This is a genomic window from Agromyces mediolanus (assembly GCF_014648575.1).
Taxonomy (GTDB): domain Bacteria; phylum Actinomycetota; class Actinomycetes; order Actinomycetales; family Microbacteriaceae; genus Agromyces; species Agromyces mediolanus.
Map to the genome: position 1 here is coordinate 596,799 of NZ_BMRJ01000002.1, position 57,253 is coordinate 654,051.

Consider the following 57,253-nt stretch of genomic DNA (forward strand, 5'->3'; position numbering starts at 1 on the left):
GTGCACCCGCTCGCCCTCGACGAAGGTCTGCAGCACGCTCGTCGCCCCGATCTCTTCGGCCGGCCCGGCGAAGGGATCCCGGTCGAGCAGGGCGAAGTCGGCCAGCTTGCCGACCGCGATCGTGCCGGTCTCGTCCAGGTGGTTCACGTACGCCGAGCCCGCCGTGTACGCGGTGAGCGAGGTCGCGAGGTCGATCGCCTGCTCGGGCAGGAACGGCGGGTAGTCGCCCTCCTCCTCGCCGGGCGCCGAGACGCGGTTCACTGCGACATGGATGGCCGCGAGCGGGTTCGGCGTCGACACCGACCAGTCGCTGCCCGCCGCGAGCACCGCCCCCGAGCGCAGCAGATCCCCGAAGGGGTACTGCCAGGCGTCGCGCGGGGAGCCGAGGAACGGCAGCGTCAGCTCCACCATCTGCGGCTCGAGCGCCGCCCACAGCGACTGCATGTTCGCCGCCACGCCGAGCTCGCGGAAGCGCGGCACGTCGTCCGGGTGCACCACCTGCAGGTGGGCGATGTGGTGCCGGTGGTCGTTCCGGCCGTTGCGGGCGATCGCGTGCTCGACGGCGTCGAGGCACTCGCGCACCGCCCGGTCGCCGATCGCGTGGAAGTGCAGCTGGAAGCCGAGCTCGTCGAGCAGAGGCGCCGCCTGGTTCAGGAGCTCCGGCGGCACGAAGGAGATGCCCGAGTTGTCGGTCGGGTGCCCGTGGCCGTCGCAGTACGGCTCGAGCATCGAGGCCGTGAAGTTCTCGGCGACGCCGTCCTGCATGATCTTCACGCTCGTCGCGGCGAAGCGGCCGCCGCGGTACTCCTCGCGCTTCGCCAGGAGCCCGTCGATCTGCTCGAGCCCCTTCGCGCGGTCCCACCAGAGCGCGCCGACGACGCGCCCGGTGAGCCGGCCGGATGCCGCGGCGGAGAGGTACGCGCGGCCGGGATCGTCGCCGACGCCGTAGTCGCCGACGATCGCGTCCTGCCAGGCGGTCACGCCGAAGGAGTGCAGGTACCGCTGCCCCTCGAGCACCGCCGCTTCGAGCTCCTCGGGCGTCGTGGCGGGCAGGTGCCGGCGCACGAGGTCCATGGCGCCCTCGTGCAGCGTGCCGCTCGGTGCGCCGTCGGCGTCGCGCTCGATGCGGCCGTCGGCGGGATCGGGCGTGTGCCGGTCGATTCCGGCCAGTCGCAGCGCGGCGCTGTTCACCCAGGCGCCGTGCCCGTCGCGGTTCGGCAGGAACGCCGGCCGGTCGGGCAGCACCCGGTCGAGCGCCGCAGCCGTGGGCGTGCCGCCGGGGAACGCGGACATGCCCCACCCGCCGCCGAGGATCCACGGGGCATCCGGGTGCGCCGCCGCGTACGCCGCGATGGTGTCGAGGTAGGCGCCCTCCGTCTCGCCGTCGCGGAGGTCGCAGCGCAGCATGTCGAGCCCGCCCCAGACGGGGTGCACGTGCGCGTCCTGGAAGCCGGGCACGAGCAGTCGGCCGCGCAGATCGACGTGCTCGGTGCCCGGGCCGATGAGCTCCCGCACGTCGTCGTCGGCCCCCACGGCGACGATGCGGCCGCCCGAGACGGCGACGGCCGAGGCGCGCGAGCGCACCGCGTCGGCGGTGAAGACGGGGCCGCCGGTGAAGACGAGGTCGGCGTGAGGCATCCGTGAGTCCTTTCAGTGGGGCGCGACGGGCGCGCGCGAGGCGAGCAGCGCGAGCGGTGCGGAGGCGTGCGAGCAGCAGGGGAGCGGACGAGCGCGGCGGCTCAGCCGCCGCCCATGGTGCGCGCGATGTCGGCGGCGGAGTCGCCCGCGCGCCGCAGCACGTACGCGACGAGGCCGAGGGCGATGAGGGTCAGCACGAGCATGATCGTCGACACCGCGGCGATCTCCGGTCGTAGGCCGCTGCGCAGCGCGCTCAGCACGTACACGGGCCACGGCGTCGTGCCCGACACCTGCACGAACGCGGCGATGACCGTGTTGTCGAGGCTCAGCGTGAACGACAGCAGGAAGCCGGCGAGCACGGCGGGCATCGCGAGCGGCAGCGTCACCCGGCGGAACGTGGCGGGCGGCTTCGCGTAGAGGTCGGCGGACGCCTCCTCGAGCTGGCCCTCCTGGCCGACGAGCCGGGCCCGCACGAGGTACGACACCACCGCGACCGAGAACAGCGAGTGGCCGATCACGAGCCGCACGATGCCGTCGTTGAACAGGCCGATGCCGAGGTCCTGGCCGAGGACCACGAGCCACGGCAGCAGCGCCACCGCGTCGACGATCTCGGGCGTCACCGAGACGAGCAGCAGCAGGCCGAGGAACCACCACACCCACTTGCCGGGGTGGCGCGCCATCGCGATGCCGGCGAGGGTGCCGAGCAGCGTCGCGACGACGGCGGCGATGAACCCCGTCTGCACCGAGATCCAGACCGCGTCGCGGATCGCGGGCTTCTCGAAGAGCGCGAGGAACGAATCGAAGCCGAAGGACTGCCACGACACGAGCAGGCGCCCCACGTTGAACGACGACACGATGATCACGAGGATCGGCGCGAAGAGGAACACGAAGACGAGCACGCCCCAGACGCTCAGGACGACATCCGACCACGACCGCTGCTTCATGCGGCCACCTCCTCGACGGGCTTCGACACGGCGGATGGCTCGGGCTCGCCGAGCACGAGCCGGTTCCGGGTGCGGAACGGCAGCGTGACGAGCCAGACGAGGCCCGCCCCGACCGCGACGGTCGCCATGATCACGATGATGAGCAGCACCGCCATCGCCGAGCCCAGCGCCCAGTTCTGGGCGGTCTGGAACTGGCTCGCGACGAGCTGGCCGACCATGTTCCCCTTCGCGCCGCCGAGCACGGTCGCCGTGATGTAGTCGCCCATCAGCGGGATGAACACGAGCAGCACGCCGGCGACGACGCCCGGGCGGGCGAGCGGCAGCGTGACCCGGAAGAAGGTCGTCCACTTGCCGGCGCCGAGGTCCTTCGAGGCTTCGCGCAGCGGGCCGCTGACCCGGTCGAAGGCGACGAAGAGCGGCAGGATCATGAGCGGCAGGTAGTTGTAGACCACGCCGAGCAGCACGGCCCCGCGGGTGTACAGCAGCTCGAGGGGGCCGTCGATGAGGCCGACCGCCTGCAGCGTGCTGGACAACCAGCCCTCGGGGGCGAGGATCACCTGCCAGCCGATGGTGCGCACGAGGAAGTTCGTCCAGAACGGCACCATCACGAGCGCGACGAGCAGGCCCCGGCGCGACGGCGGCGCCTTGACGGCCATCCAGTACGCCACCGGCAGGCCGACGAGCAGGCAGATCACCGTGCCCGCGATGCCGACCCAGAGCGTGTTCTGGAACGTCGCGAAGAAGGTCGGCGACATCGCCTCGGCGTAGCGGTCGAAGCTCAGCACGTCGTTGGCGTGGGTGCCGAAGATGCCCGGTTTGTAGCCGAAGCTGAACCAGATCACCATCCCCACCGGGGCGACGAAGAAGACCAGCAGCCACACCCACGCCGGGAAGGCGAGGGCGACGCCGGCGCTCTTACGCACCGGCCGCCGCCTTCATCGTGTTCCAGATCTCCACGACGCGCTCCTGCGCCTCGTTCACCTCGCCCTCGTGCATCGTCTCGATCTGCTCCGGCGTGAAGAACACGAGGTCGAGCATGGGCAGCTCCGCGTCGGCCGCCGCCTGCTCGATGCCGGTCGCGCCCGTGTGGTAGCCGATGTAGTCGAGCTCGGCGAGCGAGTTCTCGGGGGTGAGCACGTAGTTGATGAAGGCGTGCGCGGCCTCGGGGTTCGGCGCGCCGGTCGGGATGGCCCAGTTGTCCATCCACAGCTCCGTCGCGGGGGACCCGAGCACCCACTGCCAGCGGTTGGGGTCCGGGCTCTCCAGGATGCCGAGGCGGGCGTCGCCGTTCCAGGACTGCATGAGCACCTGGGTACCCTGCGGGATCGCCGAGCCGCCGGGGTAGGAGTCGAAGGCCGCGACGTGCGGGGCGAGGGTGTTCACGAGGAAGTCCTCGGCCGCGTCGAGATCGGCCGGGTCGGTCGTGGTCCAGTCGATGCCGTTCGCCCAGAAGTAGATGCCGGTGAGCTCGGCGGGGTCGTCGAGCACGCTCGTCTTGCCGCTCGCCTCGTTCTGCGCGGCGTCGATGAAGTCGTTCCAGTCCTTCAGCTCGCGCGTGATGACCGTCTTGTCGTAGACGAAGCCGGTGGTGCCCCACGCCTTGCAGATGGAGTACTCGTTGTCGGGGTCCCAGGCCCGGCCGAGGAACGCCGGGTCCATGTGCTCGATGTTCGGGATGAGCTCCATGTTGAACTTCTGCAGCAGCCCGTTCTCGATCATCTGCGGGATGAACGTGCCGGTCGGCACGACGATGTCGAAGCCGCTCGTGCCCTTCGCCGCGACGAGCTTCGAGATGAGCTCCTCGTTCGAGTTGAACGAGCTGAGCGTGATCTTCGGGCCCAGCTCCTTCGTGAACGCCTCGAGCACGTCGGGCGCGTCGTAGTCGCCCCAGGTGTAGATCGAGAGCTTCGACTCGAGCGGGCCGCCGGTCGCGACCGGGGCGTTCTGGGCGCCGCCGCCCGGGCTGCACGCGGCGAGCACGCCGGTCGCGCCGGCGGCGACCGCGGCGCTCAGGAAGCCGCGGCGGCTGAGCTCGCGGCGGATGACCTTCGCGGCGTCGGTGCTCGCGAGGATCCGCACGGTGGGGGTCGATTCGGTCATGGGGTCCTCCTGGGTGGTTCTGCGGGACAGCGGGGCGGAGCGGATGCCGAGACGGTCACGCGGTCGGCGGGGCCACGTAGCCCCCGGCCTGCGCGGCCTCGTCGGCCGGGAAGAGCAGCACGCTCTCGGCCGACCAGGAGCAGCGCACGGTCTGACCGAGTTCGAGCGTCGGCGCCTCGGGGGTGGGGCGCCGGGAGATGAGGCTCTGCTCCTCGCCGAGCCGCACGAGGTACTGCATGGTCTCGCCGAGGTGGGAGACGCCGAGCAGGGTGCCGCGCACCGAGTTCGGTGCGGCGGGCGCCGCGGCGTCGTCGGCCTCGATGCGCACGAACTCGGGACGCACCGCGGCCTGGCCGTTGGCCAGGCCGGCGAGCGCCGCGCCCGTGCCCTGCACGACGGCGTGCGGCGACTCGACGGCCGCGCCGCCCTCCACGACGGGGCCGCGGAAGAAGTTCTGCTGCCCGACGAACGCGGCGACGTACGCCGACACCGGACGGGCGTAGATCGTGTCGGCATCGGCGAGCTGCTCGATGCGGCCGTCGCGCATGATGGCGATGCGGTCGCTCATGGAGAGCGCCTCGCCCTGGTCGTGGGTGACGAAGACGAAGGTGATGCCGAGCCGTGACTGCAAGAGCTTCAGTTCGAGCTGCATCTCCTCGCGGAGCTGCCGGTCGAGGGCGCCGAGCGGCTCGTCGAGGAGCAGCACCGCGGGGCGGTTCACGAGCGCGCGGGCGAGCGCGATGCGCTGCTGCTGGCCGCCCGAGAGCTGCGTCGGCTTGCGATCGGCGAAGCGGCGCATCTGCACGAGCTCGAGCGCCTCGGCCACGCGCTCGCGGAGCTCGGACTTCGGGGTGCGCCGCTGCTGCAGGCCGTAGGCGACGTTCTCGGCGACGGACATGTGCGGGAACAGGGCGTAGGCCTGGAACACCGTGTTGACGTCGCGCCGGTACGGCGGCAGCCCCAGCACCGAACGCCCGGAGACCCGGATGTCGCCCTCGTCCGGCTGCTCGAAGCCGGCGATCATGCGCAGCGTCGTCGTCTTGCCGCAGCCCGAGGGGCCGAGCAGGGAGAGGAACTCGCCGGGCTCGATCGTGAGCGAGACGCCGTCGACGGCGGTCTGATCGCCGTAGCGCTTCGTGACCCGGTCGATCTCGACGGAGCCCGCCCGAACACTGGATTGGGAGGCCGTTCTCGCCTCGGTCGCCGTCGTCACCTCGTGGTACCTCCCGGGTCTGCAGCGCGCCACTTCGCACGCCGCCGTTCACTCGCGTGCCGCCATTCAACCGCCGGGGCCGGGTGGGGGCAATGGTCGCGTGCAGAACCGGACGATCCATCGCCCCCCGCGAGCGAAGGGCGACAGTTCGTCCGACCTCTCGTCACCGCGCCGAAACCCGAGCGCGGTTCGGAGGGGCTATAGCGCCGTGCGACCCCGCTGCGAGGGGTGCTTTTCCGCGGCGCAGAACTTCCCGGAAAGTTCACCCCCCGGATCGTGGCCCGCGCCCCGCACGGCGGACGCAGCATGGATGGCACCACAGCGAACCGCACCCGCGGCGAACTCGAACGGAGCACGACGATGAGCACCCCCTTCCGCCCCGGCGACCAGACCCAGACCGCTGCCGAGCTGCAGCTCGAGTGGGACGCGAACCCCCGTTGGGAGGGCGTCCGGCGCGACTACACCGCCGAGGACGTCATCGCCCTGCGCGGTCCGGTGCGCGAGGAGCGCACCCTCGCCAAGCGCGGCGCCGAGCGGCTCTGGGAGGACCTCCAGCGCAACACCGGCACCGCGTTCGCGCCCATGGCCGAGCCCGAGTGGTCGGCCGCGCTCGGCGCCCTCACCGGCAACCAGGCCGTGCAGCAGGTGCGCGCCGGGCTGAAGGCCATCTACCTCTCCGGCTGGCAGGTCGCCGCCGACGCGAACCTCTCCGGCCAGACCTACCCCGACCAGTCGCTGTACCCGGCGAACTCGGTCCCCGCGGTGGTGCGCCGGATCAACAACGCGCTCCTCCGCGCCGGCCAGATCGAGGCGGGGGAGGGCTCGGCCGAGCAGCAGAATGACTGGATGGCCCCGATCGTCGCCGACGCCGAGGCCGGCTTCGGCGGGCCCCTGAACGCCTACGAGCTCATGCACCAGATGATCGAGGCGGGCGCCGCCGGCGTCCACTGGGAGGACCAGCTCGCGAGCGAGAAGAAGTGCGGCCACATGGGCGGCAAGGTGCTGATCCCGACGAGCCAGCACATCCGCACCATCAACGCCGCCCGGCTCGCGGCCGACGTCGCCGGGGTGCCGTCCATCATCATCGCCCGCACCGACGCGCTCGCCGCGACCCTGCTCACGAGCGACCACGACGAGCGCGACCGCCCCTTCGTCACCGGCGAGCGCACCGCCGAGGGCTTCTACGAGGTGCAGAACGGCATCGAGCCCGTCATCGCCCGCGGCCTCGCCTACGCCGAGTACGCCGACCTGCTCTGGGTGGAGTCGGCCGAGCCCGACCTCGAGCTCGCCCGCCGCTTCGCCGAGGCCGTGCACGCGAAGTTCCCCGGCAAGCGCCTGAGCTACAACTGCTCGCCCTCGTTCAACTGGAAGCGCCACCTCGACGACGAGCAGATCGCGAAGTTCCAGCGCGAGCTCGCGGCCATGGGCTACGCGTTCCAGTTCATCACCCTCGCCGGCTTCCACTCCCTGAACCACGGCATGTTCACGCTCGCCAAGGACTACAACGAGCGGCACATGTCGGCCTACGTCGAGCTCCAGGAGGCGGAATTCGCCTCGGAGGCCGCCGGCTACACCGCCACGCGCCACCAGCGCGAGGTCGGCACCGGCTACTTCGACCGCATCGCCACCGCGCTGAACCCGCAGAGCGCCACGCTCGCCCTCGTCGGATCGACCGAGGAAGACCAGTTCTGACGCCTTGAGCGCGCCGAGGCATCCCCTCGGCGCGCCGGGCCTCACCTCCACGGAACCAAGGAGACGACCTCATGACCATCGCACCCGCCCTCGACCGCACCGAGCCCCGCCAGAGCGCCGGCGGCTTCGCCACCGTCTCGCCGTGGATCGAGGTGACCGCCCCGCTCGGCGAGCGCTACGAGGAGATCCTCACCCCGGCCGCGCTCGACTTCCTCGCGGCGCTGCACGACCGCTTCGCGCACACCAGGCACGACTTGCTCGCCGCCCGGCTGCAGACCCGCGTCGACGCCGCGAACGGCCGCGACCCCCGCTTCCTCCACGAGACCGCCGAGATCCGCGCCGACCGCAGCTGGCGGGTCGCGGGCGCCGGCCCCGGGCTCGAGGACCGCCGCGTCGAGATCACCGGCCCGACCGACCGCAAGATGACGATCAACGCGCTGAACTCCGGCGCGAAGGTCTGGCTCGCCGACCACGAGGACGCCACGAGCCCGACCTGGCGCAACATCGTCGAGGGCCAGTTGAACCTCGCCGACGCCCTGCGCGGCCGCCTCGGCTTCACGAGCCCGGAGGGCAAGGAGTACCGCGTCGAGCGCGAGCTCGCCGAGACGCCGACGATCGTGTTCCGCCCGCGCGGCTGGCACCTCACCGAGAAGCACCTGCGCTTCCACGACCGCACCGGCCGTGCGATGCACGCCTCGGGCTCGCTCGTCGACTTCGGCCTGTACGTGTTCCACAACGCGCGCCGGCTCATCGAGCTCGGCCGCGGGCCGTACTTCTACCTTCCGAAGCTCGAGTCGCACCTCGAGGCCCGGCTCTGGAACGACGTCTTCGTCTTCGCGCAGAACGCGCTCGGCATCCCGCAGGGCACGATCCGGGCGACGGTGCTGATCGAGACGATCCAGGCCGCGTTCCAGATGGAGGAGATCCTCTACGAGCTGCGCGAGCACTGCGCCGGCCTGAACGCCGGCCGCTGGGACTACATCTTCTCGATCGTGAAGACGTTCCGCAGCCGCGGCCGCCGCTGGGTGCTGCCCGACCGGGCGCAGATCACCATGACCGTGCCGTTCATGCGCGCGTACACCGAGCTGCTCGTGCAGACGGCGCACGGCCGCGGGGCGCACGCCATCGGCGGCATGAGCGCATTCATCCCCGATCGCCGCGACCCGGAGATCACGGAGCGCGCGCTCGCCGCGGTCGCCGCCGACAAGCGCCGCGAGGCGGGCGACGGCTTCGACGGCACCTGGGTCGCGCACCCGGATCTCATCCCGACGGCGCGCGCCGAGTTCGACCGGGTGCTCGGCGAGCGGCCGAACCAGCTCGAGCGGCTCCGCGAGGACGTCGAGGTCACGGCGGCGCAGCTGCTCGACATCCCGTCCGTCGGCGGCGCGGTCACCGAGGCGGGCGTGATCGACAACATCCAGATCGCCATCCGCTACGTGGAGTCCTGGCTCCGCGGCGTCGGCGCGGCCGCCATCGAGCACCTGATGGAGGATGCCGCGACGGCCGAGATCTCGCGCTCGCAGATCTGGCAGTGGCTGCACGACAACACGGTGACGGCCGAGGGCACCCGCATCGACCAGACCTACATCGTGCAGGCGATGGGCGAGGCCGTGCGCGGCCTGCCGCGCTTCGAGGGCGACCGCTTCGACGACGCCATCCAGGTGTTCCGCACGGTGGCGCTCGAGCCGGAGTTCCCGACGTTCCTCACCCTCGGCGCGTACGCCCGCTTCCTCTGAACGAGGTCGGACGACGGATGCCCCGGCGGGCCACGAGCCCGCCGGGGCATCCTGCGCGTCCGGCGGCGCTGGCAGAATCGAGGGGTGACCGTGCTGACGATCCGCGCCGCCGCGCCCGCCGACCTCGACGAGCTGGCCGAGCTGGCCGCCGAGACCTTCCCGCTCGCCTGCCCGCCCGGGGCGACCGAGCGGGACATCGCGGCGTACCTCGCGGCCGAACTCACACGGGAGCGCTTCGCAGCGCACCTGGCCGATCCGGCCAGGGCCGTGCTCCTCGCCGCGGACGAGGACGCCCGGCTGATCGGCTGGTCGATGCTCGTGGGCGGCGAGCCCGGTGACGCGGATGCCGCGGCCGCCGTCGCCGCCCGGCCCACGATCGAGCTCAGCAAGTTCTACACCCGCGCCGGCGTGCACGGACGCGGGGTCGCGGCCGAGCTCATGACCGCGAGCCTCGAGGTCGCCGCGGCCGGCGGGGCCGCGAGCGTCTGGCTCGGCGTGAACGCCGAGAACGCGCGCGCGATCCGCTTCTACGAGAAGCAGGGCTTCGCGCGGGTGGGCACGAAGCGCTTCCGCCTCGGTGGCCGCCTCGAGCACGACCTCGTGCTCGAGCGCGCCTTCGACACGCCCGCCGGCGCCTAGGCGGCGGCCGGCTCGGGCAGCTCGGCCGCGGCGTCGGCTCGGCTCGCGGCGCGCCGGGCGATCCAGCGGATGCCGAGGCCCGAGGCGAGGAACACCCCGGCCAGCACGGCCCAGCCGGCGAGCCCGTGCGAGATCGCCGTCGCGTTCACGACGAAGGGCGCCGCGAGCGCGCCGACCGAGTAGCCCATGCCGAACACGCCCTGGAAGGCGCCAGCGCGCACCGGGTCGGCGAGCTCGAAGCTGAGCCCCCAGCCGCCGGCCTGCGAGAGCACCTCGGCGAAGGCGTGCGCGACGGCCGCGATGACGAGCACGGCGATCGCGAAGCCGACCGGCAGCCCCGCGGCCGCGGCGTAGACGAGGCACGCCGCGGCCATCAGCCACGCCGCGATCCCCGAGACGCGCCCGGCGACCCGGAGGTCGTGCGTGCCGCGCGAGGCGGGCACCTGGAAGACGATCACGATCACGGTGTTCAGGATGAGCAGCACCGAGATGAGCACCTCGGGCACGGCCGTCTCGCGGGTGATCCAGAGCGGCACGCCGAGCTCGGCGACGCCGAACTGCATGCCGAAGATCGCGCTGAGGGCGGTGAGCAGGAGGTACCTGGGGTTCCGCCAGGGGGAGTGGCTGCGCCAGTCGCGGCGCGCGGTGCGCGCGGCCGCGGCGGTGGCCGAGGCATCCACCGAGCCGGTCGCGGTGACGACCTCGGCGATCGGTGCGCGCGCCGGGGCGTCGACCCGGGCGGGCAGCTTCACGAGCTGCACGAGGCCGAGCAGGTAGAGCAGGCCCGCGCCGACGATGAGCGCCCGGTACGCCTCGGCGGTGCCGATCGCGAGGGCGAGCGCGCCGAGGCCGGAGCCGACCGCGATCGACGCGTTCGTCACGGTGCGCAGCACCGCTCGCGCGCCGACCCGCGCCTCGCCCTCGAAGGCGCGGGCGATGATCGCCGAGCGGGTGGAGTTCGCGCCCTGCTCGAAGAGCCCGCAGACGATCGCGATGACGAGGGCCGTGAGGAAGTCCCCGGCGAAGACGTAGGCGATGAGGGCGACGCCCTCGATGCCGGTCGCCCAGAGCAGCAGCCGCCGCGCGCTCACCCGGTCGGCGAGCCAGCCGCCCGCGAAGGAGGCGACGACGCCCGCCGCGCTCGCCGAGGCGAGCACGATCGCGACCTCGCCGGGGGTGAGCCCGACGATGAGGGTGAAGTAGAGCACCGTGACCGTGAGGAAGATGCCGCGCCCGACGCGCGAGATGAGGGTCGAGCCGACGAGGATGCGCAGCACGGGGTCGCTCACCGCGGCGGCGAGCCGTTCGCGGAACGGGGGACGGGCGGGGGCGTCGGCGGGCGGGGTGCTGGTCACGGATTCAGTTCTGCCAGAGCCGGATGCCTCGCAAAAACGATGTAGCGTTGTGCTTCATGCTCAGCTACGTCCTCAGCGAGTCCGACGTCGCCGCCGTGCGCTTCGGCATCTCGCCGATGTGCGAGCTCGGCCTCTCGCTGCGGGCGGTCATGATGCCCGCCGGGTTCCCGTTGCAGCTCCCGTGGCTCCGGCGCACCGAGGACGCTCGCGCCGAACTCGACCTCGAGGTGCTCCATGCGCTCATCGACGAACGGCTCTGGACCCCGGACTTCCTGAACCCGCGACCGGCCTCCCCGCTCACCCGCATCGACGAGGAGTTCGCCGCGCTCGAAGCCCTGCCGGTCGAGGTGTTCCTCGCCGACCTCGTCGCCGTGCACGGCCGGGTGCCCGATGCGCTCGGCGGACCGCCGCGGGCCGCGTTCCGGCGAGTCGTCCGCGCGCTCCGCGAGCTCTGGACCGCGACGTTCGAGCCTTACTGGCCGCGCATGCGCACCGTGCTCGAGGCGGACGTCGTCTACCGTGGCCGGCAGATCGCGCAGAACGGACTGTCGACGATGCTGAACGGCATCTCCTCCACGGTCGACTACGCCGACGGCGTCGTCGCGGTGCGGCTGCGCGACCCGGCCGACCGCGTGCAGCCGATCGACGGGCACGGCCTCACCCTCGTGCCGACGATGTTCACCCGGCGCGCGTCCGCGCCCGTCGGCGACGGCCCGCCGATGCTGATGTACCCGGCACGCGGGCAGGGCGCGCTCTGGGAGACCGAGCCGGTCGCGAACCCCGCGGCGCTCGCCGGCATCCTCGGCGAGACCCGCGCGAAGCTCCTCGCGGCGCTCGGTGACCCCGCCTCCTCGACCGAGCTCGGCGTGCGCTTCGGCGTGACGACGAGCGCCGTGAATCAGCACCTGTGCGCCCTCCGCGACGCCGGCCTCCTCGTCGGCACCCGCTCCGGCCGGAGCGTGCTCTACCTGCGCAGCGAGCTCGGCTCGGCGCTGCTCGCGGGCCGCGGCGCGTAGCGCCGAGCCCGCCGCGAGGCCCCCGTGCGCCGCTATGCTCTGGCCATGCGCATCGCCTTCGCGGTCCTGCGGCTCGTCGCCGCCGCGGCCATCGTGGCCGCCGTGGTCGGCCAGTTCGTGAAGAGCCTGTCCCTCGTGCCCGAGCCGGGCGTCTTCCTGGTGAACTTCTTCAGCTTCTTCACCATCCAGTCGAACCTCATCGGCGCGGTCGTGCTCGTCGTCGGGGCCGTGCTCGCGTTCCGCGGGCGCGACGACTCCCCGGGGTTCGCGCTCGTCCGCGCCTGCGCGACGACGTACCTGACGACGACGCTCGTCGTGTTCAACCTGCTGCTGCGCGACCTCGCGCTCGATCAGGCGGCGACGGTGCCGTGGTCGAACGAGATCCTGCACGTCTGGGCGCCGCTCTACGTGCTCGTCGACTGGGTGCTGGCGCCGGGGCGCCGTCCGATCGGCTGGAACCGGCTCTGGCTCGTCGCCGTCTACCCGCTCGTCTGGGCGGCGTACACGATGGTGCGCGGGCCGATCGCGGACTGGTACCCGTACCCGTTCCTCAACCCCGATGTGGCCCCCGGGGTCGGCTACGGCGGCGTGCTCGTCTACGTCCTCGCGATCGCCGCGTTCATCCTGCTGATGGGGGCCGGCGTCCTCGCGCTCAGCCGCACGAGCTGGCCGTACCCGGCCGACCCGGCGCTCAGCGGCGCGGCGGGTTCGCCTCGAGCCAGCGCGCCACGCCCTCGCGAATCCGCGCGCTGAGCGCGGGGATGCCGTCCTCCCTGGGCGGCGCGACGACGAGCTCGGCCCGAAGGCCCGCGGCCCAGCGCTCGCCGAGCTCGAGCGGGTGCACGGGGTCGCGCTCGGCGGCGACGACGAGGGAGCGGATGCCCGCTTCGGGCACGCCCGCGAGCTCCGCGTCGCCCGAGAAGGCGCGGTCGCGCGGCACCTCGACGAGCCGAACGGCCCGCTCGGCCGCCCGCGGCGAGCCGAACTGGCTGAGCAGCGCCCGCGCCCCCGCCAGCGAGCGGTGCTGCACCGAACGGTAGTGCCAGCTCTCGCGGAAGTCCTCGACCGCGGCCGGGCCCCGGTCGTGCAGCAGCTGCCCGATCACGGGGAATGGCCGGAGGTGCTCCGGGTAGGGGGTGTCGTCGAAGGAGGGCCGCACGAAGACCGCCCGGTCGACGGGCAGCAGGCCGCGCAGCGCGATGCGCAGGGCGAGGGCCGCGCCCATCGAGATGCCGAGCAGCGTCACCGGACGCTCGGCGAGGCCCGGGTCGAGGGCGAGCGCGTCGGCGACGGCCTCCTCGGCGAGCCGGTCGAGGGCGAAGTCGCCGGGCTCGCCGATGCGGGTCGAGTAGCCGTGCGCGCGGGCGTCGGTCGCGAGCAGGCGCAGCTCGGGGCCTTCGACGCCGAGCAGCGGCGGGGCGAGCAGCTCCAGCGGCTGGCGGCGGTCGGCGCCGAGTCCGTGCAGGAGCAGCGCGGTCACGCCAGGGCGCCCGGCCGGTAGAAGGAGCGGTCCCGCTCGCGGGGCTGCTGCACGGGCGGGCGCGGCCCGATCGCCTCGAGCAGCTCGCCGGCGAGGGTGACGAGGCGCTGGATCTCGTCGTCGTCGCGGTCGACCCAGCGGCAGCGGGGCTCGGGCTCGACGGGCACGAAGTCGTCGTGCTGCTCCCAGACGACGAGGGTGCGCTCGGCGCCGAGCACGTACTGCTGCCACCAGACCTGGCGCAGGTACGAGCGGGGGATGGAGCGCCACGGCTTCGACGTGGTCTTGATCTCGCAGAGCGTGAGCCGGCCGGCCGCGTCGGCCACGAGGCCGTCGGGGGTGGCGAGGTGGCGGCGCTCGGTCTCGGCATGGAACAGCAGGCTGGACGGCAGGATGCCGTGGGTCTGCCTGACCCAGGCCGCGATCACGGGCTCGCGCTCGCGGCCGTGGTCGGTGAAGCGGCTGCCGCCGAAGCTGCGCCGGGCCCCGTGCAGCTTCTCGTGGGCGGCGGCGCGGACCGATTCGCGGGTGGCGAGCTTCGCGGCATCCGTCGCGGTGATGCCCTGGCTGCGCGCCCGCAGCCAGGCGACGCGGTCGCCGGAGTCGGCGACGATGCGCCGCTCGTGCGGGTGCGGCTCGTGCCGGAGCGCTTCGGACACCCGTGGGGCGACCTCGTCGAGGTCGAAGAGGGCGAAGGGCTCGGTCACCCTCCGAGGGTACCTCCGCCGGGCGACGGCGGCCGGATGCCGGCGCGGGATGCCGCGGGGGAGTGCCGCTGCCGTGGCATCCGCGTCGCGCTCCCTCGGCTGGGGATTGACGGCCGCGAGCTCGGGACGTACGCTGTGGAATCGATTCCGGAATCGATTCCATCCCCCAATCCCCGAGTCCGCACGTTCAATGAGGAGTGACATGGACACGACCGCCCCCTCGCCCACGAAGGCCCCAGCGGCCTCCTGGCGCGCCGTCACCGCCAGCACCATCGGATCGGTGCTCGAGTACTACGACTTCTTCGTCTTCGGCACGCTCTCCGCCCTCGTCTTCGGGCAGGTCTTCTTCCCCACGGGCGACGCCGGCGTCGCCACCCTGCTCTCCCTCGCCACCTTCACCGTCGGCTTCATCGCCCGGCCGCTCGGCGGCATCATTCTCGGCCACTTCGGCGACCGCATCGGCCGCAAGCGCGTGCTGCTGTTCACCTTCATGCTCACCGGCACCGTCACCGTGCTCATCGGCGTGCTGCCGACGTACGCCCAGATCGGCGTCGCCGCGCCCATCCTGCTCGTGGTGCTGCGCGTGCTGCAGGGCATCGGCATCGGCGGCGAGTGGGGCGGCGCGGCCCTCCTCGCGGTCGAGCACGCCCCGACCGCGCGCCGCGGCTTCTTCGGCAGCCTCGTGCAGGCCGGCGCCCCGATCGGCGTCATCCTCTCGAGCGGCGTCGTCGCCCTGCTCACCGCCACCATCGGCCTCGAGGCGCTCGTCGCCTGGGGCTGGCGCATCCCCTTCCTCGCGAGCGCGCTGCTGCTCGTCGTCGGTGTCTTCCTCCGCCTGAAGGTCGACGAAAGCCCCGAGTTCGTCGCCGTGCAGGAGAAGAAGGCGGAGGCGAAGCTGCCGGTCTGGGAGGCCATCCGGCGCTACCCGAAGGAGATCGCCGCGGCGGTCTTCATCCACACGAGCGACACCACCCTCGGCCTCATCCAGGGCGTCTTCGTGCTCGGCTACGCCTCCGGCGCCCTCGGCATGGACCCCACCGTCGTGCTGCTCGCGAACGTCTTCTCCTCGCTCACGAACCTCGTCACCACGCCGATCGCCGGGCACCTCGGCGACCGCTACGGCCAGCGCCGGCTGCTCATGGTCGGGCTCGGGCTGCTGGTGCTCTGGGCGTTCCCGATGTTCTGGCTCATCGGCACCGAGACCGTCGTCGGCCTCTTCGCGGCGACGGGCGTCAGCGGCATCCTCGTCGGCCTGCTGTTCAGCCAGCAGGCGACGCTCTTCGCCGACCTCTTCGAGCCGCGCGTGCGCTACTCGGGCATGTCGCTCGGCTTCCAGCTCGGCACCGTGCTCGGCGGCGGCTTCGGCCCGCTCATCGCGCAGGCGCTCACGAACGCCGCGGGCGGGCAGACCTGGTCGGTCTCGAGCTATCTCGTGCTCGTCGCGGTCGTCGCCCTCGTGTTCACCGCGATCGTGAAGCCGCGCTTCGGCTCGCACGCCGTGCTGCCACTGCCGGAGCCGGCGGCCCGCAGCCACGCCGGCTGAGCCCCGGCACCACTCTCCCGCGACCAGGCATCGGCCGGGGCATCCGCCCGGCCCGGAAAGGCACCACCATGTCGACCACGCATCCCGACTTCCCCGGCCGGATCGGCACCACCGTCGCCGAGTCCACCCCGTGGTGGCCCGAGCGGCGCGAGGGGCCGAAGCGCCCGAACGTCGTCGTCGTCATCCTCGACGACACGGGCTGGGGCGACCTCGGCTGCTACGGCTCCGAGGTGCGGACGCCGACGATCGACGCCCTGGCCGATGCCGGCCTCCGCTACACCGGGTTCCACGTCACCCCGCTCTGCTCGCCGACCCGCGCCGCCCTGCTGAGCGGGCGCAACCACCACGGCATCGGCATGCGCTTCCTCGCCGACACCGACACGGGCTTCCCGAACTCGCGCGGCTCCATCCGCCGCGACGTGACGCTGCTGCCCGAGGTGCTCCGCGGCGAGGGCTACGGCACCTACCTCGTCGGCAAGTGGCACCTCGCGCCGCTGCACGAGATCACGCCCGCTGGCCCCTACGGCAACTGGCCGCTCGCCCGCGGCTTCGACCGCTACTACGGCTTCCTCGACGGCTGCACCGACCAGTACGAGCCCGAGCTCTTCGAGGACAACCACCCAGCTCCCGTGCCCGAGCGCGAGGGCTACCACCTCAGCGAGGACCTCGCCGACCGCGCCATCGGCTACGTGCGCGACCACCTCGCGTTCCGACCCGGCGACCCGTTCTACCTGCACCTCGCCTTCGGGGCGACGCACGCGCCCTTCCAGGCCCCGCGGGAGTTCATCGAGCGGTACCTCGACACCTTCACCGTCGGCTGGGACGAGACGCGGCGCGCCCGCCTCGCCCGGCAGATCGAGGCCGGCCTCGTGCCCGAGGGCACGCCGCTCGCCGAGCGCAACGACGGCGTGCGCCCCTGGGCCGAGCTCGACGAGGACGAGCGCCGGGTCTACGCCGCGCTGCAGGCGGCCTTCGCCGGCTTCCTCGAGCACGCCGACGCGCAGCTCGGCCGCGTCGTGGACGCGCTCCGCGAGTTCGGTGAGCTCGACGACACGATCGTGCTCGTCACGAGCGACAACGGCGCGAGCCGCGAGGGCGGGCCCGGCGGCGACGTCGACACGAACGCGCCGTACAGCGGCATCCGCCGCCCGGCCGCCGAGCTCGTCGGGGAGCTCGACCGCGTCGGCAGTCTGACCGGCGGCTCGCACTACCCGGAGGGCTGGGCGATGGCGGGCAACACGCCCTTCCGCCGCTACAAGCAGTTCGTCGACCTCGGCGGGGTGCGTTCGCCGCTCGTCGTCTCCTGGCCGAACGGGCCGGGCACGCCCGGCGGGGTGCGCCGGCAGTTCGTGCACGCGATCGATGTCGCGCCGACGCTCTACGAGCTGCTCGGCATCCCGGCGCCCGGCGAGCTCGACGGCCGCAGCGTCGCCGCGACCCTCGCCGACGCCGACAGCCCGGCCGGACGCAGCACCCAGTACTGGGAGACGCTCGGCCACCGGGCGATCTGGCACGAGGGATGGCGCGCCGTCACCGCGCACGTCCCGGGCACCGACTACGCCGAGGACGAGTGGCGGCTCTACGACACGGCCGCCGACTTCGCCGAGGCCACCGACGTCGCGTCGCGCGAGCCGGAACGGCTCGCCGAGCTGCAGGAGCTGTGGTGGCGGGAGGCGCGGCGGCACGACGTCTTCCCGCTCGACGACCGGCCGCTGCACGAGGTCATCGAGGCGCGCGGGCCGATCGGCCTCTACGCCGAGCGCCGGATCGTGCTGCGCCCCGGCCAGAGCCACGTGCCGTTCCCGAGCGCCGTGACCGGCTCGAACCGCTCGATCGACGTGCGGGCGCGGTTCCGCGCCGACGCCTCGACGGCGAGCGGCGTGCTGCTGTCGAGCGGCAACGCGCAGGGCGGCTACGTGCTTGCGCTGCAGGACGGCGTGCTCGCCTTCGCCCACGCCGCGCTCGGCGAGACCGTCGAGCTTCGCGCGTCGCGGCCCCTTGCGCCGGGGGAGCGGGAGGCCGGGTTCCGGCTGCGTTCGCTGCCCGACCTCAGCGGCGAGCTCGTGCTGGAAGCCGCCGGCGAGGAGCTCGGCTCCATCCGCATCCCGCGCACCGGGGCGCACCTGTCGTTCTGGGGCCTCGACGTCGGGTGCGCGCCGGTCAGCGCGTTCAGCCCGCTGCAGGCCGTGCCGATCGACCCCGCGCTGCTCGAACTCGTCGCGATCGACGTGCACCCCGCAGCCGACGACGCCGCCGAGTACGCCGAGCTGATCCTGGCGAGCGAATGAGCGCGCGGCCGATCCCCGTCGTGCTCGACGTCGACACGGGCGTCGACGACGCCCTCGCCCTGCTGCTCGCGGTGCGCCATCCCGCCCTCGAGCTCCTCGCGATCAGCTGCGCGGGCGGCAACGTGCCGCTCGCGCAGGTCGTGGAGAACACCCGGCGGGTGCTCGACCTCGCCGGTGCGCCGCCGGTGCCGATCGCCGCGGGCATGCACCGGCCGCTCGTCGAGACGCCGCAGGACGCGAGCTACGTGCACGGCGTCTCGGGCCTCGGCGCCCTCGAACTGCCGCCGAGCGAGCGCGAGGTCGAGCCGGTGCACGCGGTCGAGCTGCTGCGGCGCACCCTGCTCGACGCGCCCGAGCCGGTCACCGTGATCGCGCTCGCACCGCTCACGAACCTCGCGGTGCTGCTGCGGATGCACCCCGAGGTGCTGCCCCGCATCGCGCGGATCGTCATGATGGGCGGCGCGGTGGGCGCGGGCAACGCGACCGCCGCGGCGGAGTTCAACGTCTGGCACGACCCCGAGGCCGCCGAGATCGTGCTCACGAGCGGCGTGCCCGTCGTGATGTACGGCCTCGAGCCCTTCTACCGCGCGACGGTGCCCGCCGAGCGGATCGCGGAGCTCGGCCGTTCGGCCGATCCGGTCGCCCGCGCCGCGGGCGCGCTGCTCGCGCACCTCGCCGGAGTCACCGAGGACGAGGGCCGGGTCGACGGGGCCGGGGCCGCGGCGATCGGCGACGCCGGCACGGTCGCGGCGGTGATCGATCCGACGCTGCTGCGGCTCCGGCGCGCGCCCGTGCGCGTCGCGCTCGCCGAGGGGCCGACGCGCGGCTGCACCGTCGTCGACCTCCGCACCGGGCTCGGCGCGGGCGGCGAGACGACGAAGGAGGCCGAGAGCCACGTCGAGGTCGTACTCGATCTCGATGGCGCGCGCTGCGCGGAGCTGTTCCTCGCCGCCGTCGACGCCGGGGCGGCGGTCCCGGCTCGATAGGATCGCGGATGTGACGGCACCGGAACGCGGCCAGGCGACCATCCTGGATGTCGCCCGGCTCGCCGGCGTCTCCCGCACCACGGTCTCCCGTGTGCTGAACGAGCCGGAGCGGGTCACGGCGGACACGCTCGCGAAGGTGCGCGCCGCCGCGGACCGGCTGAACTTCGTGCCGAGCGCCGCCGCCCGGAGCCTCCGCAACGGGCGCACCGGCACCATCGCGCTCCTCGTGGGCGACGTGTCGCAGCCCTTCCACGGCGGCCTCGCGAAGACGATCTCGCACGAGGCCGACGACCTCGGCTACAGCGTCATGCTCTACGACCTCGCGCACAGCGAGACCCGCCTGCGACGGGTGCTCGAGAAGCTGCCCAAGCAGGGGGTGGACGCAGTCGTGCTCGCGACCGCCGACGCGCTCGTCGAGCCCGAGACGCTGCAGGCGCTCGACGTGCTGCACGAGCACGGCATCCCCGTGCTCACCACCGTCGACCGCGACGACGCGCGGCACGCGCTGAGCCTCGGCTTCGACTACCGCGAGCCCGCCAGGGCGGCGACGAGCGCGATGGCCGGGTCCGGGCACGGCCCGGTCGCCCTCCTCGTCGGCACCGGCATCGGCCCGCTGGGCCGGCAGCTCGTGGCCGGCTACCTCGACGCGCTGTCGCCCGGCGCGCCCGAGCTCGTCGTCGAGACGCCCTACGACTTCGACGGCGCGCAGGCGGCCGCCGCGGCGCTCCTGGACCGCGCGAGCGTGGGCGGCATCCTGGCCGCGACGGTGCCGATGGCGATCGGCGCGATCCGCGCGGCCGAGGCGCGCGGGCTCCGGGTGCCGGACGACCTCGTCGTGCTGAGCGGCGAGGAGGTGCCGCTCGCCGCCCAGGTGCGGCCGGCGATCACGACCCTGTCCGCGGCCGCGGAGCGCAACGGGCACGCGATCATGCGGCTGCTCGCCGACGCCCTCGCCGGGCGGGACGCCCCGCGCCCGCCGCTCGAGGCCGAGCTCGTCGTGCGCGAGTCCTTCGTGCCGGCGCGGTAGCCGCGCGGCTCAGCGGGCGGCGAGCTGGTCGACGCCCTCCGGCGAGAGCACGTGCTGGATGGCGAGCATGCTCGCGCCGAGCACGGCCGCGTTCTCGGCGGCGGCGGACTGCACGATCTGCAGGTGCTCGGTGGCGAGCGGCATCGAGCGGGTGTAGACCGCTTCGCGCACGCCCGCGATGAGGTGCTCGCCGGCGCGGGCCATCGAGCCGCCGATCGCGATGACGGAGGGGTTGATGAGGCTCACCGAGGCGGTGAGCACCTCGCCGATGTCGCGGCCCGCCTGCCGCACCGCCTGGATGGCGTCGAGGTCGCCGCGCTGCACGAGCGCGACCACGTCGCGGCCCCCCGCCGCGTCGAGCCCGCGCTCGCGGAGGGCGCGGGCGATGGCGGGGCCGGAGGCGAGCGCCTCGAGGCAGTCCTGGTTGCCGCAGCTGCAGGGCACGCCGGCGCCGCGCGAGACCCGGACGTGGCCGATGTCGCCGGCGATGCCCTGCGCGCCGCGCTGCAGCAGCCCGCCCGAGATGATGCCCGCCCCGATGCCCGTCGCGACCTTCACGAACATGAGGTGGTCGGTGTTCGGCCAGGCGGCCTGGCGCTCGCCGAGGGCCATGATGTTCACGTCGTTGTCGACGAGCACGGGCACCTCGAGGTGCTGCTGCACCCAGCCGGGCACGTCGAAGCGGTTCCAGCCGGGCATGATCGGCGGGTTGACCGGGCGGCCGGTGGAGTGCTCGACGGGGCCGGGGATGCCGATGCCGATCGCGACGAGCTCGGTGCGGTCGCGGCCGAGCTCGCGGAGCATGGCGACGCCCGTCTCGACGAGCCAGCCGAGCACGGCCTCGGGCCCCTCGGCGATGTCGATCGGTTCGCTGCGCTCGAGGAGCACGGCCCCGGTGAGGTCGGTGATGGCGAGCGTCGCGTGCGAGGCGCCGAGGTCGGCGGCGAGCACCACGCGGGCACTGGGGTTCAGGGCGAACTGCGAGGGCGGGCGGCCGCCCGTGGAGGCGGCGTCGGCGACGGGGGCGACGAGGCCGAGGCGCATGAGCTCGTCGACGCGCGCGGCGACGGTCGAACGGGCGAGCCCCGTGGCCTGGGCGAGGGCGGCGCGGGTGCGCGGCGCACCGTCGCGCAGCAGCTGGAAGAGCTCGCTCGCCCCGGAGGTGCCGGGCGCTGAGACCCGACTCGTGTCGACCATGTATCGAGTAAAGCACACCGCCTTGTCGCTCTGGCTCATCACAAATTCGGAACGAACAAATCAACTTTTGATTTTCGACTAGCAAAAGTCGGAGAACCGTGTCACGATGTGCAGCATGACAACGGACGTCAGCGCTCCAGCCCGTGCGGTCCACGCCGGCATCATCGGCGGCGGCTTCATGGCGGCAGTGCACTCGCGGGCGGCGCGCGCCGCGAGCGGCGCGCTCGCCGGCTCCGCCTCCTCATCCGCGGGACGCGCGGCCGAGGCCGCCGAACGGCTCGGCATCGCCGCCGCCTACGACTCGGCCGAGGAGCTGCTCGCCGACCCGGCGATCGACGTGATCCACGTCTGCACCCCGAACACGACCCACGCGGACTACGCCAGGGCCGCCCTCCTCGCGGGCAAGCACGTCATCTGCGAGAAGCCGCTCGCCACGAACGCCGCGGACGCCGCCGAGCTCGCCGGGCTCGCCGCCGAGCGCGGGCTCGTCGCCGCGGTCCCCTTCATCTACCGCTTCCACCCCATGGCCCGCGAGGCCAGGGCGCGGATCGCGGCGGGCGACGCCGGCCCCCTCGTGAGCGTCCACGGCGCCTACCTGCAGGACTGGCTCGCCGACCCGCAGGCCGACGACTGGCGGGTCGACCCCGCGCTCGGCGGACCGTCGCGCGCGTTCGCCGACATCGGCTCGCACCTCGTCGACCTGCTCGAGTTCGTCGCCGGCGAGCGCATCCTGCGCCTGAACGCCCGCACCCGCACCGTGTACCCGAACCGCGCCGGCCGCGACGCGATCGCCACCGAGGACCTCGTCGCCGTCGTCGTCGAGCTCGCCGGCGGGGCGATCGGCACCCTGCTCATCTCGCAGGTTGCCCCGGGCCGCAAGAACGCGCTCGTCGTCGAGCTCTCCGGCGCCCGCGAGACGGTGCGCTTCGAACAGGAGCGCCCCGAGCGGCTCTGGCTCGGCCGGGTCGACGGCTCGCGGCTCGTCGACCGCGACCCCGCCAGGCTCTCGCGCGAGGCGGCGCGCTTGTCGCTCGTGCCGGCGGGGCATCCGATGGGCTATCAGGACGCGTTCAACGCCTTCGTGGCCGACGCCTACGCGGCGATCGGCGGCGCCCGGCCCGAGGGGCTGCCCGACTTCGCCGACGGGCTGCGCTCCGCGCGGGTCACCGAGGCCGTGCTCGCCTCGGCACGGAGCGGCGACTGGGCGGAGGTGGCGGCATGAGCGAGCCGATCCTGGTGGCCGAGGGCCTCGAGAAGTCCTTCTTCGGCGTGCAGGTGCTCCGCGGCGTCGGGCTCACCCTGCACCCGGGCGAGGTGCACGGCCTCATCGGCGAGAACGGCGCCGGCAAGTCGACGTTCATGAAGATCCTCGCCGGCGTCTACCAGCGCGACGGCGGCACCGTGCGCATCGCCGGTGCGGAGGTCGACTTCCAGCACCCGGTGCAGGCGGCCGAGGCCGGACTCGCCACCGTGTTCCAGGAGTTCAACCTGCTGCCCGAGCGCACCGTCGCCGAGAACGTCTTCGTCGGTCGCGAACCGCGCCGCTCCGGTCTCGTCGACCGGCGGCGGATGGTCCGGCAGACCGAGCAGCTGCTCGCCGAGCTCGGCATCGATTTCATCGACGCGGATGCCCCGGTGCGACGACTGAGCGTCGCGGAACAGCAGATCGTCGAGATCGTGAAGGCGCTCTCCGTCGACGCCCGCGTGATCCAGATGGACGAGCCGACCGCCGCGCTCGCCGACCACGAGGTCGAGCTGCTCTACGCGATCATCGCCCGGCTGAAGGCCAGGGGCGTCGCCATCCTCTACGTCTCGCACCGGCTGAAGGAGATCTTCGACCTCTGCGACACCATCACGGTGCTGAAGGACGGCGCGCTCGTCTCCACCGGCCCGGCCGCCGAGCTCGACACCGACGAGCTCGTGCGCCGCATGGTCGGCCGCCCCATCGAGAGCTACTTCCCCGAGGCGGAGCCGGGCACCGAGCTCGGCGAGCCCCGGCTCGTGCTGCGCGGCGCCGGCAACGGCTACGTCGACGGCATCGAGCTCGAGCTGCGCGCCGGCGAGATCGTCGGCGTCGCCGGGCTGCAGGGCTCCGGCCGCACCGAGCTCGCCGAGGCCGTCTTCGGCATCGCCCCGTTCACCCGCGGCACCATGGAGCTCGACGGCCGGGCCATCCGCGTCACCGGCGCGCGCCAGGCCGTCCGCGAGGGCCTCGCCCTCGTCACCGAGGACCGCAAGGCCCAGGGCCTCGCCCTGAACCAGTCCGTGCTCGACAACGCGCTGCTCGTCATCCGCTCCGTGTTCTCGCGGCGCACCGCCGCGGTGCGGCGGGAGCTGCCCGGCGTGCTCTCCAGCCTCGAAGTCGCCTCCCGCGGCGTCGAGCAGGAGGTGCAGTACCTCTCCGGCGGCAACCAGCAGAAGGTCGTGCTCGCCAAGTGGCTCGCCACGAACCCCCGCGTCGTGCTCATGGACGAGCCGACCCGGGGCATCGACGTCGGCGCGAAGGTCGCCGTCTACCGGCTCATGCGCCGGCTCACCCGAGAAGGAGTCGCCATCCTCATGATCTCCTCCGAACTGCCAGAGGTGATCGGCATGTCCGACCGCATCATCGTGATGCACGACGGCCGCGCCTCCGCCGAGCTGCCCGCGCGCAGCGACGAGGCGACCATCCTCGCCGCCGCCACCGGCACCCTCGCCGCGATCGAGCCCGGGGGAGGGGCGGCATGAGCACCGCGACCCCCGCCGCCCGCCGCCGGCGCGGCCGCCTCGACTCCTCGCTCGTCGTCGGCATCGCGCTCGTCGTGGTGATCGCGATCGGCGCCGTGCTCGTCGCCACCGTCGGCCGCAACTTCTTCAGTCCCGGCAACATCCGCGACATCCTCACCGGCATGAGCGTGCTCGGCTTCGTCGCGATCGGGCAGACGCTCGTCGTGCTCTGCGCCTCGCTCGACCTCTCCGTGCTCTACGTGATCAGCCTGTCGAGCCTGATCGCCGCCGACCTGATGGCCGGCAACCCGGCGAACATCCCGCTCGCGCTCGCCGCCTCGCTCGGCGTCGCCGGGCTCATCGGCCTCGCGAACGGGCTCATCGTCACGAAGCTGAAGGTGAACGGCTTCATCGCCACCCTCGGCACCGGGCTCATCATCAAGGGCTTCCTCGACTCGAACTACAAGGGCACGAGCGGGGACGTGCCGATGGAGTTCCGGCTCATCGGCGCCACCGGGCTCGGGCCCGTGCCGGTCTCGACCATCCTGATGCTCGCGGTCGCCGTGCTCGTGTGGCTGTTCCTCAGCCGCACCCGCACCGGCCACCACATCTACGCCGTCGGCGGCAACGAGCAGGTCGCCCGGCTCTCCGGCATCCGCACCGCCCGACCGGTGATCGTCGCCCACGTGCTGTGCTCGATGAGCGCGGCCCTCGCCGGCCTGCTGCTCGCCAGCCGCTCCGGCGTGGGCAACCCGACGTTCGGCGCGCAGGGCGGCTACGACCTGCTCTCGATCGCCGCGGTCGTGCTCGGCGGCACCCTGCTGCTCGGCGGCCGCGGCTCCGTCTGGGGCACCATCGGCGGCGTCGCGATCTTCGCCGTCGTCGACAACGTGATGAGCGTCATGCAGGTGAACCCGTTCCTGAAGGACGTCGTGCGCGGCATCGTCATCGTCGCCGCCGTCGCGGTCTACGCCAGCCGCTCGGTCGAGCGCCGCCGGCCGCGCTTCGACGGGGGCGGTGCGCCGCCGCCGGCCTCGAGCGAGGCACTCGCCGCACCTGTCGAGCCGGCCGAGCCCGCCGCCGCGGAAGGAGGGGTCCGATGACCGCCGCCACCGAGCTCCGCCCGAGCGCCGGGCAGCGCCTCGCGGGCCTCGCCCGCACCCTGATCAGCCCCCGCGGCGCCGTCTTCCTGCTGCTCGTGCTGCTCCTCGTCGCGATCGCGGCGCTGAACCCCTCCTTCGCCGAGCCGAGCCAGTTCATCCGCTTCGTCCAGCGGGTCGCGCCCGTCGCGATCGTCGCGATCGGCCAGTACTTCGTCATCGTCGGCGGCGAGTTCGACCTCTCGATGGGCTCGGTCGTCACCGCCCAGGTCGTGATCGCCGGCAACCTCATCGGCCAGGACGAGTCGAAGGCGCTGCCCGTGCTCGCCCTCATGCTCGGCTTCGGCGCGGTCATCGGCCTCGTGAACGGGCTCATCGTCTCGTTCCTGAAGGTGCCGAGCTTCATCGTCACCCTCGGCATGATGCTCGCCCTGCTCGGCGCGGTCCTCTACTGGACGGGCGGCGCCGCGACCGGCAACCCCGCCGACGGCTTCCGCGAGATCGGCCGCGGCGGCATCCGCGGCATCCCCGTGATCGACATCCTGCCGTGGTCCGTCGTCATCCTCGTCGTGGTGCTCGTGCTCGCCGTCTGGTTCGCCCGGCGCCCCTTCGGCCGCACCATCATCGCGCTCGGCGACAACCCCACGACCGCTCGCTTCTCCGGCACCCGCAGCTGGTGGGTGAAGACCTCGACGTTCATGATCTCCTCGCTCTCGGCGACGGTCGCGGGCGTGCTCCTCGTCGGCTACGCCGGCGTGCACCCCTCCGTCGGCCGCGGCTACGAGTTCACGGCGATCACCGCGGTGGTGCTCGGCGGCGTCGTGCTCGGCGGCGGGCGCGGCTGGGTCGTCGCCGCGGCGGCCGGCGCCTTCGCCCTCGAAGCGCTCTTCACCCTGTTGAACTTCGCCGGCGTGCCCTCGACGTACCGCGACGCGGTGCAGGGCGCGATCATCATCCTCGCCGTCGCCTACTCGGCGACCACCTTCCGCGCCAGGCGCCGCGGCCGGGCCCTCGAGGCCCCGGCCGGTCGGCCGCCGGGCGCCCCGCCGCCCCAGGCGGCCCCAGAGACTTCGCCCGCATCCGGAGCGAAGACGGACGAACTCCCCGGAGACGCCCGCCACCCCTGCACCCATTCCCTCGACGCAGAGGGCAGACAACGAAACCAAGGGAGGTTCGTGATGCGACGCAGGTTCACCGTGGCATCCGCCATGGTCGGCGCCGTGGCGCTGATGACGCTCGCCGGTTGCACGACCGATCCGAGCGTGACCGACTCGAGCGAGGCGCCCGAGTCCAGCGAGGAGGCATCGGTCGAGTGGTTCGACCAGGCCCTCTTCGACAAGCAGAACGCCGAGCGCACCGTCGTGCCCGAGGGGCCCGAGGGGCAGCCGTGGCTGCAGACCATCAACGCGGAGCTCGTCGACACCGCGCAGTACGCGAGCACCGGCCCGAAGAAGGCCTGCTTCGCGAACGCCTCGATCTCGAACCCGTGGCGCCAGACCGGCTGGATCACCATGAACCAGCAGCTCAAGGTGCTGCAGGACGCGGGCGTCATCAGCGAGATGGAGACCCGCGACGCGCAGGACTCCGACGACACCCAGATCGCCGACATCGACTACTTCATCGACGAGGGCAACTGCGACATCTTCCTGATCTCGCCGAACTCGACGGCGGCGATGACGCCCGCCGTGGAGCGCGCCTGCGACACCGGCAAGCCCGTCGTGGTCTTCGACCGCGGCGTGCAGACCGACTGCCCGGTCACGTTCATCCACCCGATCGGCGGCTTCGCCTGGGGCATCGACACGGCCGAGTTCCTGATCGACAACCTCGAGAAGGGCGACAAGGTCGTCGCGCTCCGCATCCTGCCGGGCGTCGACGTGCTCGAGCAGCGCTGGGCCGCAGCCGAGAAGCTGTTCGACGAGGCCGGCATCGAGGCGGTCGACTACTTCACCGGTGCGGACCCGGCCGAGATCAAGAAGATCATCTCGGACGAGCTCGCCAAGGGCGAGGTCCAGGGCATCTGGATGGATGCCGGTGACGGCGCCGTCGCCGCGATCGAGGCCTTCGAGGACGCTGGTGCGGACTACCCCGTGATGACCGGCGAGGACGAGATGAGCTTCCTCCGCAAGTGGAAGGAGACGGGCCTCACCGGGCTCGCCCCCGTGTACTCCAACTTCCAGTGGCGCACGCCGCTGCTGGCCGCGCAGAAGATCTTCGCGGGCGAGCAGGTGCCGGTCGAGTGGGTGCTGCCGCAGTCGCCGATCACGGCCGAGGAGGTCGACCAGTACCTCGCGCTGAACGAGGGCATGCCCGACGGGCACTACGCCAAGTTCGGCGGCGAGGACCTGCCCGGCTACCCGCAGGTCTGGGAGGACCGCGTCATCCCGTAACCCGGCGCTGGGGGAACACGCCGATCGCGTATCGGGACCGCGGCGCACGCCGCGGTCCCGATACGCTCACCATCGACACGGGCGCCGGCGAGGGCGAGGCGCCGCGAGGAGGCCGCATGCGCCGCATCATCGGCGTGAACACCTGGGTGTGGGCGTCGCCCCTCACCGACGAGAACCTGCCGGAGCTCGCCGCGAAGGCGGCCGGCCTCGGCTTCGGCGCGATCGAACTGCCCGTCGAGCAGCCGGGGGACTGGGCGCCCGAGCCGGCCGCCGAGGTCCTGGCGAGGCACGGGCTCGCCCCGATCGTGGTCGGCGCCATGGGGGCCGGCCGCAACCTCCTCGCGGCGCCGGGCTCCGAGATCGTCGCGACGCAGAACTACCTCGTGCACTGCCTCGGGGTCGCCGAACGGCTCGGCGCGCAGGTCGTCGCCGGCCCGTTCACCTCGGCGACCGGACGGGCGTGGCGGATGGATGCCGCGGAGCGCCGCGAGCGCATCGAGGAGCTCCGCCGCAACCTCGCTCCGGTCGTGCGCCAGGCAGAGGCCCGCGGCATCCGCCTCGCCGTCGAGCCGCTGAACCGCTACGAGACGAGCCTCGTGAACACCGTCGAACAGGCGCTCGACGCCCTCGGCCCGCTGCTCGGGCCCGGCCTCGGCCTCGCGCTCGACAGCTACCACCTGAACATCGAGGAGCGCTCGATCGGCGACGCCATCCGCGCCGCGGGGGAGCACCTCGCCCACGTGCAGGTCTGCGGCAACGACCGCGGCCCCGTCGGCGACGACCACCTCGACTGGCCGGACTTCCTCGACGCGCTCGACGACGCCGGCTACGCCGGCCCGCTCGGGCTCGAGAGCTTCACCGGCGAGAACGCCACCATCGCGGTCGCCGCCTCCGTCTGGCGCCCGCTCGCCGCGTCGCAGGACGAGCTCGCCGCGCGCAGCATCCGCTACCTCCAGGCACTGCAGGACGAAAGGGCAGGGGCATGACCGACACGACCGCATCCTCGACGGGCGCGAACGGGGGCCACCCCGTCACCCTCTTCACCGGCCAGTGGGCCGACCTCCCGCTCGAGGAGGTCGCCCGGCTCGCCGCCGGCTGGGGCTACGACGGCCTCGAGCTCGCCTGCTCCGGCGACCACCTCGACCTGAAGCTCGCCGAGGAGGAGCCCGGCTACCTCGCCGAGCGGGTCGAGCTCCTGAAGCGGCACGGCCTCGAGGTGCACGCCATCTCGAACCACCTCACCGGCCAGGCCGTCTGCGACGACCCGATCGACTTCCGGCACGAGGCGATCGTGCGCCGGTACACCTGGGGCGACGGCGAGCCCGAGGGGGTCAGGCAGCGCGCCGCCGAGGACATGAAGCGGGCCGCCCGGGTCGCCCGACGCCTCGGCGTCGACACCGTCGTGGGCTTCACGGGCTCGTCGATCTGGCCGTACGTGGCGATGTTCCCGCCCGTGCCGGAGTCGGTGATCGACGCGGGCTACGAGGACTTCGCGACCCGCTGGAACCCGATCCTCGACGTGTTCGACGCCGAGGGCGTGCGCTTCGCGCACGAGGTGCACCCCTCCGAGATCGCCTACGACTACTGGTCGAGCGTGCGCGCGCTCGAGGCGATCGGCCGGCGGGAGGCGTTCGGCTTCAACTGGGACCCCTCGCACATGATGTGGCAGGGCATCGACCCGATCGGCTTCATCGTCGACTTCGCCGACCGCATCTACCACGTCGACTGCAAGGACACCCGGCTCCGCCCGCCCACCGGCCGCGCTGGCATCCTCGGCTCGCACCTCGCGTGGGGCGACCCCCGGCGCGGTTGGGACTTCGTCTCGACGGGGCGCGGCGACGTGCCCTGGGAGGACGCGTTCCGCGCCCTCGACCGGATCGGCTACACCGGGCCGATCTCGATCGAGTGGGAGGACGCCGGGATGGACCGCCTGCACGGCGCGCCCGAGGCGCTCGAGTTCGTCCGCAAGCAGCTCTTCCCCCGGCCGACCGCCGCCTTCGACGCGGTGTTCTCGAACCAGTAGCGCCCGGCCCGCTTCGACGAGCTCAGCGAACCACACTGGTTCCCTGAGCCCGTCGAAGGGAGCCCGGTTCCCCTGGTTCCCTGAGCCTGTCGAAGGGAAGGGAGCCCCCCCGCTTCGACGAGCTCAGCGAACCACGCTGGTTCCCTGAGCTTGTCGAAGGGAGCCCCACCGCTTCGACGAGCTCAGCGAACCACCGGGCTCAGCGAATCACGCCCTCCGTCACCACCCCGTCGCGGAGGTGCAGCCGCCGCTCCGCCCGCCGCGCCACGGCCGAGTCGTGCGTCACGATGACGAGGGTGAGCCCGCGATCCCGGCGGATGCCCTCGAGCAGCTCCAGGATCTCGTCCCGCGTCGCCTCGTCGAGGGCGCCCGTCGGTTCGTCGGCGAGCAGCACCTCGGGCTCCTTCACGAGCGCCCGGGCGATCGCGACGCGCTGCTGCTGCCCGCCCGACAGCTCGCCCGGCATGTGCCCGGCCCGGTCCGCGAGCCCCACCGCGGCCAGCGCCTCGCCGGCCCGGCGCGTGCGCTCCGCCGCGGCGACGCCGAGCGGCGCGAGGGCCGCTTCGACGTTCTCCTGCGCGGTGAGGGTCGGGATCAGGTTGAAGCCCTGGAACACGAAGCCGAGCTGCGCCGCGCGCACCCCGGCGAGCTTCGCGTCGGGCAGGTGCGACAGCTCGGCCTCGCCGAGCACGACCCGTCCGCTCGTCGGCCGGTCGAGCGCGCCGAGCATCTGCAGCAGCGTCGACTTGCCGCCACCGGTGGGCCCCTGGATGGCGACGTGCTGCCCGGCGGGGATCTCGAGCGTCACGTCCTTCAGCGCGGTCACGGTGCGCTTGCCCTGATACTGCTTGGTCACGTGGTCGAGCCGGTACATGGCGGCGGTGCTCCTCTGGGTCGGGCCGCTCGGCGGGGCGGCGGTGGCGCTGGGCGGGGTGGATGCCGCGGGGCTCATGCGACGCTCCGCAGGGCTTCGGCCGGCCGCAGCCGGGCGGCGCGCCAGCCGCCGATGACGCCGGCGAGCATTCCGCCGAGCACGGCGAGCCCGACGGCGATCGCGATGACGCTCAGGGTGACCGGGGCGCTCAGCACGACCTCGGTCGCGGTCTGGCTCGCGGCCGCGCCGAACGGTCCGCCGGCCATCCCGCCCGGAGGGGCGCCGGCCGAGGCATCCGCTCCCTGCATCGCACCGGGACCGCCGGCGGTGAACCCGCCCCCGGTGCTGCCGCCGAGCGTGAGCCCGAGCAGGTTCACGACCCAGATGCCGGCGAGGCCCACGACGAGTCCCGCGGCGCCGCCGATGAGTCCCTGCACGAGGGATTCGCCCGCGACCTGGCCGACGATGCGGCGGTTGCGCCAGCCGATCGCCTTGAGCGTGCCGAACTCGCGGGTGCGGCGGGTGACGCCCTGGATCGTGAACAGGATGGCCGTGAGGAACGCCGCCGCGAGCACGGCGATCGAGACCCAGAGCCCGAGATTCGAGATAAGCGCGGAGGCGCTGCCGAGCGAACCGGAGACCTGCGCCGCGAGATCCGACTGGGTCGACACGCTCGTCTCCGGCAGCGCCTCCTCGATCGAGGCCTGCACGGCGTCGATCCGGTCGGCCGAGGCGGCCTGCACGTACACGTCGCTGACCTTGCCCTCCTGGCCGGAGAGCGACTGCGCGAGGTCGAGCGGCACGTACGCGTTCGACGCGGTCGTCGCGTCCGCGGAGGTCGAGGCGACCGTGCCGACGATCTCGAACTCGGTCCCGCCGAGCTCGATCGCGTCGCCGACGGCGAGCCCGGCGATCGCCGCGTAGCTCGCGTCGAGCACGGCGACCGCCTGGCCGGCGTCGGATGCCTCGAGCCCGCGTCCCTCGTCGACGGCCGCCGCCGACAGCGGGCCCACGGCGGCGCCCGCGGGGTCGATGCCGAGCACCGTCACCCGGTCGACGTCGAAGGCGCTGCCGCCGGCGCCATCGAAGCCGCCCTGCGGCGGCGCACCGCCGCCATCCGGCGCCGTCTGCACCTCGGTGCCGCCCTGGTCCTGGCTCATCGCGGGCAGCTCGCCGGAAAAGGTGACGTTCTCGAGCGCGAGCGTCGCGGCCGCGGCCTCGACGCCGTCGATCGCCTGCACGGTGTCGAGCGCGGCCGCGTCGAAGGTCTGACTGCCGGGCCCGGAGGTGAGCCGGGACTGGCTGAGCGCCGTCGAGCCGTCGGCGGTCTGCCCGGCGCCGGCGTCGAACTCGAAGCGCTGCGGGCCGCCGGCGGCGCCGCCCTCGCCGGGCGCGGTCGGCGTCGCGGTGACCGTCAGGTCGGTGCCGACGCCGTAGACGGACTGCAGCACCTCGGCCTGGGCGTCGCGCATGCCGGTGGAGACGGCGTTCACGATCATCACGAGCGCGATGGCGAGCGCCATCCCGATCGCGACGATCGCCGTCTGCCTCCGCCTGCCGGCGAGCTCGCGCCGGAGGAAGGTGAAGAACATGGGGGTCCTCTCGTCGATGGGGGTCGACGAGACGCTAGGCACGCGCGCTATGGCGGGACTTTGGCCCGGCTATGCGTTCTCCCTGGTGCCTGGCTCCCTGAGCCTGTCGAAAGGGGCTGGTCGAAGGAGCCCCGTCCGCTTCGACAGGCTCAGCGCACCAACGTGGTTCCCTGAGCTTGTCGAAGGGAGCACCCCCGCTTCGACAGGCTCAGCGCACCAACGTGGTTCCCTGAGCTCGTCGAAGGGAACACCCCCCGCCTCGACGGGCTCAGCGCACCATCCCGTGGTTCCCTGAGCTCGTCGAAGGGAGCCCTCGCCTCGACGGGCTCAGCGCATCGGGCGGCTCAGGCCTCGCCGGCGCGGTTCGCGGCGAGCTCGAGCCCGATGGCGTGCACGAAGCCGCTGACGAGGTCGCTGCCCTCACAGCCGATCCAGATCGCGTACTCCGCTCGGGCGTCCTCGTCGGCGCGCATCCACTCGTCGAGCCACGCGTCGGCCGCGCGCACGCACGCCGCCCCCGCGGCGCCCTCCCGACGGAACCAGCGGACGGCGACCCCCTCCGGAGCGGTCATCGGCTGCGCCGGGATCGGCCCGTCGGACTCCAGCGCCACGAATCCGCGCACGTCGAGCGGGGCGACGGCGAGCACCCGGCTCACCTCGAGCAGGTCGGCGGCGCCCGCGGCGATGAGCAAGTGGCGGCGGGGCGGAGGCCCGTCGTCGACGAGGTCCGGCCGGCGGTTCGGGAGGAAGCACAGCATGGCAGCAGCTTAGGTTTGCCTTACCTAAGCCGCAAGGGGTGGAGTCGGTTCGCTGAGCTTGTCGAAGCGTGCGCGAATTCCCTTCGACAGGCTCAGGGAACCACCGGTATGGTCCGCTGAGCTTGTCGAAGCGTGCGCGAGTCCCCTTCGACATGCTCAGGGAACCAGGGGGTCCCTTCGACGAGCTCAGGGAACCAGGGGAGCGCACAGCCGGGTCATAGCCAACGCATAGCCCGACGCGGATACTTGGAAGCATGAGCACCCCCGCACCCGCCCGCGCGCCGCAGATCGCGAAGCCCGACGGCTCGATGGTGCGCGTCCTCGTCGTGGACGACGAGCACTCGCTCACCGAGCTGCTGAAGATGGCGCTGAAGTACGAGGGCTGGGACGTGCGCACCGCGGGCGACGGGCTCACCGCCGTGAAGGTGGCCCGCGAGTTCCGCCCCGACGCGATCGTGCTCGACATCATGCTGCCCGACATCGACGGGCTCGAGGTGCTGCAGCGGGTGCGCGCCGACGGTGCGGAGACCCCCGTGCTCTTCCTCACCGCGAAGGACGCGCTCGACGACCGCATCGCCGGGCTCACCGCCGGCGGCGACGACTACGTCACGAAGCCGTTCAGCCTCGAGGAGGTCGTGGCCCGTCTGCGCGGCCTGATCCGCCGCTCGACGCTCACCCTCGCCCAGGCGAAGGACCCGGTGCTCCGCGTCGGCGACCTCACCCTCGACGAGGACTCCTACGAGGTGCACCGCGACGGCGAGCTGATCGAGCTCACCGCGACCGAGTTCGAGCTGCTCCGCTACCTCATGCGGAACCCCCGCCGGGTGCTCTCGAAGGCGCAGATCCTCGACCGGGTCTGGTCGTACGACTTCGGCGGCAAGGAGTCCGTCGTCGAGCTCTACATCTCCTATCTGCGCAAGAAGATCGACGCCGGCCGCACGCCGATGATCCACACGGTCCGCGGCGCGGGCTACCTGCTGAAGGCCGCGGAGTGACGCGGCCGGGCGACCCGGGCTACGCGGCGGAGTCGCGAGCGCGGGCCGAGCGCGGCGACGGCGCGGATGCCGAGGCGCACGCCGGCGCCGAGGCATCCGCCCGCCGTCGCTGGACCCTGGAGCGCCGCCTCGTCGTCGCGATGGCGGCCCTCCTCGCCGCCGTCAGCGTCGTGGTCGGCGTCGTCAGCGTCACCGTCTTCCACGGCTCCTCCGTGCAGAGCGTCGACGACGACCTGCGCACCTCGCTGCAGCGCGCCGCGACGGGCATCGCCGCCGTGCCGACCCCCGGCGGCGACGTCGGTCTCGCGCTCGACGTGCCAGGTCAGTCGGCGGGCACGATCGCGGCCTTCGTGAACCACGACGGCTCCGTCGACGGCGCCCGCTACATCGCCGACGGGGGACAGGTGCTGACGTTCCAGAGCGGGGCGGTCGCCGAGCTCGGCGACGTGGCCGCCGACGGGCGGGCGCACACCGTCTCCCTCGGTGGGCAGCTCGGCGAGTACCGGGCGATGGCGACCCCGGTGCTGCCGCAGCTGAACGTCGTCGTGGCGCTGCCGCTCGCCGGCGTGAACCGCGCGACCGGGCAGCTCGCCCTCACCATCGCCCTCGTCGCGCTCGCCGGCCTCTTCTTCGCGATCGCCTTCGGCACCCTCATCGTGCGCCGCGCCCTCGTGCCGCTCGCGCGGATGACCGACACCGCGCTCGCCGTGTCCGAGCGCCCGCTCGACCGCGGAGACGTCGACCTCGACGAACGCGTGCCCGTCGACGACCCGCGCACCGAGGTCGGCCGGCTCGGCACCGCCTTCAACCGCATGCTCGGGCACGTCTCGGGCTCGCTCTCGGCGCGCGAGCAGTCCGAGCGCAAGGTGCGCCGCTTCGTGGCGGATGCCTCCCACGAGCTGCGCACCCCGCTCGCCTCCATCCGCGGCTACGCGGAGCTCACCCGCCTGCACGGCGGCACGCTGCCCGAGGACGTCACGCACGCGATCTCCCGCATCGAGTCGGAGTCGCTGCGGATGACCGAGCTCGTCGAGGACCTGCTGCTGCTCGCCCGCCTCGACGAGGGCCGGGAGCTCGTGCACAGCCGGCTCGACCTGCGCACCGTCGTCGTCGACGCCGTCGGCGACGCCCAGGTCGCCGGCCCCGACCACGAGTGGTCGGTCGAGGTGCCCGAGGGTCCCGTCGAGGTCTCCGGCGACGACGCCCGGCTCCGCCAGGTGCTCGCGAACCTGCTCGCCAACGCGCGCGTGCACACGCCGGCCGGCACCGCGGTGCACGTCACCGTCACGCCCGAACCCGGCGACGGCGAGGACCCCGGCGTCGTCCGAATCGAGGTCGCCGACGACGGCCCCGGTATCGACGAGGAGGTGCGCGACACGATGTTCGAGCGCTTCGCCCGCGGCGACGCCTCGCGCTCCCGCCGGGCCGGGTCGACCGGGCTCGGCCTCGCGATCGTGCGGGCCGTCGTCGAGGCGCAGCACGGCACGGTCTCCGTCGAGTCCGAGCCGGGCCGCACCGTCTTCACTGTCGAGCTCCCGCTCGCCCCCGCCGCCTGAGCGGAAGCCCCGGCGGCGACGCCGAACGGCCCGCCCCCGGGAGGGGGCGGGCCGTCCGAGTCGAGTGCCGACCGGGTCTACGCGTCGGCGAGGACGCCGAGCATCTCGGCGAAGAGCAGCAGTTCCTCGGGCGTGCGCTCGCGGAGCGCGGCGTGCAGGCGCGACTGGTTGCGCGCGCGCACCGAGGTGACCCGCTCGAGCGCCAGGGGCGTCGGCACGAGCACGCGCACCCGCCCGTCGCGCTCGTCGGGGCGGCTCTCGAGAAGGCCGACCTCCTCGAGCATGCGCAGCTGGCGGCTGACGACGCTCTTGTCCATGTCGAACAGCTCCGCGAGCACGTGGGCGTTCGTGGAACCGAGTCGCACGACGGTGGACAGCAGCTTGTAGCCGGCCGGGTTCAGCTCGGGGTGGATCTGCTGCGCCGCCTCCTTCCACACGGTGCGGGCGCGACCGAACACGACGGAGAGCTGGTCTTCCACGCGCGCGATCGCCTCGTCGACGGAGGACTCGGTCATGGCACTCATGCTACTTGCGGGCCGGGGCCGGCTCGCCCTCCGAAGCGGTGGTGGATGCCTCGGCATCCGCCGCCGTGCGCGGTTCGCGCGAGGCATCCGCCCGCCCGATCGCGACCGAGGCGGTGACCGGCGAGCCGGTCTCGGCCTCGGCGAGGTCGATGGCGACCTCCTCGGCCTCCTCGGCGAGCGACTGCGCGGCGTTCTTCGTCGACAGCGGCTTGTTCGGCAGGAAGGCGATCGCGATGAGGCTCAGCACGGCCAGCGGGATGGCGATGATGAACACGTCGGCGATGCCGTGGCCGTACGCGCCCTCGACGATCACGCGGATCGCGTCGGGGAGCTCGCCGACCTTCGGCACGTTGCCGGACGCGAGGCCCTTGAGCGCCGCGACCTCGTCGGCCGAGGACGGCGTGAACTTCGCGAGCCCGTCGGTGATGTGGGTCGTCACCTGGCTGGCGAGCACGGAGCCCATGATCGTCACGCCGATGGTGCCGGCGATCGAGCGGAAGAAGTTCACGTTCGAGCTCGCGGCGCCGAGCTGCGAGGCCGGGGTGTCGTTCTGCACGATGAGCGTGAGGTTCTGCATGACCATGCCGAGGCCGGCGCCGAGGATCACCATGTACACCGAGACCCAGAGGAAGTCGGTGTCGTAGCGGAGCGTCGACATGAGGCTCACGCCGGCGATGATGAGCGCGGAGCCGAGCAGCATCCAGCCCTTCCACTTGCCGAAGCGCGAGACGAGCTGGCCGATGCCGATCGAGGCGCCCATCTGGCCGACGATCATCGGGATCGTCATGAGGCCCGACTCGGTCGGGGTCGCGCCGCGGGCGAGCTGGAAGTACTGCGCGAGGAAGACGCTCGTCGCGAACATCGCCACGCCCACCGAGATCGAGGCGATCACGGAGAGGGTGAAGGTGCGGTTGCGGAACAGCGACATCGGCACGATCGGCTCGGGCACGAAGAACTCGGTCACGATGAAGGCGAGGAGCGCGAGCACCGCGCCGCCGATCATGAGGTAGCTCTGCATGGAGTCCCACTCGAACTGGCTGCCGCCCATGGACACCCAGATCAGGAGCACGGAGACGCCGACGGTGAGCAGCACGGCGCCGAGGTAGTCGATGCGCACGCGCGCGCGGTTCGGCTTCGGCAGGTGCAGGGTGCGCTGGATCATGATGATCGCGGCGACCGCGAAGGGGATGCCGATGAAGAAGTTCGCGCGCCAGCCGAAGGCGTCGGTGATGACGCCGCCGAGGAGCGGGCCGCCGATCGTGGCGAGCGCCATGATGCCGCCGACGACGCCCATGTACTTGCCGCGCTCGCGCGGGGAGATGATGAGCGCGACCGCGATCATGACGAGCGACATGAGGCCGCCGGCGCCGAGGCCCTGCACGACGCGGACGGCGATGAGCATGCCGGTGTCCTGCGCGAAGCCGGCGATCGCCGTGCCGACGACGAAGAGGCCGAGCGCGAGCTGCAGGAGCACCTTGCGGTCGACGAGGTCGGCGAGCTTGCCCCAAATCGGGGTGGAGACGGCGGTCGCGAGCAGGCTCGCGGTGATGACCCAGGTGTAGGCGGACTGGTCGCCGCCGAGGTCGGCGATGATGACGGGCATCGAGGTCGAGACGACCGTGCCGGAGAGCACGGCCACGAACATGCCCATGATGAGCCCGGAGAGTGCGGTGAACACCTCGCGGGCGGAGCGGGGTGCCTCGGTGGTCGAGGCGGTGAGCTGAGACGTCAAAGAAGTAGTCCTCGTAGAAAGTTGATGTGCGTCAACGATAACTCTGTCGTTGATGTACGTCAACTATCGACCTTGGTCAACTATTCCCGCCTCGCCGGTTCGGCGACGCGGGCGCGATTTGGCGGATGGCGCGGGGTCGGGTACGCTGATCCGAGCCAAAGACCGCTGGTCGTCGTGCCCGAAGGGGTTCGACCGAAGTTCTTGCGAGAGCAGGAGGCCCGCGCAGGTGTGACGAAGTCTCTCCGGAATCCTCCGGCCCGAAGCTCCGCGCGTCTGCGCCGGAGCTTTTTTTCATGCCAGCGCTCCCAGGCCGTGCATCGTCACCGCGATGCGCGATGAAGACACAAGGAGTGGCCATGGCGAACAAGGAAGCCGCGGTTGCCGAGCTCCAGGAGATGTTCCAGAGCTCGACCGCCGTTCTGCTGACCGAATACCGCGGCCTCACTGTTGCTCAGCTCAAGGAGCTGCGCAAGTCCATCAGTGGGGACGCGAGCTACGCCGTGGTGAAGAACACGCTGACCAAGATCGCCGCGAACAACGCCGGCATCTCGGCGTTCGACGACGCCCTCGCGGGCCCGTCGGCGATCGCGTTCGTGCACGGCGACCCCGTCGCCGTCGCGAAGTCGCTGCGTGACTTCGCCAAGGCGAACCCCCTCCTCGTGGTCAAGGGCGGCTATTTCGATGGCAAGCCCCTGACCGCCGAAGAGGTAGGCAAGCTCGCCGACCTCGAGTCCCGCGAAGTGCTGCTGGCGAAGCTCGCCGGCGCCTTCAAGGCCTCGCTGTTCGGAGCCGCATATCTGTTCAACGCGCCGCTGTCGAAGGCCGTCCGCACGGTCGACGCGCTGCGCGAGAAGCAGGAGTCCGCTGCGTAAGGCGCGAGCCACGCTGCGGTGAGTACACAACAAGGAGAGAAAAATGGCAAAGCTTTCGACTGAAGAGCTGCTCGAGGCGTTCAAGGAGCTCACCCTCATCGAGCTCTCGGAGTTCGTCAAGGCGTTCGAGGAGACCTTCGAGGTCACCGCCGCCGCCCCGGTCGCCGTCGCGGCCGCTGGTGCGCCCGCCGCCGGTGGTGGCGACGCCGCCGCCGAGGAGGAGAAGGACTCGTTCGACGTCGTCCTCGAGGCCGCCGGCGACAAGAAGATCCAGGTCATCAAGGTCGTCCGCGAGCTCACCTCGCTCGGCCTCGGTGAGGCGAAGGCCGTCGTCGACGGTGCTCCGAAGGCCGTCCTCGAGGGCGCCAACAAGGAGACCGCCGAGAAGGCCAAGGCCGCCCTCGAGGAGGCCGGCGCCACCGTCACCCTCAAGTAATCCGGCGCACTCCCTGCGAGTGCACCCCGCTTGAGGCGACGAACGTCGCTGCAGTACACGGATGCCCCGTGCCGATTCGTTCGGCACGGGGCATCCGTCGTTGCGGAGCCGGTCCGCGCGGTCGGCGCGCACTGACCATTGCCTTCGTCGGCCGAGAGGTATAACATCATACTGCGCGGGGAGCGAGTGCCCCGCGTCCTCCGCCCCCAGACAAGGACGTCATGATGCGAAGCTTCCCCCGACCCCTGCTCGCCGCCGGCCTGACCGTCGGCGCCGTGGCACTGCTCCTCACTGGCTGCGGCGCCGCGCCGACGTCGAGCGACGACGCGGCCGCCGCGAGCGATTTCACCCCCTGCGCCGTCTCCGACATCACCGGCTTCGACGACAAGGACTTCAACCAGCTCACCTACGAGGGCGTGAAGGCCGCTGCCGACGAGCTCGGCACGAAGGTGCTCACCGCCGACTCGAACACCGAGGACCAGTACGCGGGCAACATCCAGGGCCTCGTCGAGCAGGACTGCGACTTCATCGTCACGGTCGGCTTCGCCCTCGCGAACGCCACCAGGGATGCCGCGGAGCAGGCGCCCGAGGTCGACTTCGCGCTCATCGACAGCACCGTCACCGACGCCGAGGGCGCGCCGCTCGCGCTCGACAACGTGAAGCCCGTGCTCTTCGACACCGCCCAGGCCGCGGCCCTCGCCGGCTACCTCGCCGCGGGCGTCACGAAGACCGGCTCGGTCGGCACCTACGGCGGCATGCCGTTCCCCTCGGTCACGGTGTTCATGGACGGCTTCGCCGACGGCGTCGCGCACTACAACGAGACCCACGGCACCGACGTGAAGGTGCTCGGCTGGGACAAGGCCGCCCAGAACGGCCTCTTCGTCGGCGGCTTCGACGACCAGATCAAGGCGCGCACCCTCACCGAGGGCCTGCTCGACCAGGGCGCCGACGTCATCATGCCCGTCGCCGGGCGCCTGTTCGAGGCGAGCGCCGCCGTCGCCGACGAGCGCGGCACCGACCTCGCGATCATCGGCGTGAACGGCGACGTCTACGACGCCGTGCCGAAGTTCCGCCAGTACTACCTGACCTCGGTGCTGAAGAACCTCACCACCGCGGCCGAGGAGGTCACCCTCGCGGCGGCCGCCGGAGACTTCTCGAGCACCCCCTACATCGGCACGCTCGAGAACGAGGGCGTCGGCATCGCGCCGACCCACGACTGGGAGTCGCGCATCGACCCGGGCCTGCTCGACGAGGTCGAGGAACTGCGCCAGCAGATCGTCTCCGGCGAGTTCGTCGTCGAATCGCCCTCGTCGCCGAAGGCCTGAGCGGGCCATCCGCTCCGCTCCGCCACTGCACGCGCTCCCGCGCATCCCCCTGCCCGCGCACCCCGCGCACCCGAACGAAAGGCCCGCGCCACGATGACCACGACCACCTCCGCCACCACCGCTGCTGCCACCGCCGTCGACAAGGCCAGCGCCGGGATCGGCGAACGCCAGTACCACATCGGGGTCGCGCCCGGCGAGGTCTCGACGGTGGCGCTCCTGCCCGGCGACCCGTTCCGGGTGCCGATGATCGCCGAGTTCCTCACCGACGTGCGCACGGTCGCGCACCAGCGCGAGCACCTCACGATGACGGGCGACTACAAGGGGCGGCGGATTACGGCGACCTCCACCGGGATGGGCTGCCCCTCGGCGGCGATCGCGGTCGAGGAGCTCGTCCGGGTCGGGGTGACCTCGTTCATCCGGGTCGGCTCCTCGGCCGGACTGCAGGCCGGCATCGCGCCGGGCGACCTGCTCGTGAGCGAGGGCTCGCTGCGCAACGACGGAACGACCGCGGCGTACGCGATGACCGGGTACCCGGCCGTCCCCGACCTCGCGATCACCGCCGAGCTCGCCCGCACCGCGCGGGAGCTCACCGAAGGCACCCGGGCGAAGGTGCACACCGGCATCAGCGTGAGCGACGACGCCTTCTACGCGGAGACCCCGGAGTGGATCTCCACGCTGCACGAGCTCGGCGTCACGAACGTCGAGATGGAGGCCTCGGCCATCTTCGTCGTCGCGCGCCTCCGCGGCGTGCGGGCCGGCATGATCTGCTCCACGTCGAGCAACCTCTACGACGGCACGAGCCTCTACTCGGGCGTCAAGGAGGCGCTGAAGGAGGGCTGGATGCGCAGCATCGAGGCGGCGCTCGAGACCGCCGTGCGGCTCGAGCTCTGAGCCGCGGGCCGATGCTGATCAACCTGCACAGCCACCTCGAGGGGCGGGTGCGGCCGGAGACGGCCGCCGAGCTCGCTCGGGGGGCCGGCGTGCCGGAGCCGCCCGCCGGCTGGGCGCGGGCGCTCCGGCTCGACGGGCCCGCGGATCTCACCGCGTACCTCGAGAAGGTCGCCGCGAGCTATCCGTTCTTCCGCCGGCTCGACGCGATCGAGCGGATCGCCAGGGAGGCGGTCGAGGATGCCGCGGCGGGCGGCCAGGACTACCTGGAGCTGCGCTTCGGGCCGGCCACGCACGCCGACGACGATCGGGGCCTCGCCGAGGTGATCGCCGCGGTCGCCCGGGGGATGGCCGCGGGCAGCGCCGCGAGCGGGATGCCGTCGGGCGCCGTCGTCGCCGCGCTCCGCCACCACGACGAGGCGACGAACCTCGCGGTCGCCCGGGCGGCGGCCGCGGCCGCCGGCGACGTCGTCTGCGGCTTCGACCTCGCGGGCGACGAGTCGCGCTTCCCGCGGCACGACGTGCACGCGCCGGCGTTCGGCGTCGCCGCCGCGGCGGGCCTCGGGCTCACCTGCCACGCCGCCGAGGCGGGCGAGGCGGCGGCCGTGGCCGACGCGCTCCACTGGCTCGGCGTCAGCCGGATCGGGCACGGCGCGCACCTCGTCGACGACCCGGAGCAGCTCGCCCGGGCGGCCGATGCCGGGCTCGTCGTCGAGATCTGCCCGACCTCGAACCACTTCACCGGGGCGATCGATCGGGTCGCCGACCACCCGGGTGCAGCCATGCGGCGAGCCGGGGTCCGGCTCGCGCTCGGCGACGACAACCCGATGCAGACGGGCTCCGACCTCGCGGCCGAGCGCCGAGTGCTCGTCGCGCAGCTCGGCTGGGACGAGCGCTCGCTCGCGGAGCTCGATCGCACGAGCGTCGCCGCGGCGTTCCTCGAGCCGGCGGTCCGGCGCGCGCTCGAGGCGCGGCTCCCCGTCTGAGCGGAGACGCTCCCGCTCAGCCGCCCGAGGACTGCCGCACCGCGAGGTGCCCGACCGAGGGCGCGACGATGACCTTCGCGAGGTAGGCGGGCCGGCCGTCGAGGTCGGCCGTCTGCGTGAGCAGCATGACCGGGTCGGCCGCCTTCAGCTCGAGCTGCTTCGCCCGGGTCGCCCCGGCGACGCTGACGCCGATGCGGCAGACCCCGGTCACGAAGGCGAGCCCGGTGCGGTCGATGATGCGCATCAGCACGGTCGAGCGGGCCTCGTCGATGTCGGGGAGGGCCGCCTCGACCGCGGCGCCGAAGCCGGCCCGGTCGTCGCCCACGGGCAGGTACTCCTGCACGACGGCGATCGGCTCCCCGTTGCGGGAGGCGATCGCCTCGCGGAACCAGAACCGGGCGTCGTCGGCGAGCTGCAGGTACGTCGAGACGAAGTCCGTCGCGGTCTGCTGGGTGAGCTCGACGTGGCGCAGCTCGATGGTGACGCCGGGCTCGGCGAGCACGAGCTCGAGCGGGCGGAACTCCTCGAGCCCCGCGTGCGGCACGGCGTCGGCGACGAAGCGGCCGACGCCCCGCCTCGTGCTGATCAGGCCGTCCTCCTCGAGCAGCATGAGCGCCTCGCGGACGACGGTGCGGCTCACGCCGAGCGCGGTGCCGAGCTCGGTCTCGCGGGGGAGGGCCGTGCCGAGCGGGAACACCCCGGTGCGGATGCCGTGGGCGATGCGCGAGTAGACGGCCACGCGCAGCGGCTGGCCGGGTGAGGTGAGCAACGGCTGTTCGAGGTAGCTGGTGCCCATCTGCGCCCTTTCGTCTGCGTCGCCGCGCTCGCGCGCAGCCCTCCTATTCTCGCGGGTCGGCGGGGATTTCGTGGGCAGTCCAGAGATATATAGCCAGGCTATGTATACTGGTGGGCATGCCACGCGACCTCGACCTGCCCGCCCTCATCGGCGCGCTCGTGTCGGCGAACAGCCGGCTCGTCCGCGTCGCGGCGACCGCGACCGGCAGCGAGGAGTCGCCCGCCGTCTGGCGCACCCTCGGCGTGCTGCGCGACCTCGGCCCGCTGCGCCTCGGCGAGCTCGCCAGGGTCAGCCGGGTCACCCAGCCGACCATGACGAAGCTCGTCAACGCGCTCGAGGAGCGCGGCTGGGTGCGCCGCACGCCCGACCCCGACGACGGCCGCGCCCTGCGCGTCGCCGCCGAGCCGGCCGGGCTCACGGCGCTCGACGCGTGGCGCGACGAGCTCACGGCGACCATCGCGCCGATGTTCCCAGAGCTCTCCGACGACGACCTCGCCGCCCTGGAGCGCACCGTCGCGGTGCTGCAGGCCGGCCTCGATCGGGCCGACGCCAGCCTCGGCCGCAGCAAGGAGCACGAATGAGCCACGGCTCGCACGAGACATCCGCATCCATCCTCAAGCAGCCGAAGGCGGTGTGGGCGGTCGCCTTCGCCTGCGTCATCGCCTTCATGGGCATCGGCCTCGTCGACCCCATCCTGCCGGCCATCGCCGAGAGCCTGCAGGCCACGCCGACCGAGACCGAGATGCTCTTCACGAGCTACCTGCTCATCACCGGCCTCGCCATGCTCGGCACGAGCTGGCTCTCGAGCCGCATCGGCGCGAAGAAGACGCTGCTCATCGGCCTCGGTCTCATCGTGATCTTCGCGGCCGCCGCGGGGCTGTCGCAGAACGTCGAGTCCGTCATCGGCTTCCGCGCCGGCTGGGGACTCGGCAACGCGCTGTTCATCTCGACCGCGCTCGCGACGATCGTCGGCGCCGCGTCCGGCGGCACGGGCTCGGCGATCATCCTCTACGAGGCCGCGCTCGGGCTCGGCATCGCGATCGGCCCGCTCCTCGGCGGCCTGCTCGGCCATCTGAGCTGGCGCGGCCCGTTCTTCGGCACCGCCGCGCTCATGGCGATCGGCTTCATCGCGATCGTCGCGTTCCTGCGGCCGGAGCAGGATGCCGAGAAGCCCGTGCCGACGAAGCTCTCCGCGCCCCTCCGGGCGCTCCGCCAGCCCGCGCTCGCGGTGCTCGCCGCCGCCGCGCTGTTCTACAACATCGGCTTCTTCGTGCTGCTCGCCTACTCGCCGTTCCCGCTGGGCTTCGACGCGCTCGGGCTCGGCTTCACCTTCTTCGGCTGGGGCCTCGCGCTCGCGGTCACCTCGGTGTTCGTGGCGCCGCTCCTGACGGCCCGGATGCCGCGCACCCGCGTGCTGTGGATCGCCCTGCCGCTGCTCGCCGTCGACCTCGTCGCCGCGGGCCTCGTGATCGCGAACCCGACGGCGCTCGTCGTCTGCATCGTGATCGGCGGCCTCGTGCTCGGCGTGCTGAACACGGTGCTCACCGAGTGCGTGATGGAGGCGACCGACCTCCAGCGCTCGGTGGCCTCGAGCGCGTACTCGGCGGTGCGCTTCCTCGGCGGCGCGGTCGCCCCGCCCGCCGCGGCGGAGCTCGCCCACCTGATCGCGCCCGACGCCCCGTACTACGCGGCGGCCGGTTCGGTCGCCGTCGCGCTCGTCATCGTCGTGCTCGGGCACCGGGCGCTGCGCCGCGTCGACCGCGTCGAGGCGGAGCCCGCGCTCACCGAGGCCGAGGCGATCACCGCGGGCGACGCCGGCTAGATCCGCAAGACGTCACTCTTTGTGGGTGCGCGCGCCGACGCACCCGCAGAAAGTGACGTTATGCACCCGCGGGCTAGAGCGGGGCGCGCATCGTCGAGGTGCGCACCACCAGGCGGGTCGGCAGCGGCGCGCCCGAGTCGGGCAGCGGGTCGGCCTCCGCGCCCTCGCCGAGCAGCCGGAGCACGAGGTCGACGGCCGCCCGGCCCTGCCCGCTCGGGGACTGCTCGACCGTGGTGAGGCCGAACATCTCGGCGTACTCGTGCCCGTCGACGCCGACGATCGAGAGGTCGTGCGGCACCGACATGCCGAGTCGCTCGGCCGCGCGGATGGCCCCGAAGGCCACCTCGTCGGAGGCCGCGAACACGGCCGTGGGACGCCGTCCGGGCTGGCCGAGCAGCTGCAGGGCGGCCTCGTAGCCGCCCGGCATCGTCATCTCGGTCTCGACGACCTCGGCGCGCCCCCGCGGCGCGAGTCCCGCCGCCGACATCGCGTCGAGGTAGCCGTGCCGGCGCAGGCCCTGCACGCTGAGCGGCCGGGCGGCCGCACCGTCGCCCGCGAGGTGCACGAGGCGGGTGTGCCCGAGCTGCAGCAGATGCTCGGTGGCGAGCTGCCCGACCGCCCGGTCGTCGATGCCCAGGCGGGCCGGGCCGAGCGCGCCGGCTTCGCCGCCGCCGAGGACGACGACCGGCTTGTCGCGCCGTTCGAGGGCCGCGAGCTCGTGCTCGGCGAGGTCGACGCCGACCGCGATGACCGCGTCGACGCGCTTGCGCGCGAGGAAGAACTCGAAGACGCGGTCGCGGTCGGGCCCCGCGCCGTCGACGTTGTAGAGGGTGAGGTCGTAGCCGGCGCTGAGCAGCGTGCGCTCGAGGCCCTCGAGCACCTCGCCGAAGAACCAGCGGTTCACGAAGGGGATGACGACGCCGATGTTCTTCGTGCGGCCGGTGACGAGGCTCGCGGCGTCGGGGGAGACGATGTAGCCGATCTCCGCGGCCGCCGTCTCGACCCTGCGGCGGGTCGCCTCGGCGACGTGCCCGCGCCCGGAGAGCGCCCTGGAGGCGGTCGCCTTCGAGACGCCGGCGAGGCGTGCGACGTCGGCGATCGCGGTCATCGCGGCTCCTCACTCGGCGTATTCGATGCAGAGCATACTCGCCCGGGCCGGATGTATGGAACCGGTTCCAGTCGAGATCACGTTTTGCCGGTCGAACGGGAGATTTTCGTGGAAGCGCTCTCACCCAACGCTGGCCCGGGAGTGACTTGTCGCCGATTCGTGATCGGGGGTCACTTGTGGCGAGACGCGACCGTGCTCTACGGTGGTCGCTGGAACCGGTTCCGGTCCGCCTGCACCACACTCAACGAGGAGAGAGCTATGCGTTTCACGCGTCATCGCCGATTGGTGGTCCCCGTCGTGGCGGCCGCCGCGCTCGGCCTGGCCCTCACGGCATGTACGGGCGACATCGCCAACGAGGATGCCGCCGACGTCGACTGCGCGCCCTACGAGCAGTACGGCACCTTCGAGGGCAAGAAGGTGTCCATCAGCGGCACCATCCTCGACCTCGAGGCCGACCGCCTGGTCGAGTCCTGGAAGGACTTCCAGACCTGCACCGGCATCGAGATCACCTACCAGGGCTCGAGCGAGTTCGAGGCCCAGATCGCCGTGCTCGCCGAGGGCGGCAACGCCCCCGACATCGGCATCGTGCCCCAGCCGGGCCTGCTCGGCCGGCTCGCCGACGGCGGCTGGCTGGTCCCCGCATCCCAGGAGGTCGAGGCCAACGTCGACGAGTTCTGGAGCGAGGACTGGAAGCAGTACGGCACCTACGACGACACCTTCTACGCCGCGCCGCTCATGGCGAGCATCAAGGGCTACATCTGGTACTCGCCGTCCGAGTTCGAGGAGAAGGGCTACGAGATCCCGAAGACCCTCGACGAGCTGAACGCGCTCTCCGAGAAGATCGCGGCCGAGGGCGACCACAAGCCCTGGTGCGTCGGCTTCGAGTCGGGCGACGCCACCGGCTGGCCGGGCACCGACTGGATCGAGGACTACATGCTGCGCCTGCACGGCGCCGACGTGTACGACCAGTGGGTCACCCACGGCATCCCGTTCAACGATCCGAAGGTCGCGGAGGCCTTCGACGCCGCGGGCGAGATCCTGAAGAGCGACGCCATGGTCAACGGCGGCATCGGCGACGTGTCGACGATCGTCACCGAGGCCTTCCAGACCGCCGGGCTCCCGATCCTCGACGGCCAGTGCTCGCTGCACCACCAGGCCTCGTTCTACGAGACCTTCTGGAACCCGGACGGCGGCGACGCCAACACGGTCGCGAGCGACGGCTCGGTCTTCGCCTTCCTGATGCCGCCGGCCAACGCCGACGACCCGCTGTCGGTCACCGGCGGCGGCGAGTTCCCGGTCGCCTTCCGCGACGCCGAAGAGGTCGAGGCCGTGCGCGCCTACCTCTCCAGCGACACCTGGGCGAACAACCGCGTGAAGCTCGGCGGCGTCATCAGCGCGAACAAGGGCCTCGACCCGAAGAACGCGTCGAGCGAGCTGCTCGAGCAGTCGATCGAGATCCTGCAGGACCCCGAGACGACGTTCCGCTTCGACGGTTCGGACCTCATGCCCGGTGCCGTCGGCGCCGACTCCTTCTGGAAGGGCATGGTCGCCTGGACCACGGGGCAGAGCACCGCGGACACGCTGAACACCATCGAGTCCAGCTGGCCCGCCAGCTGAGCGAACGCCGCGCGCCGGTCGCAGACCCAGCGCCCAGCGCGGCATGATCGAGGGGCGGAGCCGCACGGCTCCGCCCCTCGCACCCCCCTCCAGCTCCGGCTGGCTTCGAAGACGAAAACCCGGGAGGCACGATGACGACCGCCGATCTGCTCGGCAAGCTCCTGCAGGTGGTGATGGGGCTCGCCGTACTGGCCGCCGTCGTCGGCCTGCTCATCTTCTTCATCGACAAGGCGCCGAAGAAGGGCCGCGACTACTGGCAGCTCGTCGGCTTCCTCGCCCCGGCGCTGATCTTCCTCGCGATCGGCCTCGTGTACCCGGCCATCCGCACCTCGCTGCTCGCCTTCCAGACCTCCGGCGGCGAGTGGACCCTCGACAACTTCGTGTGGACCTTCACCCAGCCGACGGCGATCCGCACGCTCATCAACACCGTCATCTGGGTGCTGCTCGTGCCGACGGTCTCCACGGCCATCGGCCTCGCCTACGCCGTGTTCATCGACCGCTCGCGCGGCGAGAAGTACTACAAGGTCATCCTGTTCATGCCCATCGCGATCTCCTTCGTGGGCGCGGGCATCATCTGGCGCTTCGTCTACGAGTACCGCTCGGGCGACCGCGAGCAGATCGGCCTCCTGAACGCGATCGTGACGGCCTTCGGCGGCGAGCCCGTGCAGTTCATGCAGACCGACCCCTTGAACACCTTCCTGCTCATCATCGTGATGATCTGGATCCAGACGGGCTTCGCGATGGTGCTGCTGAGCGCGGCCATCAAGGGCGTGCCGACGGAGCAGATCGAGGCCGCCCAGCTCGACGGCACGAACGGCTGGCAGCGCTTCGTCAACGTCACGGTGCCCGGCATCCGCGGCGCGCTCGTCGTGGTGCTCACGACGATCTCGATCGCGACGCTGAAGGTCTTCGACATCGTCCGCACGATGACCGCCGGCAACTTCAACACCTCGGTCATCGCGAACGAGATGTACACCCAGGCGTTCCGGGCGAGCGAGGTCGGCCGCGGCTCGGCCCTCGCGCTCATCCTCTTCCTCCTGGTGCTCCCGATCGTCGTCTACAACATCAACGTGCTCCGCAAGCAGAGGGAGATCCGATGAGCATCGCGCCCGCCGACCTGCCCACAGGCAAGGACCGCGGCTCGATCGAGGGGGCCGCCGAGACGACCGCCCTGACCGAGGTCGTCGGCACCAAGTCCGCCCGCGTCAAGAAGCGGCTCACCTCGCGCACCGCGACGGTCGCGGCCCTCATCATCGCCGTGCTCTGGACGATCCCCACGTTCGGCCTGCTGATCTCCTCGTTCCGTCCCGCCGAGCTCGTGCGCACCACGGGCTGGTGGACGATCTTCGAGAACTGGGGCTTCACGCTCGACAACTACAAGGACGTGCTGCTCTCGACCTCGCAGTCGTCGCCGCAGCTCGGCGCGTACATCGTGAACTCCATCGCGATCTCGCTCGTCGGCACGCTCATCCCGCTCGTGCTCGCGACGATGGCGGCGTACGCCTTCGCGTGGATCAAGTTCAAGGGCGCCGGGGTGCTGTTCATCCTCGTGTTCGCGCTGCAGATCGTGCCGCTGCAGATGGCGCTCGTGCCGCTGCTGCAGATCTTCTCGACCTGGCTGCGGCCGATGCAGGCGTGGCTGCACGACGTCGTGCCGATCATCCCGGAGCAGAACTACGCGCCGGTCTGGCTCGCGCACGCGATGTTCGCGCTGCCGCTCGCGATCTTCCTGCTGCACAACTTCATCGCGGAGATCCCGAGCGAGGTCATCGAGGCCGCCAGGGTCGACGGCGCGACGCACGGGCAGATCTTCTTCCGCATCGTGCTGCCGCTCGCGACGCCGGCGATCGCGTCGTTCGCGATCTTCCAGTTCATCTGGGTGTGGAACGACCTGCTCGTCGCCCTCATCTTCTCGGGCGGCACGCAGGACGTCGCGCCGCTCACCCAGCGATTGGCGGAGATGGTGGGCTCGCGCGGCCAGGAGTGGGAGCGCCTGACGGCGGGCGCCTTCATCTCGATCATCATCCCGCTCGCGGTCTTCTTCGGCCTGCAGCGGTACTTCGTGCGCGGCCTGCTGGCGGGGTCGACCAAGGGCTGAGCCAGGGCGGGGGAGCGGATGCCGCGGGCGGATCGCCCGCGGCATCCGCTCGTCCCCCGGCGCGGCGTAGGGTGAAGCGGTGAGCATGAACCGAACCGCGCCGGGCGGGCAGAGCGGGCGCATGGGCAAGCCGCGCACGCGCATCGCCTCGGCCGACGAGGCCGCCCAGCGCGCCGAGAACGCTCAGGCCCCGAAGATCCCGAACCTGCTCGGGCGCATCGCCGAGCTGTTCGCGCCGCACCGGGCCGCGCTCGTCACGACGATCGTGCTCGTGCTGATCGGGGCGGCGCTCAGCGTCATCCCGCCGCTGCTCACCCAGCGTGCCTTCGACGACGGCCTGTTCCCGAAGAACGCCGCGGGCGATGCGCTCCCGCCCGACGTGCCGCAGCTCACCTGGCTCGTCGTCGGCATGATCGCGGTGTTCATCGTCTCGGCGCTGCTCGCCGTGTGGCAGACCTGGCTCACCTCCACGATCGGCAACAAGGTCATGGGCGCGCTGCGGGTGCGCCTGTTCTCGCACCTGCAGTCGATGGAGCTGAGCTTCTTCACCCGCACGAAGACCGGCGTCATCCAGTCCCGGCTGCAGAACGACGTCGGCGGCGTCGCCGGCGTGCTGACGAACACCGTGTCGAGCGTGCTCGGCAACACCGTCACCGTCATCTCGGCGTTCGTCGCGATGCTCATCCTGAACTGGCAGCTCACCCTCGTCGCGCTGCTGCTCATGCCGTTCATGGTGATCGCCCAGCGCCGGGTGGGCCAGGTGCGGGCCCGCATCGCCGGCAAGACGCAGGAGTCGCTCTCCGAGATGACGGCGATCACGCAGGAGACGCTCTCGGTCTCCGGCATCCTGCTGTCGAAGAGCTTCACCCGCCAGCAGAGCGAGATCGACCGCTACGCCGACGAGAACCGGAACCAGATCGGCCTGCAGGTGCGCCAGCAGATGACCGGTCAGTGGTTCTTCGCGATGGTGAACATCTTCATGTCCTCGATCCCGGCCATCGTCTACCTCGTGTCGGGGTGGCTCATCACCGGCGGCGCGGCCGATGTCACCGCCGGCACCATCGTCGCGTTCACGACCGTGCAGGCGCGGCTGCTCTTCCCCCTGATGGGCCTCATGCGGGTGGCGCTCGACCTGCAGACCTCCAGCGCCCTGTTCGCCCGCATCTTCGAGTACCTCGACCTGAAGCCGGCGATCACCGACGCCCCCGGCGCCCGCGAGGTGCCCGACGGCCCCGAGCTCGGCCGCGTCGAGTTCGACCGGGTGTCGTTCCGCTACCCCGATGCCGACGCCGACGGTCGCCCCACGCTCGACGAGGTCTCGTTCACGATCGAGCCGGGGCAGTTCGCCGCCTTCGTCGGGCCGTCGGGCGCCGGCAAGACGACGGTGTCCTACCTCGTGCCGCGGCTGTACGAGGCGACGAGCGGCACCGTGCGCTTCGCCGGGGTCGACGTGCGCGAGCTCCGGCAGGAGTCGCTCGTCGGGCGCATCGGCATCGTCAGCCAGGAGACGTACCTCTTCCACGCCTCCATCGCCGAGAACCTCCGCTACGCGAAGCCCGACGCCACCGACGCCGAGCTCGAGGCCGCGGCGCGCGCCGCGAACATCCACGAGACCGTCGCGAGCTTCCCCGAGGGCTACGACACCGTCGTGGGCGAACGCGGCTACCGGCTCTCCGGCGGCGAGAAGCAGCGCATCGCGATCGCCCGGGTGCTCCTGAAGGATCCGCCGGTGCTCGTGCTCGACGAGGCCACGAGCGCGCTCGACACGATTTCCGAGCGGGTCGTGCAGGCCGCCCTCGACGACGCCGCGAAGGGGCGCACCACCATCGCCATCGCGCACCGGCTGACGACCGTGGTCTCGGCCGACGTCATCTTCGTCGTCGTCGCCGGCCGCATCGTCGAGCGCGGCACGCACGCCGAGCTGCTCGGTCTCGGCGGGGTGTACGCCTCGCTCTACCGCGAGCAGGCCGACCTCGCGCTGCCCGCGCAGGGCTGAGCGCGCTCGCTCAGCCGCGGGCGTCGAGCATGCCCTGCATGAGCTCGATCTCGGACTGCTGCGAGGCGATCACGGCCCGCGCGAAGGCCAGGGCGACCGGATGGCTCGAGCGCTCCTCGAGCGCCTCGGCCATCTCGACGGCGCCGAGGTGGTGCGCGATCATCAGCTCGAGGAACTCCCGCTCCGCCTCGACGCCGCTCGCCGCCCGCAGCGCGGCGATCTGCTCGGGGGTCGCGAGGCCGGGCATCGGCTCGCCCGCCGTGTGCGAGTGCGCGCCCCCGTCGGTCATCCACGTCATCTGCGGCTCGGCGCTGTACTGGGGCAGGTCCCAGACGTTCAGCCAGCCGGCCAGCTGACCGGACTGCTGGGCCTGCGTCGCGGCGATGTCGTCGGCGAGCAGGCGCACCTCGGCGTCGTCGGTGACCTGGCGCACGATGAGGGCGAGCTCCACGCCCTGCTTGTGATGCACCTGCATGTCGCGGGCGAAGCCCGCCTCGGCGCTGCCCTCGGACGGCGTCGCCTCGGGCACCGTCGAGAGCCGGCCGAAGGCGAACGCGGCGACCGCGACGAGCACGACGGCGACGACGCCGGCGATCGAGGCCGCGACGATGCGCGTGCGGCTCACGGGGTCAGGAGACCTTGCCGGGCGCGTCGAAGGCGCCCGTGCAGAGCGCGCCCGGCTCGGGCACGTTCTGGCTCTGCCAGTACTCCTCGAAGAACTCGGGGATGCGCGGGTCGGCCGCGTCGTCGAGCTTCAGCTGCGCGTTCCAGCCGCTGAGCGCGATCGGGGTGTCGAGGCCCTCGAAGGGGGAGAGGACGACGTAGGTGGAGGGCAGCTTCGACTTCAGCGTGGCGAGCGCGTCGCCCGAGACCCGCTCGGGGTCGTAGGTGACCCAGATCGCGCCGTGCTCCATCGAGTGCACGGCGTTCTCGCTCGGCACGGGCTGCTCGTAGACACCGCAGTTCAGCCAGACCTGGTTGTGCTCGCCGCCGGCGGGCGGCGTCTGCGGGTAGTCCACGGTGCCCGTCACGTGCCCGGCGCCGTTCTCGAAGGTCTCGACGCCGTCGATCTCGGCGCCGGTGCCGCCCTTGCTGTAGCTCGCCGGCTTCGGGGTCAGCACGATGGCGGTCACGAGCAGGCCGATGACGGCCACGACAGCGACGATGCCCGAGGCGATGCCGATCGTGCGGACCCGCTTGCGGCGGGCCTCCTTGGCGCGGAACTCGGCGAGCTTCGCCTCGCGGGCGGCAGCGCGCTGCTGCTTGATCGACGGCTGCTTGGGGCTGGCGCTCACTGGGGGGACCTCTCTCGACGCGTCGATCCGATGATACGGATGCATAGATCCGAACCCCGGTACTGGGCGGGGTACTCCCAGGGCTTTCGCAGTCTGGTCGGGATACCACGATCGAGTCAAGCCCTCGTCCTGCACCGGGCCGAAGGCATAGTCTGACCCCGACGCCGGGGGTGGGCCGGGCGAGCGAGGAGACCGCACATGACGAGCGCAGCAGCCGAGCCGCAGGCGGGCGGGGGAGACGGGCTCAACGCGAAGGTGATCGGCCTCGCGGCCGCCGGCGCAGTCGGCGGCTTCCTCTTCGGCTTCGACTCCTCCGTCGTGAACGGGGCGGTCGACGCCATCCAGCACCAGTTCGACCTCAGCTCCGGGGTGACCGGCTTCGCCGTCGCGAGCGCCCTGCTCGGCTGCGCCGTCGGCTCCGAGCTCGCCGGCCGGCTGGCCGACCGCTTCGGCCGGATCCCCGTGATGGTCCTCGGCGCCATCCTCTTCCTCGTCTCCTCGCTCGGCTCCGGCTTCGCCTTCGGGGTGGTCGACCTCATCGTCTGGCGGCTCATCGGCGGCGTCGGCATCGGGATCGCCTCGGTCGTCGCGCCCGCCTACATCGCCGAGATCTCGCCGCGCAAGGCCCGCGGCCGGCTGGCCTCGCTGCAGCAGCTCGCGATCGTGTTCGGCATCTTCGCCGCCCTGCTCTCCGACGCGCTCTTCGCGACGGCCGCGGGCGGCGCCTCCGAGTCGTTCTGGTTCGGGCTCGAGGCCTGGCGCTGGATGTTCCTCGCCTGCATCGTGCCGTCGCTCGTCTACGGGCTGCTCGCGCTGACCCTGCCGGAGTCGCCGCGCTTCCTCGTCAAGGCCGGCAAGGAGGCGAAGGCGAAGGAGGTGCTCGCGCGCATCCAGCCGCACGAGGTGGACCGGGCCATCCGCGACATCCACGACTCGATGCAGCAGGACGCCTACGCGAAGCGCAAGGGCGCGCTGCGCGGGCCGGTGCTGGGACTGCAGGGCATCGTCTGGATCGGCATCCTGCTGAGCGTCTTCCAGCAGTTCGTCGGCATCAACGTGATCTTCTACTACTCGACCACCCTCTGGAAGGCGGTCGGCTTCGACGAGTCGAACTCGCTGCTCATCTCGGTGATCACCTCCGTGACGAACATCGTCGTCACCTTCGTCGCGATCGCGCTCGTCGACCGGGTCGGCCGGCGGCCGCTGCTGCTCGTCGGCTCGGCGGGCATGACGGTGTCGCTCGCGGCGATGGCGCTCTCCTTCGCGAACTCCGTGACGGTCGACGGCGAGGTCTCGCTGCCCGGCGCCTGGGGGCCGGTCGCGCTCGTCGCCGCGAACCTGTTCGTGGTGTTCTTCGGCTTCTCGTGGGGGCCGCTCGTGTGGGTGCTGCTCGGCGAGATCTTCCCGAACCGCATCCGCGCCCGCGCCCTCGGCCTCGCCGCGGCCGCGCAGTGGATCGCGAACTTCCTCATCACGGTCAGCTTCCCGGCGCTCAGCGACTTCTCGCTGCTCTTCACCTACGGGATGTACGCGCTGTTCGCCGCGCTCTCGTTCCTCTTCGTCTTCCTCAAGGTGCCCGAGACGAACGGCATGTCGCTCGAGGAATCCGAGACGCTCTTCCCCGCGAAGGGATCGGCCAAGCGCCGAGCCGAGGCGACCGGCTAGGCTGTCGAGCGTGAACTTCTCGCTGTGTTGTTGTCGCTGAGCTCCGCGACCCCTATTCATCGCGTCGCGCGCGGCATCCGATCGATGCGACGCACCCCACACGAGGAATGAACACGGCCATGAAGTACGCAGAATCGATCGTCGACCTCGTCGGCGACACCCCGCTCGTCAAGCTCTCGCGCGTCACCGAGGGCGTCACGCAGGCGACGGTGCTCGTGAAGCTCGAGTACCTGAACCCCGGCGGCTCCTCGAAGGACCGCATCGCCGGCCGCATCATCGACGCGGCCGAGCGCGAGGGCAAGCTGAAGCCGGGCGGCACGATCGTCGAGCCCACGAGCGGCAACACCGGCGTCGGCCTCGCCCTGGTGGCGCAGCAGCGCGGCTACCGCTGCATCTTCGTCTGCCCCGACAAGGTCGGCGAGGACAAGCGCAACGTGCTGACCGCCTACGGCGCCGAGGTCGTCGTGACGCCGACGGCCGTCGCGCCCGACAGCCCGGAGTCCTACTACGGCGTCTCCGACCGGCTCGTCCGAGAGATCCCCGGCGCGTTCAAGCCCGACCAGTACTCGAACCCGAACGGCCCGCGCTCGCACTACGAGACCACCGGGCCCGAGATCTGGCGCGACACCGAGGGCCGGGTCACCCACTTCGTCGCGGGCGTCGGCACGGGCGGCACGATCACGGGCACCGGCCGCTACCTCCGCGAGGTCTCGGGCGACCAGGTGCGCATCATCGGCGCCGACCCCGAGGGCTCGGTGTACTCCGGCGGCACCGGCCGGCCCTACTTCGTCGAGGGCGTCGGCGAGGACTTCTGGCCCACCGCCTACGACCCGGCGGTGCCGCACGAGATCATCGAGGTCTCGGACGCCGCGTCGTTCGCGATGACCCGACGGCTGGCCCGCGAGGAGGGCATCCTCGTCGGCGGCTCGAGCGGCATGGCGGTCGTCGCCGCGCTCGAGGCCGCCGCGAAGGCGGGGCCCGACGACGTGTTCGTCGTGCTGCTGCCCGACGGCGGTCGCGGCTACCTCGGCAAGATCTTCAACGACAAGTGGCTGCGCGCCTACGGCTTCGGCAACGCCCCGAGCGGGCACACCGTCGCCGATCTGCTCGCCGCGAAGGCCGACCGCACCGAGCCGCTCGTGCACGTCTTCCCGCAGGACACCGTGCGCGACGCGATCGACAAGATGACCGAGACCGGCGTCTCGCAGCTCGTCGTCGTCGGGCACGAGCCGCCCGTCGTGCTCGGCGAGGTGCTCGGCGCGCTGCACGAGGAGGAGCTGCTCGAACGCGTCTTCTCGGGCGCGGCGAAGCTCACCGACGAGGTCGGCCAGGTGCTCGGCGCCCCGCTGCCGCTGATCGGCGTGAACGAGCCCGTCGCCGCGGCGCGGCAGGCCTTCACCGACGCCCCCGCCATGCTCGTCACCGACGGCGGCAAGGCGCTCGGGGTCGTCACCCGCAGCGACCTGCTCGGCTACCTCTCCCACTGACCCCGGCTGCAGCGCAGCCCCTCGGTCTCTCCGAACCACTCGAAAGCGACTCCATCATGAACTCCGACGACGCCCGTTTCGACACCCGAGCCATCCACGCCGGCCAGGCCTTCGACCCCACGACCGGCGCGGTGATCCCGCCCATCTACGCCACCTCCACCTACGTGCAGGACGGCATCGGCGGCCTCCGCGGCGGCTACGAGTACTCGCGCGGCGGCAACCCGACCCGCACCGCCCTCGAGACCCAGCTCGCGGCGCTCGAGGGCGGCGCGCACGCGCTGTCCTTCGCCTCCGGCCTCGCCGCCGAGGACGCGCTGCTGCGCACCGTGCTCGCCCCCGGCGACCACGTCGTCATCGGCAACGACGTCTACGGCGGCACGCACCGGCTCATCCGCCGGGTGCACGGCGCCTGGGGCGTGCGCCACTCGACCGTCGACACGAGCGACCTCGACCTCGTGCGCGCGGCGATCGAGCCGGGCGCAACGAAGGTGCTGTGGATCGAGACGCCCTCGAACCCGCTCATGAAGATCTCCGACGTGGCCGCGCTCGCCGAGCTCGGCCACGAGGCCGGCCTCCTCGTCGTCGTCGACAACACCTTCGCGAGCCCCGCGCTGCAGCAGCCGGTCGCGCTCGGCGCCGACGTCGTCGTGCACTCGACCACGAAGTACCTCGGCGGGCACTCCGACGTCATCGGCGGCGCGGTCGTCTTCGCGCCCGGCCAGGACGAGCTGCACGAGCGGGTGCAGTTCACGCAGTTCGCGGCGGGCGCCGTGTCGGGTCCGTTCGACGCGTTCCTCACCTCGCGCGGCATCAAGACCCTCGGCATCCGGATGCAGCGGCACAGCCAGAACGCCCTCGCGATCGCCCGCCGGCTCGAGGAGCACGCGGGCATCGCCCGCGTCTACTACCCGGGCCTCGAGTCGCACCCCGGCCACGAGCTCGCCGGCCGGCAGATGTCGGGCTTCGGCGGCATGCTCTCGATCGAGCTGGCCGGCGGCGGTGAGGCGGCCCGCCGCTTCGCGGAGTCGACCGAGCTGTTCCAGTTGGCCGAGTC

At 72.2% G+C, this 57,253-nt stretch carries 49 protein-coding genes and 1 pseudogene (1 of these 50 running past the window's edge); 32 read left to right on the top strand and 18 right to left on the bottom strand.

Annotation, left to right across the window (positions count from 1 at the left end):
• The 5 genes from IEY71_RS12610 to IEY71_RS12630 form a co-directional block, all read right to left on the bottom strand.
• The coding region (locus tag IEY71_RS12610; RefSeq protein WP_189085673.1) for an amidohydrolase at positions 1-1,638 on the bottom strand (1,638 nt) is incomplete at its 3' end.
• 101 nt (positions 1,639-1,739) lie between these two features.
• Positions 1,740-2,582 (bottom strand): ABC transporter permease, encoded by an 843-nt coding sequence (locus tag IEY71_RS12615; RefSeq protein WP_189085674.1) that lies wholly within the window; start codon positions 2,580-2,582, stop codon positions 1,740-1,742.
• Positions 2,579-3,505: an ABC transporter permease gene (locus IEY71_RS12620; RefSeq protein WP_189085675.1), complete on the bottom strand. Its 927-nt coding sequence runs from the start codon at positions 3,503-3,505 to the stop codon at positions 2,579-2,581. The genes IEY71_RS12615 and IEY71_RS12620 overlap by 4 nt, the downstream gene beginning before the upstream one ends.
• Positions 3,498-4,682 carry a polyamine ABC transporter substrate-binding protein gene (locus tag IEY71_RS12625; protein ID WP_189085676.1) on the bottom strand — a complete coding sequence of 395 codons (1,185 nt, stop codon included), beginning with the start codon at positions 4,680-4,682 and terminating at the stop codon, positions 3,498-3,500. Before IEY71_RS12625 ends, IEY71_RS12620 begins: the two co-directional genes overlap by 8 nt.
• 55 nt (positions 4,683-4,737) lie before the next feature.
• Complete coding sequence (locus IEY71_RS12630) at positions 4,738-5,895, bottom strand: ABC transporter ATP-binding protein (RefSeq protein ID WP_189085677.1); 1,158 nt, start codon at positions 5,893-5,895, stop codon at positions 4,738-4,740.
• Positions 5,896-6,255: 360 nt separating this feature from the next.
• On the opposite strand from IEY71_RS12630, the gene aceA reads away from it, so the two are divergent.
• The 3 genes from aceA to IEY71_RS12645 all read left to right on the top strand — a co-directional run bounded on the left by aceA (position 6,256) and on the right by IEY71_RS12645 (position 9,962).
• On the top strand, positions 6,256-7,587 hold the full coding sequence (gene aceA, locus IEY71_RS12635) for an isocitrate lyase (protein WP_189085678.1): 1,332 nt from the start codon (positions 6,256-6,258) through the stop codon (positions 7,585-7,587).
• A 71-nt stretch (positions 7,588-7,658) separates the two neighbouring features.
• On the top strand, positions 7,659-9,323 hold the full coding sequence (aceB, locus tag IEY71_RS12640) for a malate synthase A (protein WP_189085679.1): 1,665 nt from the start codon (positions 7,659-7,661) through the stop codon (positions 9,321-9,323).
• An 84-nt stretch (positions 9,324-9,407) separates the two neighbouring features.
• On the top strand, positions 9,408-9,962 hold the full coding sequence (locus IEY71_RS12645) for a GNAT family N-acetyltransferase (RefSeq protein ID WP_229781722.1): 555 nt from the start codon (positions 9,408-9,410) through the stop codon (positions 9,960-9,962).
• Here the strand turns inward: IEY71_RS12645 and IEY71_RS12650 are convergent.
• Positions 9,959-11,317, bottom strand: a complete 1,359-nt coding sequence (locus tag IEY71_RS12650) for an MFS transporter (protein ID WP_189085680.1) — start codon at positions 11,315-11,317, stop codon at positions 9,959-9,961. The two genes, IEY71_RS12645 and IEY71_RS12650, sit on opposite strands and share 4 nt — an antisense overlap.
• Positions 11,318-11,373: 56 nt before the next feature.
• Here IEY71_RS12650 and IEY71_RS12655 point away from each other — a divergent pair, with 56 nt between their 5' ends.
• Both IEY71_RS12655 and IEY71_RS12660 read left to right on the top strand, forming a co-directional pair.
• Positions 11,374-12,333, top strand: coding sequence for an ArsR/SmtB family transcription factor (locus IEY71_RS12655; RefSeq protein WP_189085681.1), 960 nt, complete (start codon positions 11,374-11,376; stop codon positions 12,331-12,333).
• Between the two features lie 45 nt (positions 12,334-12,378).
• Positions 12,379-13,086, top strand: coding sequence for a Pr6Pr family membrane protein (locus IEY71_RS12660; RefSeq protein ID WP_189085682.1), 708 nt, complete (start codon positions 12,379-12,381; stop codon positions 13,084-13,086).
• On the opposite strand, the gene IEY71_RS12665 is transcribed toward IEY71_RS12660, so the two are convergent.
• On the bottom strand, positions 13,025-13,813 hold the full coding sequence (locus IEY71_RS12665; protein ID WP_189085683.1) for an alpha/beta fold hydrolase: 789 nt from the start codon (positions 13,811-13,813) through the stop codon (positions 13,025-13,027). The genes IEY71_RS12660 and IEY71_RS12665 overlap by 62 nt on opposite strands.
• Complete coding sequence (locus IEY71_RS12670; RefSeq protein WP_229781754.1) at positions 13,810-14,472, bottom strand: YqaJ viral recombinase family protein; 663 nt, start codon at positions 14,470-14,472, stop codon at positions 13,810-13,812. The genes IEY71_RS12665 and IEY71_RS12670 overlap by 4 nt, the downstream gene beginning before the upstream one ends.
• Positions 14,473-14,722: 250 nt before the next feature.
• Between IEY71_RS12670 and IEY71_RS12675 the strand changes: the two genes are divergently transcribed.
• The 4 genes from IEY71_RS12675 to IEY71_RS12690 all read left to right on the top strand — a co-directional run bounded on the left by IEY71_RS12675 (position 14,723) and on the right by IEY71_RS12690 (position 20,364).
• A complete protein-coding gene (locus IEY71_RS12675; protein WP_189085685.1) occupies positions 14,723-16,063 on the top strand; it encodes an MFS transporter in 1,341 nt (446 codons plus the stop codon).
• A gap of 68 nt (positions 16,064-16,131) precedes the next feature.
• Entirely contained in the window at positions 16,132-18,351 is a 2,220-nt protein-coding gene (locus IEY71_RS12680; protein ID WP_189085686.1) for an arylsulfatase, read from the top strand.
• On the top strand, positions 18,348-19,337 hold the full coding sequence (locus IEY71_RS12685; RefSeq protein ID WP_189085687.1) for a nucleoside hydrolase: 990 nt from the start codon (positions 18,348-18,350) through the stop codon (positions 19,335-19,337). Before IEY71_RS12680 ends, IEY71_RS12685 begins: the two co-directional genes overlap by 4 nt.
• A gap of 10 nt (positions 19,338-19,347) precedes the next feature.
• Positions 19,348-20,364, top strand: a complete 1,017-nt coding sequence (locus IEY71_RS12690; protein ID WP_189085688.1) for a LacI family DNA-binding transcriptional regulator — start codon at positions 19,348-19,350, stop codon at positions 20,362-20,364.
• Positions 20,365-20,373: 9 nt separating this feature from the next.
• Here the strand turns inward: IEY71_RS12690 and IEY71_RS12695 are convergent, their stop codons facing one another.
• Positions 20,374-21,561, bottom strand: coding sequence for an ROK family transcriptional regulator (locus IEY71_RS12695; RefSeq protein ID WP_189085971.1), 1,188 nt, complete (start codon positions 21,559-21,561; stop codon positions 20,374-20,376).
• A 115-nt stretch (positions 21,562-21,676) separates the two neighbouring features.
• On the opposite strand from IEY71_RS12695, the gene IEY71_RS12700 reads away from it, so the two are divergent.
• The 7 genes and pseudogenes from IEY71_RS12700 (at position 21,677) to IEY71_RS12730 (ending at position 29,777) form a co-directional block, all read left to right on the top strand.
• Positions 21,677-22,783 (top strand): Gfo/Idh/MocA family protein, encoded by a 1,107-nt coding sequence (locus IEY71_RS12700; protein ID WP_189085689.1) that lies wholly within the window; start codon positions 21,677-21,679, stop codon positions 22,781-22,783.
• Entirely contained in the window at positions 22,780-24,288 is a 1,509-nt protein-coding gene (locus IEY71_RS12705) for a sugar ABC transporter ATP-binding protein (RefSeq protein WP_189085690.1), read from the top strand. Before IEY71_RS12700 ends, IEY71_RS12705 begins: the two co-directional genes overlap by 4 nt.
• A complete protein-coding gene (locus IEY71_RS12710) occupies positions 24,285-25,370 on the top strand; it encodes an ABC transporter permease (RefSeq protein ID WP_189085691.1) in 1,086 nt (361 codons plus the stop codon). Before IEY71_RS12705 ends, IEY71_RS12710 begins: the two co-directional genes overlap by 4 nt.
• Positions 25,367-26,272: pseudogene (locus IEY71_RS12715) on the top strand (ABC transporter permease); the annotation flags it as partial. The gene IEY71_RS12710 and the pseudogene IEY71_RS12715, both read left to right, overlap by 4 nt.
• 273 nt (positions 26,273-26,545) lie before the next feature.
• A complete protein-coding gene (locus IEY71_RS12720; protein WP_189085972.1) occupies positions 26,546-27,754 on the top strand; it encodes a substrate-binding domain-containing protein in 1,209 nt (402 codons plus the stop codon).
• A gap of 116 nt (positions 27,755-27,870) precedes the next feature.
• Positions 27,871-28,740, top strand: coding sequence for a sugar phosphate isomerase/epimerase family protein (locus tag IEY71_RS12725; protein WP_189085692.1), 870 nt, complete (start codon positions 27,871-27,873; stop codon positions 28,738-28,740).
• Positions 28,737-29,777, top strand: a complete 1,041-nt coding sequence (locus IEY71_RS12730) for a sugar phosphate isomerase/epimerase family protein (RefSeq protein WP_189085693.1) — start codon at positions 28,737-28,739, stop codon at positions 29,775-29,777. The genes IEY71_RS12725 and IEY71_RS12730 overlap by 4 nt, the downstream gene beginning before the upstream one ends.
• Before the next feature lie 199 nt (positions 29,778-29,976).
• Here the strand turns inward: IEY71_RS12730 and IEY71_RS12735 are convergent, their stop codons facing one another.
• The 3 genes from IEY71_RS12735 to IEY71_RS12745 form a co-directional block, all read right to left on the bottom strand.
• Positions 29,977-30,651, bottom strand: a complete 675-nt coding sequence (locus IEY71_RS12735; protein ID WP_189085973.1) for an ABC transporter ATP-binding protein — start codon at positions 30,649-30,651, stop codon at positions 29,977-29,979.
• A 74-nt stretch (positions 30,652-30,725) separates the two neighbouring features.
• A complete protein-coding gene (locus IEY71_RS12740; protein ID WP_189085694.1) occupies positions 30,726-32,243 on the bottom strand; it encodes an ABC transporter permease in 1,518 nt (505 codons plus the stop codon).
• A 344-nt stretch (positions 32,244-32,587) separates the two neighbouring features.
• Complete coding sequence (locus tag IEY71_RS12745; protein ID WP_189085695.1) at positions 32,588-33,001, bottom strand: SIP domain-containing protein; 414 nt, start codon at positions 32,999-33,001, stop codon at positions 32,588-32,590.
• Positions 33,002-33,255: 254 nt separating this feature from the next.
• Here IEY71_RS12745 and IEY71_RS12750 point away from each other — a divergent pair, with 254 nt between their 5' ends.
• Both IEY71_RS12750 and IEY71_RS12755 read left to right on the top strand, forming a co-directional pair.
• Positions 33,256-33,996, top strand: coding sequence for a response regulator transcription factor (locus IEY71_RS12750; protein ID WP_189085696.1), 741 nt, complete (start codon positions 33,256-33,258; stop codon positions 33,994-33,996).
• Positions 33,993-35,552 (top strand): sensor histidine kinase, encoded by a 1,560-nt coding sequence (locus IEY71_RS12755; protein WP_229781723.1) that lies wholly within the window; start codon positions 33,993-33,995, stop codon positions 35,550-35,552. The genes IEY71_RS12750 and IEY71_RS12755 overlap by 4 nt, the downstream gene beginning before the upstream one ends.
• Positions 35,553-35,629: 77 nt before the next feature.
• On the opposite strand, the gene IEY71_RS12760 is transcribed toward IEY71_RS12755, so the two are convergent.
• Positions 35,630-36,067 (bottom strand): MarR family winged helix-turn-helix transcriptional regulator, encoded by a 438-nt coding sequence (locus IEY71_RS12760; RefSeq protein ID WP_189085697.1) that lies wholly within the window; start codon positions 36,065-36,067, stop codon positions 35,630-35,632.
• A gap of 10 nt (positions 36,068-36,077) precedes the next feature.
• On the bottom strand, positions 36,078-37,808 hold the full coding sequence (locus tag IEY71_RS12765) for an MDR family MFS transporter (RefSeq protein ID WP_268243564.1): 1,731 nt from the start codon (positions 37,806-37,808) through the stop codon (positions 36,078-36,080).
• Between the two features lie 356 nt (positions 37,809-38,164).
• Between IEY71_RS12765 and rplJ the strand changes: the two genes are divergently transcribed.
• From rplJ to add, 5 genes are all read left to right on the top strand, one after another.
• Positions 38,165-38,680 carry a 50S ribosomal protein L10 gene (rplJ, locus tag IEY71_RS12770; RefSeq protein WP_189085698.1) on the top strand — a complete coding sequence of 172 codons (516 nt, stop codon included), beginning with the start codon at positions 38,165-38,167 and terminating at the stop codon, positions 38,678-38,680.
• Between the two features lie 43 nt (positions 38,681-38,723).
• On the top strand, positions 38,724-39,116 hold the full coding sequence (gene rplL / locus IEY71_RS12775; protein WP_189085699.1) for a 50S ribosomal protein L7/L12: 393 nt from the start codon (positions 38,724-38,726) through the stop codon (positions 39,114-39,116).
• A 224-nt stretch (positions 39,117-39,340) separates the two neighbouring features.
• Positions 39,341-40,441, top strand: a complete 1,101-nt coding sequence (locus IEY71_RS12780) for a BMP family lipoprotein (protein WP_189085700.1) — start codon at positions 39,341-39,343, stop codon at positions 40,439-40,441.
• 93 nt (positions 40,442-40,534) lie between these two features.
• On the top strand, positions 40,535-41,332 hold the full coding sequence (locus IEY71_RS12785) for a nucleoside phosphorylase (protein ID WP_189085701.1): 798 nt from the start codon (positions 40,535-40,537) through the stop codon (positions 41,330-41,332).
• A gap of 11 nt (positions 41,333-41,343) precedes the next feature.
• On the top strand, positions 41,344-42,315 hold the full coding sequence (gene add / locus IEY71_RS12790) for an adenosine deaminase (RefSeq protein ID WP_189085702.1): 972 nt from the start codon (positions 41,344-41,346) through the stop codon (positions 42,313-42,315).
• A gap of 16 nt (positions 42,316-42,331) precedes the next feature.
• Here the strand turns inward: add and IEY71_RS12795 are convergent, their stop codons facing one another.
• Positions 42,332-43,111: a GntR family transcriptional regulator gene (locus IEY71_RS12795; RefSeq protein ID WP_189085703.1), complete on the bottom strand. Its 780-nt coding sequence runs from the start codon at positions 43,109-43,111 to the stop codon at positions 42,332-42,334.
• A gap of 116 nt (positions 43,112-43,227) precedes the next feature.
• Between IEY71_RS12795 and IEY71_RS12800 the strand changes: the two genes are divergently transcribed.
• A complete protein-coding gene (locus IEY71_RS12800; RefSeq protein WP_189085704.1) occupies positions 43,228-43,692 on the top strand; it encodes a MarR family winged helix-turn-helix transcriptional regulator in 465 nt (154 codons plus the stop codon).
• Positions 43,689-44,933, top strand: coding sequence for an MFS transporter (locus IEY71_RS12805; RefSeq protein WP_189085705.1), 1,245 nt, complete (start codon positions 43,689-43,691; stop codon positions 44,931-44,933). Before IEY71_RS12800 ends, IEY71_RS12805 begins: the two co-directional genes overlap by 4 nt.
• Before the next feature lie 73 nt (positions 44,934-45,006).
• Here IEY71_RS12805 and IEY71_RS12810 read toward each other — a convergent pair whose 3' ends face one another.
• Positions 45,007-46,041 (bottom strand): LacI family DNA-binding transcriptional regulator, encoded by a 1,035-nt coding sequence (locus IEY71_RS12810; RefSeq protein WP_189085706.1) that lies wholly within the window; start codon positions 46,039-46,041, stop codon positions 45,007-45,009.
• A 258-nt stretch (positions 46,042-46,299) separates the two neighbouring features.
• Between IEY71_RS12810 and IEY71_RS12815 the strand changes: the two genes are divergently transcribed.
• From IEY71_RS12815 to IEY71_RS12830, 4 genes are all read left to right on the top strand, one after another.
• The gene (locus IEY71_RS12815) at positions 46,300-47,658 is read left to right on the top strand and encodes an ABC transporter substrate-binding protein (protein ID WP_189085707.1); all 1,359 of its coding nucleotides are present in this window, start codon (positions 46,300-46,302) and stop codon (positions 47,656-47,658) included.
• Between the two features lie 131 nt (positions 47,659-47,789).
• Positions 47,790-48,758 (top strand): carbohydrate ABC transporter permease, encoded by a 969-nt coding sequence (locus IEY71_RS12820; protein WP_189085708.1) that lies wholly within the window; start codon positions 47,790-47,792, stop codon positions 48,756-48,758.
• Positions 48,755-49,756 (top strand): carbohydrate ABC transporter permease, encoded by a 1,002-nt coding sequence (locus tag IEY71_RS12825; protein WP_189085709.1) that lies wholly within the window; start codon positions 48,755-48,757, stop codon positions 49,754-49,756. The genes IEY71_RS12820 and IEY71_RS12825 overlap by 4 nt, the downstream gene beginning before the upstream one ends.
• A gap of 85 nt (positions 49,757-49,841) precedes the next feature.
• Positions 49,842-51,752, top strand: coding sequence for an ABC transporter ATP-binding protein (locus tag IEY71_RS12830; protein ID WP_373292270.1), 1,911 nt, complete (start codon positions 49,842-49,844; stop codon positions 51,750-51,752).
• A gap of 10 nt (positions 51,753-51,762) precedes the next feature.
• Here IEY71_RS12830 and IEY71_RS12835 read toward each other — a convergent pair whose 3' ends face one another.
• Both IEY71_RS12835 and IEY71_RS12840 read right to left on the bottom strand, forming a co-directional pair.
• Entirely contained in the window at positions 51,763-52,377 is a 615-nt protein-coding gene (locus IEY71_RS12835) for a DUF305 domain-containing protein (protein ID WP_229781724.1), read from the bottom strand.
• A gap of 4 nt (positions 52,378-52,381) precedes the next feature.
• Positions 52,382-53,047, bottom strand: coding sequence for a thioredoxin-like domain-containing protein (locus tag IEY71_RS12840; RefSeq protein ID WP_229781725.1), 666 nt, complete (start codon positions 53,045-53,047; stop codon positions 52,382-52,384).
• Between the two features lie 198 nt (positions 53,048-53,245).
• Here IEY71_RS12840 and IEY71_RS12845 point away from each other — a divergent pair, with 198 nt between their 5' ends.
• From IEY71_RS12845 to IEY71_RS12855, 3 genes are all read left to right on the top strand, one after another.
• Positions 53,246-54,712 carry a sugar porter family MFS transporter gene (locus IEY71_RS12845; protein WP_189085711.1) on the top strand — a complete coding sequence of 489 codons (1,467 nt, stop codon included), beginning with the start codon at positions 53,246-53,248 and terminating at the stop codon, positions 54,710-54,712.
• A gap of 119 nt (positions 54,713-54,831) precedes the next feature.
• Positions 54,832-56,199, top strand: coding sequence for a cystathionine beta-synthase (locus IEY71_RS12850; protein ID WP_189085712.1), 1,368 nt, complete (start codon positions 54,832-54,834; stop codon positions 56,197-56,199).
• Positions 56,200-56,255: 56 nt separating this feature from the next.
• Positions 56,256-57,253 carry the 5' portion of a cystathionine gamma-synthase gene (locus IEY71_RS12855; protein WP_189085713.1) on the top strand. Its footprint extends 166 nt past the window's final position, so the window shows 998 of its 1,164 coding nt (coding positions 1-998); it begins with the start codon at positions 56,256-56,258; its stop codon lies beyond the right edge, outside the window.

Bases quoted from the DNA above. Each gene is read 5' to 3' on its own strand.
- IEY71_RS12760 (WP_189085697.1), bottom strand. From the start codon at position 36,067: ATGACCGAGTCCTCCGTCGACGAGGCGATCGCGCGCGTGGAAGACCAG.
- add (WP_189085702.1), top strand. From the start codon at position 41,344: ATGCTGATCAACCTGCACAGCCACCTCGAGGGGCGGGTGCGGCCGGAG.
- IEY71_RS12695 (WP_189085971.1), bottom strand. From the start codon at position 21,561: ATGGTCGACACGAGTCGGGTCTCAGCGCCCGGCACCTCCGGGGCGAGC.
- IEY71_RS12820 (WP_189085708.1), top strand. From the start codon at position 47,790: ATGACGACCGCCGATCTGCTCGGCAAGCTCCTGCAGGTGGTGATGGGG.
- IEY71_RS12655 (WP_189085681.1), top strand. From the start codon at position 11,374: ATGCTCAGCTACGTCCTCAGCGAGTCCGACGTCGCCGCCGTGCGCTTC.
- IEY71_RS12745 (WP_189085695.1), bottom strand. From the start codon at position 33,001: ATGCTGTGCTTCCTCCCGAACCGCCGGCCGGACCTCGTCGACGACGGG.
- IEY71_RS12680 (WP_189085686.1), top strand. From the start codon at position 16,132: ATGTCGACCACGCATCCCGACTTCCCCGGCCGGATCGGCACCACCGTC.
- IEY71_RS12700 (WP_189085689.1), top strand. From the start codon at position 21,677: ATGACAACGGACGTCAGCGCTCCAGCCCGTGCGGTCCACGCCGGCATC.
- IEY71_RS12725 (WP_189085692.1), top strand. From the start codon at position 27,871: ATGCGCCGCATCATCGGCGTGAACACCTGGGTGTGGGCGTCGCCCCTC.
- IEY71_RS12685 (WP_189085687.1), top strand. From the start codon at position 18,348: ATGAGCGCGCGGCCGATCCCCGTCGTGCTCGACGTCGACACGGGCGTC.
- IEY71_RS12830 (WP_373292270.1), top strand. From the start codon at position 49,842: ATGAACCGAACCGCGCCGGGCGGGCAGAGCGGGCGCATGGGCAAGCCG.
- IEY71_RS12785 (WP_189085701.1), top strand. From the start codon at position 40,535: ATGACCACGACCACCTCCGCCACCACCGCTGCTGCCACCGCCGTCGAC.
- IEY71_RS12800 (WP_189085704.1), top strand. From the start codon at position 43,228: ATGCCACGCGACCTCGACCTGCCCGCCCTCATCGGCGCGCTCGTGTCG.
- IEY71_RS12625 (WP_189085676.1), bottom strand. From the start codon at position 4,682: ATGACCGAATCGACCCCCACCGTGCGGATCCTCGCGAGCACCGACGCC.
- IEY71_RS12615 (WP_189085674.1), bottom strand. From the start codon at position 2,582: ATGAAGCAGCGGTCGTGGTCGGATGTCGTCCTGAGCGTCTGGGGCGTG.
- rplJ (WP_189085698.1), top strand. From the start codon at position 38,165: ATGGCGAACAAGGAAGCCGCGGTTGCCGAGCTCCAGGAGATGTTCCAG.
- IEY71_RS12825 (WP_189085709.1), top strand. From the start codon at position 48,755: ATGAGCATCGCGCCCGCCGACCTGCCCACAGGCAAGGACCGCGGCTCG.
- aceA (WP_189085678.1), top strand. From the start codon at position 6,256: ATGAGCACCCCCTTCCGCCCCGGCGACCAGACCCAGACCGCTGCCGAG.
- IEY71_RS12720 (WP_189085972.1), top strand. From the start codon at position 26,546: ATGCGACGCAGGTTCACCGTGGCATCCGCCATGGTCGGCGCCGTGGCG.
- aceB (WP_189085679.1), top strand. From the start codon at position 7,659: ATGACCATCGCACCCGCCCTCGACCGCACCGAGCCCCGCCAGAGCGCC.
- IEY71_RS12740 (WP_189085694.1), bottom strand. From the start codon at position 32,243: ATGTTCTTCACCTTCCTCCGGCGCGAGCTCGCCGGCAGGCGGAGGCAG.
- rplL (WP_189085699.1), top strand. From the start codon at position 38,724: ATGGCAAAGCTTTCGACTGAAGAGCTGCTCGAGGCGTTCAAGGAGCTC.
- IEY71_RS12850 (WP_189085712.1), top strand. From the start codon at position 54,832: ATGAAGTACGCAGAATCGATCGTCGACCTCGTCGGCGACACCCCGCTC.
- IEY71_RS12730 (WP_189085693.1), top strand. From the start codon at position 28,737: ATGACCGACACGACCGCATCCTCGACGGGCGCGAACGGGGGCCACCCC.
- IEY71_RS12705 (WP_189085690.1), top strand. From the start codon at position 22,780: ATGAGCGAGCCGATCCTGGTGGCCGAGGGCCTCGAGAAGTCCTTCTTC.
- IEY71_RS12735 (WP_189085973.1), bottom strand. From the start codon at position 30,651: ATGTACCGGCTCGACCACGTGACCAAGCAGTATCAGGGCAAGCGCACC.
- IEY71_RS12795 (WP_189085703.1), bottom strand. From the start codon at position 43,111: ATGGGCACCAGCTACCTCGAACAGCCGTTGCTCACCTCACCCGGCCAG.
- IEY71_RS12780 (WP_189085700.1), top strand. From the start codon at position 39,341: ATGCGAAGCTTCCCCCGACCCCTGCTCGCCGCCGGCCTGACCGTCGGC.
- IEY71_RS12815 (WP_189085707.1), top strand. From the start codon at position 46,300: ATGCGTTTCACGCGTCATCGCCGATTGGTGGTCCCCGTCGTGGCGGCC.
- IEY71_RS12750 (WP_189085696.1), top strand. From the start codon at position 33,256: ATGAGCACCCCCGCACCCGCCCGCGCGCCGCAGATCGCGAAGCCCGAC.
- IEY71_RS12710 (WP_189085691.1), top strand. From the start codon at position 24,285: ATGAGCACCGCGACCCCCGCCGCCCGCCGCCGGCGCGGCCGCCTCGAC.
- IEY71_RS12675 (WP_189085685.1), top strand. From the start codon at position 14,723: ATGGACACGACCGCCCCCTCGCCCACGAAGGCCCCAGCGGCCTCCTGG.
- IEY71_RS12805 (WP_189085705.1), top strand. From the start codon at position 43,689: ATGAGCCACGGCTCGCACGAGACATCCGCATCCATCCTCAAGCAGCCG.
- IEY71_RS12660 (WP_189085682.1), top strand. From the start codon at position 12,379: ATGCGCATCGCCTTCGCGGTCCTGCGGCTCGTCGCCGCCGCGGCCATC.
- IEY71_RS12845 (WP_189085711.1), top strand. From the start codon at position 53,246: ATGACGAGCGCAGCAGCCGAGCCGCAGGCGGGCGGGGGAGACGGGCTC.
- IEY71_RS12810 (WP_189085706.1), bottom strand. From the start codon at position 46,041: ATGACCGCGATCGCCGACGTCGCACGCCTCGCCGGCGTCTCGAAGGCG.